At 63.8% G+C, this 57,276-nt stretch carries 53 protein-coding genes (1 of these 53 only partly in view); 12 read left to right on the top strand and 41 right to left on the bottom strand.

The window, feature by feature from the left end:
- Positions 1-120 precede the first annotated feature (120 nt).
- From AC6LJW_RS07810 to AC6LJW_RS07740, 15 genes are all read right to left on the bottom strand, one after another.
- Complete coding sequence (locus AC6LJW_RS07810; protein ID WP_200949486.1) at positions 121-993, bottom strand: SDR family oxidoreductase; 873 nt, start codon at positions 991-993, stop codon at positions 121-123.
- A complete protein-coding gene (locus AC6LJW_RS07805) occupies positions 990-2,849 on the bottom strand; it encodes a polysaccharide biosynthesis protein (RefSeq protein ID WP_498086910.1) in 1,860 nt (619 codons plus the stop codon). Before AC6LJW_RS07805 ends, AC6LJW_RS07810 begins: the two co-directional genes overlap by 4 nt.
- 86 nt (positions 2,850-2,935) lie before the next feature.
- The gene (locus tag AC6LJW_RS07800; protein WP_056571180.1) at positions 2,936-3,511 is read right to left on the bottom strand and encodes a PglD-related sugar-binding protein; all 576 of its coding nucleotides are present in this window, start codon (positions 3,509-3,511) and stop codon (positions 2,936-2,938) included.
- A gap of 277 nt (positions 3,512-3,788) precedes the next feature.
- On the bottom strand, positions 3,789-4,838 hold the full coding sequence (locus AC6LJW_RS07795) for an MraY family glycosyltransferase (RefSeq protein WP_498086905.1): 1,050 nt from the start codon (positions 4,836-4,838) through the stop codon (positions 3,789-3,791).
- 22 nt (positions 4,839-4,860) lie between these two features.
- Entirely contained in the window at positions 4,861-5,988 is a 1,128-nt protein-coding gene (gene wecB / locus AC6LJW_RS07790; RefSeq protein ID WP_056571176.1) for a non-hydrolyzing UDP-N-acetylglucosamine 2-epimerase, read from the bottom strand.
- On the bottom strand, positions 5,981-6,991 hold the full coding sequence (locus tag AC6LJW_RS07785) for a polysaccharide biosynthesis protein (RefSeq protein WP_056571174.1): 1,011 nt from the start codon (positions 6,989-6,991) through the stop codon (positions 5,981-5,983). The genes wecB and AC6LJW_RS07785 overlap by 8 nt, the downstream gene beginning before the upstream one ends.
- 18 nt (positions 6,992-7,009) lie before the next feature.
- Positions 7,010-7,876, bottom strand: a complete 867-nt coding sequence (locus AC6LJW_RS07780) for a dTDP-4-dehydrorhamnose reductase family protein (RefSeq protein ID WP_056571171.1) — start codon at positions 7,874-7,876, stop codon at positions 7,010-7,012.
- 1 nt (position 7,877) lies between these two features.
- Complete coding sequence (locus tag AC6LJW_RS07775) at positions 7,878-9,119, bottom strand: glycosyltransferase family 4 protein (RefSeq protein WP_427985549.1); 1,242 nt, start codon at positions 9,117-9,119, stop codon at positions 7,878-7,880.
- A complete protein-coding gene (locus tag AC6LJW_RS07770) occupies positions 9,116-10,180 on the bottom strand; it encodes a glycosyltransferase (RefSeq protein ID WP_498086904.1) in 1,065 nt (354 codons plus the stop codon). The genes AC6LJW_RS07775 and AC6LJW_RS07770 overlap by 4 nt, the downstream gene beginning before the upstream one ends.
- Positions 10,181-10,244: 64 nt before the next feature.
- Positions 10,245-11,480 (bottom strand): glycosyltransferase family protein, encoded by a 1,236-nt coding sequence (locus tag AC6LJW_RS07765; protein ID WP_056571165.1) that lies wholly within the window; start codon positions 11,478-11,480, stop codon positions 10,245-10,247.
- 13 nt (positions 11,481-11,493) lie between these two features.
- Positions 11,494-12,570, bottom strand: coding sequence for an acyltransferase (locus AC6LJW_RS07760; protein WP_427985557.1), 1,077 nt, complete (start codon positions 12,568-12,570; stop codon positions 11,494-11,496).
- Positions 12,567-13,658: a glycosyltransferase family 4 protein gene (locus AC6LJW_RS07755; RefSeq protein WP_498086903.1), complete on the bottom strand. Its 1,092-nt coding sequence runs from the start codon at positions 13,656-13,658 to the stop codon at positions 12,567-12,569. The genes AC6LJW_RS07760 and AC6LJW_RS07755 overlap by 4 nt, the downstream gene beginning before the upstream one ends.
- A 320-nt stretch (positions 13,659-13,978) precedes the next feature.
- Positions 13,979-15,826 carry a class I SAM-dependent methyltransferase gene (locus AC6LJW_RS07750; protein WP_056571159.1) on the bottom strand — a complete coding sequence of 616 codons (1,848 nt, stop codon included), beginning with the start codon at positions 15,824-15,826 and terminating at the stop codon, positions 13,979-13,981.
- Between the two features lie 70 nt (positions 15,827-15,896).
- The gene (locus AC6LJW_RS07745; RefSeq protein WP_056571281.1) at positions 15,897-17,279 is read right to left on the bottom strand and encodes an ABC transporter ATP-binding protein; all 1,383 of its coding nucleotides are present in this window, start codon (positions 17,277-17,279) and stop codon (positions 15,897-15,899) included.
- Positions 17,269-18,060: an ABC transporter permease gene (locus AC6LJW_RS07740; protein ID WP_056571157.1), complete on the bottom strand. Its 792-nt coding sequence runs from the start codon at positions 18,058-18,060 to the stop codon at positions 17,269-17,271. Before AC6LJW_RS07740 ends, AC6LJW_RS07745 begins: the two co-directional genes overlap by 11 nt.
- A 511-nt stretch (positions 18,061-18,571) precedes the next feature.
- Between AC6LJW_RS07740 and AC6LJW_RS07735 the strand changes: the two genes are divergently transcribed.
- Genes AC6LJW_RS07735 through AC6LJW_RS07725 form a run of 3 tightly spaced genes read left to right on the top strand, consistent with a single transcriptional unit; the run spans position 18,572 to position 21,488 of the window.
- Positions 18,572-19,141: an SRPBCC family protein gene (locus AC6LJW_RS07735; RefSeq protein WP_427985562.1), complete on the top strand. Its 570-nt coding sequence runs from the start codon at positions 18,572-18,574 to the stop codon at positions 19,139-19,141.
- Between the two features lie 33 nt (positions 19,142-19,174).
- Positions 19,175-20,599, top strand: coding sequence for an MFS transporter (locus AC6LJW_RS07730; RefSeq protein ID WP_498086902.1), 1,425 nt, complete (start codon positions 19,175-19,177; stop codon positions 20,597-20,599).
- A gap of 13 nt (positions 20,600-20,612) precedes the next feature.
- On the top strand, positions 20,613-21,488 hold the full coding sequence (locus AC6LJW_RS07725; protein WP_056571151.1) for a DMT family transporter: 876 nt from the start codon (positions 20,613-20,615) through the stop codon (positions 21,486-21,488).
- Positions 21,489-21,494: 6 nt separating this feature from the next.
- Here the strand turns inward: AC6LJW_RS07725 and rfbC are convergent, their stop codons facing one another.
- The 15 genes from rfbC to AC6LJW_RS07650 all read right to left on the bottom strand — a co-directional run bounded on the left by rfbC (position 21,495) and on the right by AC6LJW_RS07650 (position 37,268).
- Positions 21,495-22,046 carry a dTDP-4-dehydrorhamnose 3,5-epimerase gene (rfbC, locus tag AC6LJW_RS07720; protein ID WP_427985563.1) on the bottom strand — a complete coding sequence of 184 codons (552 nt, stop codon included), beginning with the start codon at positions 22,044-22,046 and terminating at the stop codon, positions 21,495-21,497.
- Entirely contained in the window at positions 22,046-22,939 is an 894-nt protein-coding gene (gene rfbA, locus AC6LJW_RS07715; RefSeq protein WP_056571147.1) for a glucose-1-phosphate thymidylyltransferase RfbA, read from the bottom strand. The genes rfbC and rfbA overlap by 1 nt, the downstream gene beginning before the upstream one ends.
- Entirely contained in the window at positions 22,936-23,988 is a 1,053-nt protein-coding gene (rfbB, locus tag AC6LJW_RS07710; RefSeq protein ID WP_498086901.1) for a dTDP-glucose 4,6-dehydratase, read from the bottom strand. Before rfbB ends, rfbA begins: the two co-directional genes overlap by 4 nt.
- A gap of 71 nt (positions 23,989-24,059) precedes the next feature.
- Positions 24,060-25,271: a cardiolipin synthase ClsB gene (gene clsB, locus AC6LJW_RS07705; RefSeq protein WP_056571143.1), complete on the bottom strand. Its 1,212-nt coding sequence runs from the start codon at positions 25,269-25,271 to the stop codon at positions 24,060-24,062.
- The gene (locus tag AC6LJW_RS07700) at positions 25,268-26,134 is read right to left on the bottom strand and encodes an endonuclease/exonuclease/phosphatase family protein (protein ID WP_056571141.1); all 867 of its coding nucleotides are present in this window, start codon (positions 26,132-26,134) and stop codon (positions 25,268-25,270) included. Before AC6LJW_RS07700 ends, clsB begins: the two co-directional genes overlap by 4 nt.
- A gap of 243 nt (positions 26,135-26,377) precedes the next feature.
- On the bottom strand, positions 26,378-28,165 hold the full coding sequence (aspS, locus tag AC6LJW_RS07695) for an aspartate--tRNA ligase (RefSeq protein WP_056571139.1): 1,788 nt from the start codon (positions 28,163-28,165) through the stop codon (positions 26,378-26,380).
- A 36-nt stretch (positions 28,166-28,201) separates the two neighbouring features.
- Complete coding sequence (locus AC6LJW_RS07690; RefSeq protein WP_369819008.1) at positions 28,202-28,867, bottom strand: DUF502 domain-containing protein; 666 nt, start codon at positions 28,865-28,867, stop codon at positions 28,202-28,204.
- Positions 28,868-28,884: 17 nt separating this feature from the next.
- On the bottom strand, positions 28,885-29,229 hold the full coding sequence (locus AC6LJW_RS07685) for an FmdB family zinc ribbon protein (RefSeq protein WP_056571136.1): 345 nt from the start codon (positions 29,227-29,229) through the stop codon (positions 28,885-28,887).
- A gap of 206 nt (positions 29,230-29,435) precedes the next feature.
- A complete protein-coding gene (locus tag AC6LJW_RS07680; RefSeq protein WP_498086900.1) occupies positions 29,436-30,719 on the bottom strand; it encodes a putative Na+/H+ antiporter in 1,284 nt (427 codons plus the stop codon).
- A 124-nt stretch (positions 30,720-30,843) separates the two neighbouring features.
- The gene (locus AC6LJW_RS07675; RefSeq protein ID WP_056571132.1) at positions 30,844-31,740 is read right to left on the bottom strand and encodes a DUF6999 family protein; all 897 of its coding nucleotides are present in this window, start codon (positions 31,738-31,740) and stop codon (positions 30,844-30,846) included.
- On the bottom strand, positions 31,737-33,677 hold the full coding sequence (locus AC6LJW_RS07670; protein WP_498086899.1) for an iron-containing redox enzyme family protein: 1,941 nt from the start codon (positions 33,675-33,677) through the stop codon (positions 31,737-31,739). Before AC6LJW_RS07670 ends, AC6LJW_RS07675 begins: the two co-directional genes overlap by 4 nt.
- A 35-nt stretch (positions 33,678-33,712) precedes the next feature.
- Positions 33,713-34,639, bottom strand: coding sequence for a fatty acid desaturase (locus tag AC6LJW_RS07665; protein WP_235512344.1), 927 nt, complete (start codon positions 34,637-34,639; stop codon positions 33,713-33,715).
- On the bottom strand, positions 34,639-35,424 hold the full coding sequence (locus AC6LJW_RS07660) for a sterol desaturase family protein (RefSeq protein WP_498086898.1): 786 nt from the start codon (positions 35,422-35,424) through the stop codon (positions 34,639-34,641). The genes AC6LJW_RS07665 and AC6LJW_RS07660 overlap by 1 nt, the downstream gene beginning before the upstream one ends.
- Before the next feature lie 101 nt (positions 35,425-35,525).
- A complete protein-coding gene (gene dapA / locus AC6LJW_RS07655) occupies positions 35,526-36,440 on the bottom strand; it encodes a 4-hydroxy-tetrahydrodipicolinate synthase (protein WP_056571126.1) in 915 nt (304 codons plus the stop codon).
- Positions 36,441-36,782: 342 nt separating this feature from the next.
- Positions 36,783-37,268: a free L-methionine (R)-S-oxide reductase MsrC gene (locus tag AC6LJW_RS07650; RefSeq protein WP_056571124.1), complete on the bottom strand. Its 486-nt coding sequence runs from the start codon at positions 37,266-37,268 to the stop codon at positions 36,783-36,785.
- A 142-nt stretch (positions 37,269-37,410) separates the two neighbouring features.
- Here AC6LJW_RS07650 and AC6LJW_RS07645 point away from each other — a divergent pair, with 142 nt between their 5' ends.
- From AC6LJW_RS07645 to AC6LJW_RS07625, 5 genes are all read left to right on the top strand, one after another.
- On the top strand, positions 37,411-38,607 hold the full coding sequence (locus AC6LJW_RS07645) for an aminotransferase-like domain-containing protein (protein WP_498086897.1): 1,197 nt from the start codon (positions 37,411-37,413) through the stop codon (positions 38,605-38,607).
- Between the two features lie 122 nt (positions 38,608-38,729).
- Positions 38,730-39,656 carry a 4-hydroxybenzoate octaprenyltransferase gene (ubiA, locus tag AC6LJW_RS07640; RefSeq protein ID WP_056571120.1) on the top strand — a complete coding sequence of 309 codons (927 nt, stop codon included), beginning with the start codon at positions 38,730-38,732 and terminating at the stop codon, positions 39,654-39,656.
- 131 nt (positions 39,657-39,787) lie between these two features.
- A complete protein-coding gene (locus tag AC6LJW_RS07635; protein WP_400522197.1) occupies positions 39,788-40,192 on the top strand; it encodes a DUF1090 domain-containing protein in 405 nt (134 codons plus the stop codon).
- A gap of 264 nt (positions 40,193-40,456) precedes the next feature.
- Positions 40,457-40,852, top strand: a complete 396-nt coding sequence (locus AC6LJW_RS07630) for a DUF4148 domain-containing protein (protein ID WP_082579055.1) — start codon at positions 40,457-40,459, stop codon at positions 40,850-40,852.
- A gap of 206 nt (positions 40,853-41,058) precedes the next feature.
- The gene (locus AC6LJW_RS07625; protein ID WP_056571115.1) at positions 41,059-42,177 is read left to right on the top strand and encodes a saccharopine dehydrogenase family protein; all 1,119 of its coding nucleotides are present in this window, start codon (positions 41,059-41,061) and stop codon (positions 42,175-42,177) included.
- Positions 42,178-42,207: 30 nt separating this feature from the next.
- Here AC6LJW_RS07625 and glcC read toward each other — a convergent pair whose 3' ends face one another.
- On the bottom strand, positions 42,208-42,972 hold the full coding sequence (gene glcC / locus AC6LJW_RS07620) for a transcriptional regulator GlcC (RefSeq protein ID WP_056571113.1): 765 nt from the start codon (positions 42,970-42,972) through the stop codon (positions 42,208-42,210).
- Positions 42,973-43,209: 237 nt separating this feature from the next.
- Here glcC and AC6LJW_RS07615 point away from each other — a divergent pair, with 237 nt between their 5' ends.
- The 3 genes from AC6LJW_RS07615 (at position 43,210) to AC6LJW_RS07605 (ending at position 47,197) form a co-directional block, all read left to right on the top strand.
- Positions 43,210-45,384 carry a malate synthase G gene (locus tag AC6LJW_RS07615; RefSeq protein ID WP_056571111.1) on the top strand — a complete coding sequence of 725 codons (2,175 nt, stop codon included), beginning with the start codon at positions 43,210-43,212 and terminating at the stop codon, positions 45,382-45,384.
- Positions 45,385-45,512: 128 nt separating this feature from the next.
- Entirely contained in the window at positions 45,513-46,130 is a 618-nt protein-coding gene (locus AC6LJW_RS07610) for a TetR/AcrR family transcriptional regulator (RefSeq protein WP_056571109.1), read from the top strand.
- 212 nt (positions 46,131-46,342) lie between these two features.
- Positions 46,343-47,197: a cysteine hydrolase family protein gene (locus AC6LJW_RS07605; RefSeq protein WP_498086896.1), complete on the top strand. Its 855-nt coding sequence runs from the start codon at positions 46,343-46,345 to the stop codon at positions 47,195-47,197.
- Positions 47,198-47,292: 95 nt separating this feature from the next.
- Here AC6LJW_RS07605 and AC6LJW_RS07600 read toward each other — a convergent pair whose 3' ends face one another.
- From AC6LJW_RS07600 to AC6LJW_RS07580, 5 genes are all read right to left on the bottom strand, one after another.
- Entirely contained in the window at positions 47,293-47,889 is a 597-nt protein-coding gene (locus AC6LJW_RS07600) for a TetR/AcrR family transcriptional regulator (RefSeq protein WP_056571105.1), read from the bottom strand.
- A gap of 152 nt (positions 47,890-48,041) precedes the next feature.
- Entirely contained in the window at positions 48,042-48,347 is a 306-nt protein-coding gene (locus AC6LJW_RS07595) for a DUF4148 domain-containing protein (RefSeq protein WP_498086895.1), read from the bottom strand.
- Positions 48,348-48,440: 93 nt separating this feature from the next.
- Positions 48,441-48,746, bottom strand: coding sequence for a DUF4148 domain-containing protein (locus AC6LJW_RS07590; RefSeq protein ID WP_191577544.1), 306 nt, complete (start codon positions 48,744-48,746; stop codon positions 48,441-48,443).
- Between the two features lie 90 nt (positions 48,747-48,836).
- Complete coding sequence (locus AC6LJW_RS07585) at positions 48,837-49,142, bottom strand: DUF4148 domain-containing protein (RefSeq protein WP_191577544.1); 306 nt, start codon at positions 49,140-49,142, stop codon at positions 48,837-48,839.
- Between the two features lie 302 nt (positions 49,143-49,444).
- Positions 49,445-50,611, bottom strand: a complete 1,167-nt coding sequence (locus AC6LJW_RS07580; RefSeq protein WP_056571096.1) for a mandelate racemase/muconate lactonizing enzyme family protein — start codon at positions 50,609-50,611, stop codon at positions 49,445-49,447.
- Positions 50,612-50,706: 95 nt separating this feature from the next.
- On the opposite strand from AC6LJW_RS07580, the gene AC6LJW_RS07575 reads away from it, so the two are divergent.
- Entirely contained in the window at positions 50,707-51,606 is a 900-nt protein-coding gene (locus AC6LJW_RS07575; RefSeq protein ID WP_056571094.1) for a LysR family transcriptional regulator, read from the top strand.
- 29 nt (positions 51,607-51,635) lie between these two features.
- Here the strand turns inward: AC6LJW_RS07575 and AC6LJW_RS07570 are convergent, their stop codons facing one another.
- The 5 genes from AC6LJW_RS07570 to AC6LJW_RS07550 form a co-directional block, all read right to left on the bottom strand.
- Positions 51,636-52,838 (bottom strand): glycosyltransferase family 2 protein, encoded by a 1,203-nt coding sequence (locus AC6LJW_RS07570; RefSeq protein ID WP_498086894.1) that lies wholly within the window; start codon positions 52,836-52,838, stop codon positions 51,636-51,638.
- Positions 52,723-54,045 (bottom strand): O-antigen ligase family protein, encoded by a 1,323-nt coding sequence (locus tag AC6LJW_RS07565; RefSeq protein ID WP_498086893.1) that lies wholly within the window; start codon positions 54,043-54,045, stop codon positions 52,723-52,725. Before AC6LJW_RS07565 ends, AC6LJW_RS07570 begins: the two co-directional genes overlap by 116 nt.
- Positions 54,042-55,487 carry a flippase gene (locus AC6LJW_RS07560; protein WP_082579053.1) on the bottom strand — a complete coding sequence of 482 codons (1,446 nt, stop codon included), beginning with the start codon at positions 55,485-55,487 and terminating at the stop codon, positions 54,042-54,044. Before AC6LJW_RS07560 ends, AC6LJW_RS07565 begins: the two co-directional genes overlap by 4 nt.
- Positions 55,488-55,532: 45 nt before the next feature.
- Entirely contained in the window at positions 55,533-56,441 is a 909-nt protein-coding gene (locus AC6LJW_RS07555) for a Wzz/FepE/Etk N-terminal domain-containing protein (protein ID WP_082579052.1), read from the bottom strand.
- Positions 56,442-56,847: 406 nt separating this feature from the next.
- Positions 56,848-57,276, bottom strand: partial view of a lysylphosphatidylglycerol synthase transmembrane domain-containing protein gene (locus AC6LJW_RS07550; RefSeq protein WP_162253579.1) — the end only. The gene runs 555 nt beyond the window's last position; only the last 429 of its 984 coding nucleotides appear in the window; its start codon lies beyond the right edge, outside the window — the gene reads right to left on this strand; the stop codon is at positions 56,848-56,850.

Raw genomic sequence — 57,276 nt, 5'->3', positions numbered from 1 at the left:
ATTGACCCGTTGGAAGGCGATGGAAAATCCCAAGAATTCCGGCAATTTACAACAAACCGTCCCCTCCATGAGCCTGGGGCGTCCCAAGGGGTGAAATTTTGCGCGGCGCGCGGCGGATGCCTACGGTTCGAATGCCGACGGCCGATAGCCCAGATCCCGTTGGGCGGCGTCATGCGGAAACACCAGGTCCTCGTTCATGCGTTCGGCCATGCCGACGGACCAATGCCGGTAGCGCGGCACACGCCGCACAACCGCCAGCGCAAGCTTGAAGACGCCCAGCGGCACCGTCAGGATGCGGGGCCGCTTGCCCATCGACGCGAACACTCGCGCGACCATCTCGCGGTAGTGAAGGGTTTCGCCGCCCGACAGGTTGTACGCCTGGTTGGCCGCCGCGGGCGCACTGACGGCCGCAACGCTGGCCGCGGCGATATCCGCAGCCTTGACGGGCTGCCGCAAGCCCCGCGCCGCGCCAAACACGGGAAAGACGCCAAACCGGCGGATGAACCGGGCGATTTCGGAAATATTGCCGTCCTTCTCGCCGCCGTAGATCAGGGTCGGGCGCAGGATGACGTATTCGATGCCGGACGCTTCGGCCCATTCGATCAGGGCGGTCTCGGCGTCGATCAGCTTGCGGGCGAGAGCCTGCTCGGATTCCACCGAGGAAGACGTCTTTGTGAACCGGCTGGTCGACGACAGCGCGACGATGCGCTTGGCGCCGCTGGCGCGCAGCGCCTCGAAATACTGCGGCAGGATCCAGATGGGCGCCAGAGACACCCAGACGGGAATGTGTTCGCCGCCAAACACCGATTCCGGCTTGCCCCCGGCATCGGGCAGCGCGCGCCACTGAACCCCGTCGTCCGTGGAGGGGCCGCGCCGGCGCGAATACGCGATGGGCGCGAATGCCTGGGCCTTGAGCTCGCTCAGCAGCGCGGCGCCCACCAGGCTGGTCGCGCCCAGCACGCCGACACGGGGCGCGTCGATGCCGGCCGTCATGGCGACTCCGCCGTGCGCGCGGCCGCGGCCGCAGCATCCTCATGCCCGTTGGCATGGACCTTCGGCGTGTACTCCGGCACCCATCGCAACAGGCCCGCGCGGACGACCTCATCGGCGAACGTCTTTCCGCTATCCAGCCACGCGCTCAATTCGCGCAGGAAATCCGGCGGCACCGGCCGGGAGCGCGCGATGCGCAATTTGGTGTGCGGCGTCGGCTGCGTCTGCTCGCAGTCGGCCAGCAATTCTTCATAGAGCTTTTCGCCCGGCCGCAGCCCGGTGAACTCGATCCTGATCTGCGCTTCGTCGTATCCCGACAGCCGGATCATGTTGCGCGCCAGGTCCACGATCTTGACCGGATACCCCATGTCCAGCACGTGGATCTCGCCGCCGTGCCCCATGGCGGCCGCCTGCAGCACCAGCTGCGCGGCCTCGGGAATGGACATGAAATAGCGTGTGATGTCGGGGTGCGTCACCGTCACCGGCCCGCCATGCTGGATCTGCTGATGGAATTTCGGGATGACGCTGCCGGTGCTGCCCAGCACGTTGCCGAAGCGGACGATGCCGAATCGCGTGCCCGCCTTTTCGGCCTGAAACGCTTCGCAGACCATTTCGGCCAGGCGCTTGGTCGCGCCCATCACGTTGGTCGGGTTGACGGCCTTGTCGGTGGAAATCAGGACAAACCGTTCGGCCTTGTGCCGTTGCGCGCACTGGGCCACGACCAGCGTGCCGCCCACGTTGTTGCGCACCGCCTGCCAGGCGTTGTCGACTTCCATCAGCGGCACATGCTTGTACGCCGCGGCGTGGAAGATCACCTGCGGCCGGTAGCGCGCAAAGATCTCGTCCATACGGTCCGCGTCCTTCACGTCGCCCGCCAGCGTCACCACGTCCACGGCCGGCCAATGCTGGGAGAACCATTGCTCGATGACGTAGAGCGCGTATTCGCTCGTTTCGACCAGCACCACGCGCGCCGGCGCAAAGCGCACGAGCTGATGGCACAGCTCGCTGCCGATCGACCCGCCGGCGCCGGTGACCAGAACGGTGGTGCCCCGGAGCAAGGTGCTCACGTTGGCGGTGTCGATCTGCACGGGGTCACGGCCCAGCAGATCCTCGATTTCGACGGGACGCATCTGGCTGATGGCGACGCGTCCGCTCATCAGGTCGTCGACCTCGGGCAGCACGAAGACCTGCGCACCCGAATGCACAGCCACCTGCGTCACGCGGCGCTGGACCTCGGGCGGCGCGCTGGGCATCGCCAGGATGATGTGGCGCGCCTTGAACTCCTGCAGCACCCCCGGCAGGCTGTCCAGCGAGCCCACGACGGGGTAGCCGCCCAGCTCACGGCCCCACTTCTTGCGATTGTCATCGACCAGCGCCACGACCTGCCATTCGGGGCTGCGCTCGAGCTCGCGCACCAGCGAGGCCGCGCGGCTGCCGGCGCCCACCAGCACGACCGGCTTGCCCTGGGCGATCAGGCCGCCGTACAGGCGGTGTTCCTTCCACATCCGCCACGTGGCCCGGCCACCGCCCATGAACAGCAGCAATAGCAGCGGGTACAGCAGGAACAGCGAACGGGGAATCGAATACGAGGGCGGGACCAGATTGGCCACGATCAGCAGCGCGATCGCCGACACCGCCACGGCCTTCAGCACGCGCTTCAGATCGGGCAGGCTGGCGAACAACCAGATGCCGCGATAGAGACCGGCCCAGCGGCACGCGATGGCGTGCACGACCAGCAGCAACGGCAAGCCGAGCAGCATCTGGTTGCCATAGCCGACCGGCCATTCGAAATTGAAGCGCAGCAGAAAGCCACCCACCCATGCGACGAGCGCCGCAAACAGGTCGAACAGAAACACCATGAGTGAGCGAAATGCGATGGGTAACGGCACGGTCTACGTCCTGCTGCGTCCAGTTAAAGGATTGACAAGAAATTCGGTCAAGCGAATCAACTGCTCAGCGCGGTTCCCGGCGGATACACCGTTTCGGGGGGAACGACCACGCCATACCCCGCGCAGCACCCGGCCTGCAGCCAGGCGCCCGCGCCGATCTTCACCCCCCCGGCCAACTGCACGCCGGTACCCAGGTGCGCGTAGCTGTCCAGATGGGTGTCGTGATCCGCGGTGCTGTGCGCATTCAGGATCGACGCCATTCCAATATAGGCACTGGCGCCGACCATTGCCATCGCCAGGATGGCCGTACCCGCTTCGATGGTGGCGCTGGGACTGACCGACGCCGCAGGGTGGATCACGGTGGCCAGGGGCAGCCCCGCATCCTGGATGGCCGCGACCCAGGTAGCGCGCAACGCATTGTTGCCCACCGCCGCAATCGCTTGCGTAGCGTTGGCCGCCAGGCCGCTCAAACCGGCCAGATTGGACACGACCTTGCGGCCCGCGGCCTCCTGGATGGCCGGCCAGCGGTCGTCAACGAACAGGATCTCCTGCCAGTTTCCGCTGAGCTCGGCGGCCTCGGCCACCGCGCGCCCGTGCATGCCCGCCCCGATAATCACTAGCGATCTCGCCATCGTCTCTTTTTGTCCCTTATTGTCGACCCCAACCGAGCGGCGCCTGCCGGCCATCCATGCCGCTCGTCCTGCTTAAGGCTTGGTCATTCAGCGTCTGGTCACTAAGCGTCTGGTCACTCGGCGCTTGGTCACTCGGCGCCTGATCTTCGTGGTCTCGATCAAGACACGAAACGGAAGTGTAGCAATACGGCCACCGCCCGGCGGCTGCCGACTGCGCCGACGTTAGCACGCCGGCGCCTGAAAACAGAGAGCAGTTGTCCGAGTGTGCGCCGCGGTGTTACGACGGCTGCGGGTGCTGACCCTTGTTCTCGGGCTCTCCGGCCTTGCAGCCGATGGCAAGCGCCAGCAACGGCGCATAAGCCAGCGGCACGCCGACCCCGGGAGACATCCAGCCCCGCGACACGCAAAGCGCCAGGGGAAACAGCCAGAACAGGTTCAACGCAATCACGGTCAGCAACACCGGTTTGTGCGCGCCCAACCGGCGCGTCGCATGCTGGTAGGCGTGCATGCGATGCGCAAGATACACGCGCTCGCCGCGTCCAAGCCGACGCAGCAGCGTCCACGTTGCGTCCACCACAAAGACGCCCAGCAGAATGATCCAGGCCCACAGCAATGCGGGTTGCTGCCACGCGGCTTGCAGCGCCAGCCCCCCCAGGACGATGCCCAGGAAGCTGCTGCCGGCATCGCCCATGAATATGCGCGCCGGCGGGAAATTCCACAACAGGAATCCGGCCACTGCGGCGGCCAGCAGCAGGGGCGCCACCGCCGCGCCGTCGTGGCCGGTCAGGATGTAGATCGCGCTGCCGCCAACGGCCGCACAGATCGCCTCGGAAGCGGCCAGGCCGTCGATGCCATCCATGAAGTTGTACAGATTGAGCAGCCAAACCAGCGCGAAAACGCCCAGCACGCTTGCGGCCGCGGCCCAAAATGCGGACGTCTGGCCCAACACGCCCGCGGGCAGGCCGCCAAACCACGCCATCAGCCAGGCGGCGCTGCCAAAATGCACCAGCAGGCGCCACCGGACCGCGACGTGGCCGCGGTCGTCCAGAAAACCGATGATCGCAACTGCCGTGCCCGCCCCGCCCAGCGCAATGGCGGTGACCGCGGGCAGCAGCCCCAGCAAGACGAGCACCGGCAGTCCGAGCAGAAAGCTCACCACGAAGGCCACGCCGCCGCCGCGCGGGGTCGTCACCACATGCGAGCTACGGCTGTTCGGGACGTCAAGCAAGCTGCGGCTGGCCAGCGCATACCGGCGCAGCGCGCCGGTAAGCAACCACGCCAACCCCAGGGCCGCCGCAAGGATGCACCAGATAATCACTGTAGGCATGATTCGGCAGTCAGGTCACGGTTCAGGACTTCGACCACACAGTCCGATTCACGTAGTCCGTATAGCTCAACACCGCGCGCACGACCTGCTTGGACACCGGGCCGCCTTCGTAATCCTTGACCACGGGAATCACGCGCTCGCCGCGACGGTGCTGGCTGGTGACCACGCGCACCGCGTCGGCAACCCGCTCAGCCTTCAGGCCGCTCATGATCAGCGTGCCTTCGTCCATGCCTTCGGGGCGCTCGTGCGCATTGCGCAGCGTGATCGCCGGCAGATTCAGCAGCGACGCCTCTTCGGTGATCGTGCCGCTGTCGGACAGCACGCAGAATGCGCCCATCTGCAGCTTGATGTAGTCGAGCAGGCCGAACGGCTTCATGAAGCGGATCAGCGGATGATCCAGCGCGTCGCCCAACGCCTCGAGGCGCTTGCGGGTGCGCGGATGCGTCGACACGATGATGGTATGCCCGTAGGTGTCCGCCAGGTTGCGCAGCGTATCGAGCAGGTCGCGCAGGTTCTGCGGCGTGTCCACGTTCTCTTCGCGGTGCACGCTGACCACGAAATACTTGTCTTCGGTCAGGCCTTCGCGGGTCAGCACATCCGACTTCAGGATGTCGTCCATGTAATAGCCAAGGACTTCCTGCATGTGCGAGCCGGTCTTGATGATCGTCTCGGGACGGATGCCCTCGGCGATCAGGTAGCGGCGCGCATGCTCCGTCAGGACCATGTTGATATCGCTCAGGTGATCGAGCACCTTGCGATTCAGCTCTTCGGGCACGCGCTGATCGAAGCAGCGATTGCCCGCTTCCATGTGGAACACCGGAATCTTGCGGCGCTTGGCGGCGATCACCGCCAGGCAGGTGTTCGTGTCGCCATACAGCAGCAAGGCGTCGGGCTTTTCCTGCTCGAAGATCTCATCGGACTTGATGATGACGTCGCCGATCGTCTTGGCCGCGGTATCGCCCGCCGCCCCCAGGAAATAATCCGGCTTGCGGATCTGCAGGTCGTCAAAGAAAACCTGGTTCAGTTCGTAATCGTAATTCTGGCCAGAGTGCACCAGCACATGATTGACCTGGGCATCGAGTTCGGCAATGACGCGGCTCATCTTGATGAGCTCGGGGCGCGTGCCTACCAGCGTCATGACCTTAAGCATCGATCTGCCCCCGGATGTATTCCAGATTCAACAGCAACTTCTTCACACCTTCAACATTCAAACGTTCCGTGTTGTGGGACGTGTAATCGTCCAACTCGGAAATCTCGGTTTCGCCTTCGACGAAATACTTCTTGTAGTTCAGATCGCGGTTATCTGCGGGAATGCGGTAATAGCGGCCCATGTCCTCGGCCTTGGCCATTTCCTCGCGCGAGATCAGCGACTCGTACAGCTTTTCGCCATGCCGCGTGCCGATCACCTTGAGCGGGCTTTCGCCGCCGATCAGTTCCTTCAGCGCGACCGCCAGGTCGGCGACGGTGGAAGCCGGGGCCTTCTGCACGAAGATGTCGCCCTGCTGCGCATGCTCGAACGCATGCAGCACCAGATCCACCGAATCCTCAAGCGACATCAGGAATCGCGTCATGTTGGGATCCGTCACGGTCAGCGGTTCGCCGGTCTTCAACTGGCTGATGAAAAGCGGAATCACCGAACCGCGCGACGCCATGACGTTGCCATAGCGCGTCGCGCAGATCACGGGACCGCGATTGACGGCGACGCGCGACTTGGCGACCACCAGCTTCTCGGCCATTGCCTTCGAGATGCCCATGGCGTTGATCGGATACACCGCCTTGTCGGTGCTCAGCACGACCACGCGCTGCACGCCGGCGGCAATCGCCGCGTTCAGGACGTTTTCCGTGCCGATCACGTTGGTCTTGACCGCTTCCATCGGATAGAACTCGCAGGACGGCACCTGCTTGAGCGCCGCCGCGTGAAACACGTAGTCCACGCCGATCATCGCCTGCGAAATGCTGTCGTAGTCGCGCACGTCGCCGATATGGAACTTGACCTTGTCGTCGGCCAAGGCAATGCGCATGTCCTCTTGCTTCTTTTCGTCGCGGCTGAAGACGCGGATCTCCCGCACATCGGTGGAGAGAAAACGCTTGAGCACCGTGTGTCCGAAAGAACCGGTGCCGCCGGTAATCATGAGAACTTTATTGTCGAACATAAATTAACCATTAATCCGTTAGGGAACCAGGCGATGCGCGTGCATTTCTTGAATCAATTCTGGCCACGCGGGCGGCACATAACCCGTCGCCTGCAGCAGGCGGGTGGCGTCCAGTGACCGATCGATCTTCAAGCGATCATCGGCAACGATGTCGATGCTCTTTCCGTACACCTCTGCCACGAGCTTGAGGAGCGAATACTTGTCGATCGGCGCGACCGCGCAATGGTAGAGGCCATGCAGCTCGGGATGCGGAATCACAAAATCCTTCATCACCCGCGCCAGCTCGGTGGTCGGCAAGCCCGAGAACACCGCGCGCGTGAATCCCTTGACGGAACCCGTCTGCGACAGGAACCAATCGACCAGTGCGACATTGCTGCCCAGTTCGTGGCCGATGATGGACGTGCGCAGCGTGATGGCGTTGGCGTCGGAGGTCACCTCACCGATGTACTTGGACTTGCCGTAGAGATCTTCGGCATCGGAAGGATCCGATTCCAGGTACATGCCTTTGCTTCCGTCAAACACGCAGTCGGTGCTGACGTGGATCAGGCGGGCCGAGGCCAGCGCGCACAGGCGCGACAGGCGGTGCGGCAGCATGGCGTTCACGGGCAGCGCCGCCAGCGGATCCTTGGCATCGGCCAACTGCTTGATCAGACCAATACAGTTGATGACCACGTCCGGCTTGACCCGGCCGATCACCGACACCAGGGAATCGTTATCCAGCACATCGACGCCGGTCAGCAGGTTCTTGCGAAAGCGCTCGTCAAAATAACGCAGTCCCGCCGCGCCGCGCAGCGTGCCCCACGTCTCGAATGCCGGGTCTTCGCTGAAGCGCGCAAACACCGCGCTGCCCAGCATGCCCGTGACTCCTAGAACCAAAATTTTCATGCTAAACCTTCTCTTTCAAATCCAGTTTCTCGGAAAGAATACTCACTAATCGGTCCACCTGCCGGGTTATCTCGTAGTGCTCAAGATAGAACCGGCGCCCGGCGGCGGCAAGCGCATCGCGCTCGTTCTGATCCATGGCGTGCAGGCGGACAATGCAATCGGCCAGCCCGTCGGCGTCCTCGGCGGCGCATACCAGCCCGGCGCCCGCGCTTCGGATCACTTCCGCCCCCGCGCCGTCCAGCGCGCCGATGATCGGCCGGCCGGCGGCCAGATAGGCCTGCACCTTGCTGGGTATCGTCTGCGCCAGAATGGCGTCCCGGTTCAGCGTGACCAGCAGCGCCCCCGCCCTGTCAAAGATATGCGGCATCTGGTCGCTGGGATAGCGGCCGGCCAGTACAACGTTGGACAGGCCGTCGCGTTCGACTTCGTCGCGGATCCGGCCGAGCATGCTGCCGCTGCCCACCAGCACGATCTTGCAGGTGCTCTGTCCCTTCAGCTTGCGCGCCGCGGCCAGAATGGTGTGCAGCGACTGCGCAGTGCCAAGATTACCCGCAAAGACGACGCAGAAACTGCTGTCCAGCGTGGCCAGCAGGTCGGGCGGCAGCGTGCAGGGGCTGCGGGTGGCGGTCTGCGGATCGGGGCTGGAATTGCCGTAGTAGACGATCTTGCGGGCCGACGACAGCCGGGCCACCGGCGCGCGGAAGGCCTCGGACTGCACCAGAAGGAGGGATGCGGCACCATATATCGCCCGCACCATCAGGCCCACGCCGGCAAGAATGCCGCGATTTCGCACGAATCCGGTTGCGCTCAGGCTTTCGGGCCAGAGGTCCTGAATCCAGATCGCCAAAGGCAATTTCTTGCGCCATTTCAGGTAAATCGCGGGAATTACCGACGTGATCGGCGAAAATGCGACCGCCAGCACGACATCAAAATCCTTGTTCCCAACGGCCCGCACGCCGTGGCGCAAGCCGTTGACGACAAACGACAGGTAATTGAGCACCAGATTCTTGCCGCCGCCGGCGCGGCGCGCGCGCAGCGGCACCCGGTGAATCAGTGTGCCATCGTCCCACTGCTCGCTCGTAAAACCCTGCTCGGCATAGCCATCGAATACCTTGCCGTCCGGATAGTTGGGCTTGCCGGTCAGCACCTCGACCACGTGTCCCTGCGCCGTCAACGCGCGGACGAAGTCATTGATGAAGAACTGCTCCGGCCAGAAATACTGGCTGACGATCAGGATTCTCACGTCGCGCTCGCTGCTGAGGAATCGGCGCGCAGCCTGGCCCAGAACTGGCCGGGCGTCTCGGGTTCCACGACCGGGCCGGGCGCGGAAAGCTGGCGCCGCACCGCTCGTGCGATGGACGTGGCCGAGGCCGGGTCGAATGTCTGGACCGGGACGCACACGTCGCGCACGTAATCCAGCTCCGACGCGACGATCTGCAGCCCGGCCTTGGTCGCCTCGATCAACGGCAGGCCAAACGATTCGCCGAATGACGGAAACACCAGCGCGCCGGCCTGCGCATACAACGCCGCCACGCCTTCCCGCGTCAGTTCACCCTGATTTTCCACTCGCAGCCCATGACGGGCCGCGACGTCCAGGAGCTCCCGCGCCAATACCTGGTCCCGGGCGCCCAGCGTAAGGACGAGGGACGGATACAAACCGTCTTCGGCCAGCAGCCGCCACGCCTCGATCAGGCGCCGATGATTCTTGTGCGCCACGCCGTCGGCCACATAAACGAAATCCCACTGGCGCGGGCGGTCCGACTGCGCCACCGGCGTGCCGTCGGTAATGTCGGCCACGAAGGGCGCGACCCGGACGGGCGGCAGGCGCGTCGCCGAGCCAAGCCAATCGAGCACCTCGCGGCGCATGGTCGGCGTCTGGACCACGTATTCCGAGACGCGATGACGGAAGCACCGTCCGATGGTTCGTTCGAACAGCAGGCGCAGCCGCGTGGGCAACGGGAACTGCGACAGCCGCACACCGCGCAGGTAATTCCGGTTCTGCAGGAACACGACGACCCGCGCGCGCGACGGCAGAACGGGAGGCAGGCCGTGAAAGCAGAAAAGAATGGATTGCGGCCCCGCCGCCCGCCGTGCGGCAAATTCACCCTTGAGGCGGGCCAGCGCCGTCGGCGCGACCCAATACACGGCGGCGCCCGCGGGAATCTCCAGGCGCTGCTGGACTCGCGCATCCAGGAAAAGACGCAGCGGCGCGCCCGCCGGCCACGCGCCCAGCAGCGCCTGCAGCAGCACAAAGCCGCCGCCTGTGTGCACGTTGGGCGCGTAAAGGACGACTTCTACAGCCATGATGGGAAGCAGCTTATGGGCATGGATAGGTGGAAATGGGCGTTGCCGTGCGGGCAAGCCAGCGTCAGAGCCCCTCCAGGATCTCGCCGAAGCGCTGGGCGATCCGTCTGCCGCTGAATGTATCGCGGTAGCCCTGATCACACCAATCGGCCCCGTCCTTGCGCAGGACGTGATCCACGGCGCCTTCAACCGCCTTTTCGATCTCTTGGACGTCGGACGGGCGGGCGTGCCAGCATCCCAGCTGCTTCATCGCGTCTTCGGAACCGCCCGGCGGTGTCAGGCCCACGATCGGGGTATCCGCGCCGATGTAATCGGACAGCTTGCTGGGCAGGAACAGGTTCTGGCGCACATTGGCTTCGATGAGCAGCAGGATGTCCGCGTCGTACATCTGCTCAAGCGATTCCACGAACGACACGTTGCCGACGGCGCGCACGGTGCCTTCCGGCAGGCTCTTGGCCGCATCGCTGGCCAGCATCTCGGGCGGCACCAGGCCGATCAGTTCGACGCAGAGCACACCACGCAGGTCCGGCCGCCGCTGAAAGAGGCGCACCAGCGCCTGGAACAGCGGTTCGGGCGACCGGCGGCCATACAGCACGCCCACGTAGCGCATGACGATGCGATCGTTCCTGGCCTTGGGGCGCTGCGGGAACAAGGCTTCGTCGAAGGCATGGGGAATCACGTCGGTGCGGCGGCGCACGGATTCGGGCTGCCCCTGCATCATCAGATCCAGCGAGTACCGCGAGCTGTGCACGATGAAGTCCGCCGCAGCAACTGCGCGCGGCTCGTGCCGGGCGTTCCACATCTTGGTCAGCCCGCTGACCTCCAGCGGGTTGCCGGCCCACGGATCGCTGAACTGCGCCAGCCACTTCACATTGGGCCGCGCCTTCTTCACGCGCGTCATCACCGCGTTGATCGAATGAAACGGCGACCACGTCATCACGGCGTCGTACTGGCTCAAGTCCGTGTCCATGAGCTTGCTGTACGCGGATTCCCGCAGCACGGTCATCAGGTCCGGCACACGATCCAGCTTGCGGATGGACGAACGCAGGAGCGTCATCAGGCCCTTCGCGGGCCGCAGACGATCGATCTTGCCGAAGGTCTTTTCGGCGAACGGCAACAGGCTATGGTCCAGCGGCAATTCGGCGCAGAAGGAATCCGCGCACACGACGTCGACGTCGTAGCCGGACCGGGCCAGCGCGGCCATCGGCTTGTAGACCGCGGCCGTCATCTGCACCTGCATGGGCGGGAAGGCATAGCTGAACAGAAGAATCCTGCCCTTGCGCGAGTTCGGTTGGTCCATGGTGCTTGAAACGTTATCCGGCAACACGGCTGGCTCCCGGAATCAGACGAATCGCGGCCGCAATGAGGCCGCTGATGAAAAAGGTGCTCAAGGAAATCAACAGAATCACAAGGAAAACGGGCAGATGCTCGGACGCGATGCGGATCGTGTTGCTGTAGCGCACATGCTCCAGAACGACCACGTGCACGAAAAATATGATGAAGGCGCGGTCGCTCATCCATTTTGCAATCGCCGCCGACCGCGCGGACAGGTCGAATGTCATGAACGCAAGAAACGCGGCGATCGACGCGATGATGACGTTGGGCGTGAAATACACGTAGGCGCGCTCGACCGCCACGCCGGCCTTTTCGCTGAAGCGCCAGGTCAGATAAAACGTGATGGCCGAGCAGATGGCGTAGACGGCGATGCACGTCCAGCGGGGAATGGCCTTGCGGTCGATGGTCGCCAGCAGGCCGCCCAGCACGAACAGACCGCCATAACCCAGGAAGCTGGTGAGCTGCATGATCCGTAGCACCGGCAGCGGCCAATACAGCGGCACGCAAGTGACGGCAAACCAGACCACAAAGAAATAGACGCCCAGCGACGGGCGGCTTCGCAGCACTTCATAGATTGCCTGCAGGAACGGCAGCAGGATGTACAGCCCGACGATCATGTACACGAACCACAGGTGGTACATCGCCGGTTCGGTAAATATCGAAAACAGGTTGACCCCGAAACCACCCAACGCGTTATTGCGGTACAGGTACGCGGCGCTCCAGAAGACCAGCGGGATGAACACCTTCAAAACCCGGCGCAGGATGCTTGCCGTCGAGGCCACCGGCAGGCCCGGGCGCAACAGCATCGCGCCGGAGATCATCACAAAGAGCGGCACCGCCACGCGCACGGCGGAATCCAGCGCATTGGCCGACAACCAGTCGGGCAACGGACTCTTGCCGAAGGCGTAGAACGCCGCGCCGCAAGAGTGGATCAGCAGCACGCCATAGATGGCCACCACGCGGCACAAGTCCGCCCAGGCCGCTCTCTGCTTTCCAGGGACCGCGTCGGATTTCGGATCCGCAATCCCGGTGGTCAACGTATCCGCCGTGGTCATTTTCCCGACTGCCTTCCCTGGATCACACGTTCATAAACGTCCACCATACGCTGCGCCTGCAGGCGTATGTCGTAGTGCTGCTCCGCCAATTGGCGGGATCTTGCGCCTCGTGCCAACCGTTCTTGCGGGTCGCTGATCAGGCGCTCCATCGCCGCCGCCAGCGCCGCGGCATCGCGCGACGGCACGGCCAGGCCCGCTTCCGGCGTGAACACGACCTCGGGCAAGGCGGTGCCTTCGAAGCAGATCGTGGGCTTTCCGCACGCCATGGCCTCGACGGCCATCAACCCGAACGAATCCGCCAGCGAAGGCATCAGGAACAGGTCAGTCGCACTATAGACGTCCTGCATCACGCCATCGTCATTCGTCCAGCCTAGTTCGACAACCTGAAACCTTTCCTTGAACTTGTCGACCCGGCCCTTGTCATTCAGCGTCAACAGGCAGATGGGCACCTGCGTCTGCAGGCGGTCCAGCGCCTCGATCACATACTGCAGGCCCTTGAAGTCGTTGACCACGGAGCGAAAGCACAAGACCAGTCGATCGGGCTCGATGCCCAGGCGGGCCTTGGCCGCGGCCTGATCGGCCGGCTTGAAGAAATCCAGGTCCAGGCCAAACGGCACCTTGTGGACGGGCACGCCTTCCAGCAGGGGCGATTGCCGCACCATGTTTTCCATCCAGCTCGAGGCCACCAGGATCTCGAAGTTCGAACGGCGGTAAGCCGAACGCTTGAGCCGGAAGTTCAGCGCCGTCGTATCGTGCTGAATTGCAAAATCGGTCTTCAGGTCGGGACACTGGCCGCAGCCTGTTTTCCAGCGCTGGCACGAAAACGGGTGGATGCAGTGGCCGGTCATCGCCCACGGATCATGCAGCGTCCACAAGGAGGGCTTCGCGGCCGTCATCGCGGGCAGCGACTGCATGCTCAGGAAGCCCGAATGGACGATGTGGTAATGGACGAGGTCCGCCTCGCGGAATGCATCCATGCGGCGCATGTGCATGCCGTTGGAATACAGCTGCGACTGCAGCGACAGCACCTTTTCCACGCCGCGCGTAAGCCGGTTGACCTTGCGCGCCAGCTTGCCGTGCAGGCTCACGACGTCTTCTTCCTGACGGTCCTGTTCCCAAACGAAATGCTTTGAGGAGACCCCCAGCGCCTCGAGGTGAGGCTTCAGGGATAACCCATTGAAGCGACGCCCCGGCGACTGATATCCGTTAACTTGCAAAACTCTCATGGTGTGCCCGCCAATCCTCTTGTGTCGAACCAGGCCCGGTGCGAACGCCATCCATGCATGCTTTTCATGTGTGTCCTGTCCGCCTGGTACTACATGGGATTTAAATCATTCTCGTCATCGCGACAACGCAACCATGCGCTACTGTCGTCGCCCCCGGAAACCTCACACCGCTCAGGCAGACATCAGTTCGACCTTCCGAACAGCGCCCGATACGCGCGCCGCCAACGCGAGCCGGCCTCCGCAAGCGCCCTGCTTTGATATTGTTCCAGCGTGGTGCGCATGGCCGCGATCTCCGCAGCCTGCGTCTGGATCACCAGTTGCTGATTCGCGTCATGCGCCTTGGCGTCCTCGAGCAGCGACCGCATATGCCGGCCGTCGATGCGCACCAGCAGCTTGGCGGACTTGACGTAGGTAACCCACGGCGCGCCGATACGGCCTTCAACGCCGCCGTTGATCCAATGCTGCACGCTGGATTCCTGCGCAATGTACTTCTCGACGTGGTCGTCAGTGATGCCGATGCTCTGCATCCGCAGCGCTTCGCGCAGCAGTTCCAGGATCTCCAGCGGCGTGCCTTCGGCCGGCGGGGCGCAGCTGGACACGCTGGCCAGGCTGCCGAACAGACCACGCAAAATGACGTAGGACAGCGTCAGGTCCGATTCCAGCTTCCATTCCTTGTCGAAGAATGCCAGCTCGCCGGGCGCGACTTCCATGCAGTTCAACGGAGTCCAGTCGAACAAGGCCCCGGGCACCGCCTTGTCCAGCGACAGCGACACGGCAGGTCCCAGATCCGCCTCGCGGCAGATAGCGTCGATCCAGGGACGCGCCCAATTGCACACGTCGGTGGCGGACCAGCCCGGTGTATTCAACACCTTCACCAGGCCCAGCCACCAGAGATTGCCGTTCAGATACGGACCATCGTCGATCGAATGGGTGACCGGCACCTGCGGCGCCGGCTGCTGGGTCACGTGATCCCGTGCCGTGCGGACTTCACCGCCTTCCAGATAAAAGCGCTTTGCGGTGGCAAACGCGGGATGCCGTTCAACGCTGTAGTGCCAGGCAAGATCCTGCGCCTCGCGCAACGCCGCCACCGCCTTCTCCGACTTTCCGGCAATGATCAGGAACGAGTTTGCCAGGTCTTCGGCCAGGCCATTCTCGTGAATCGAATTCCAGGCCTGCTCCAGCGAGAAGGAAGGAACGATCCAATCGGGACGGGCGCGATCGCGGCCGACCGTGCCGGTCAGGAGCGGCCGGGCGGCAAACGGGCCCTTCGGATCCAGACCCTTCGAGGTCAAGAGCGACACCGGCATGTGATAGTCCGGCAGCGGGAACAACACTTCCTGCGCGCTCAATCCGACGGAGCCCAGAATGCCCTTCAGCTCGTCCAGTCCGAACCGGATGATGGTCTCCGGTCCGTACTGCCCTTCGACGCCGTAATAGGGCACGTCCACGTTGGGCTCTGGAAAGCCCGAGAAATACTTGAGGCCCAATTTGTTCTGGATGGCAATGACCAGCACGCCGTCGTCGTTGAGCTGACGCGCGGCATTGGCAAGCAGATCCAGCTCGGCGCGGTCGCCGCAATGGGAAAAGAGGCGGGCGTACTGCAATACGCCGATCATCGTCACAACGTCGAATTTCTTTTCGGCGTTGAAGTCTTCGATGCGGTCGCAAACCACCGTGACGTTCTGCAAGTCGGCGGTGCGCTGGCGCGTGATCGAGGCGCGGTGAGCCGAAGCCTCCAGGGCAACGACGTCGCCGCCCAGCTCGCCCAGGTATCGCGTGATGATGCCGCAGCCCGAGCCCAGTTCCAGCACGCGTCCGCGGCAGAGCTTTTCAAGCGGCCGCAGGATGTTCGCGCGGACCGGCGACAGGTGACAGGCCGAACGCCAGTCCCAGACGGCGCCGACCAGCTCGCGCGAAAACAGCGAGCGATCCTGGGCCTGCGCGATGATGCGTTCGATCTGCTGCTCGAACTCGGCGCCATCGGTGTAGGTGAATTCGGGAATGCTGCCGTCCGTTTCCGGAAACAGCATCCCTTTATGTTCTTTGTAATCGGTCGGAAGATTATGCATTTCAGTTCTCTATCTTGCCGGTCGCCATCATTTATTCAGAGACCGCATCCAGCAAGATCCTGGGTTGGAATCCGATGTCGAAAAGGCCAGTCGCGGGCCGCGGCTCGTCGGCCATCACGCGGAAGACGATCGCGTCGACGATACGATGATGCAACGAACCGTCTTCGCCCTGGGCCGCGAAGGTGCAAAAATACGTTGCCGGATTAAGCGAGCATTCGAATTCGAATTCCAGATCGAACGACGTGCCGGCCGTGAAGTCGATGCCGTGCTCATCCAGAATGGGATGGGCGCAGCCCGCCAGGTCGATGCCGGACGTGGTTCGGATCAGCGCGTAGAACCGGACCGCCGGGCAGTCTTCGGTGAACTGAACGCTGCACTTCAGTTTGTAGCGATGGCCGCGCAGGATGTGATTGACCTGCGCGCCGCCCAGCGTCTGCAGCATGGGCGATCCCAGCTTGGCGCCCACCTCGTCATAGGACAACGTGTCCGGCACGAAGCTCGCGTCAAAGAACGGCTCAAGTCCGCCCGTGGGGGTCTCGCTGGCCGCCGCCTTCTTTTCTTCGGTTTCCGGCTCAGCCGCACTGGCCGCGCTCTCGCCCTCGGCATCGATGCGGCGGATTTCCGCGATCAGTTCAATTGCCTTGTCGCCGGTGGTATTACCCAGCTTCTGGCCAAAATAAACAGCGCGTTTCGGGATGCCCGTGAACAGGCGCTCGCCGGCATTGAGCAAAATGGCGCGGTCGCACAGGTTGATGATGGCCGCGCCCGAATGCGACACAAACAAAATCGTCGCGCCGCGATTCTTGATCGCGTCAATCCGGGCGAAACACTTGCGCTGGAAAGGCTCGTCGCCCACCGCCAGCGCCTCGTCAACGACCAGAATGTCGGGATCCACGTTGATCGCCACGGCAAACGCCAAGCGGGCATACATGCCGCTTGAATAATGCTTGACCGGCTGCTCGATAAACTGGCCAATATCGGCAAACGCCGCAATTTCATCGAAACGCTGCTCGACTTCGCTTTGCGAGAGGCCCAGCACCATTGCGTTCAGGAACACGTTTTCGCGGCCGGTGAACTCGGGGTTGAACCCCGCGCCCAGCTCCAGCAGGGCGGCAACGCGGCCATGCGTCTCGACGGTGCCGGAAGTGGGCATCAGCGTGCCGCAGATCATCTGCAGCAGCGTGGACTTGCCCGAGCCGTTACGGCCAATGATGCCGACGGTCTCGCCGCGGCCGACGTTGAAGGACACGTCGCGCAGCGCCCAGAATTCCCGGAAATAATTGACCGGCGGGCGTCCAAGCATATTGCGCACCCGGGGCGCGACAAACTGCTTCAACCGGTCGTGCGGCCGATCGTAGATCTGATAGCACTTGCTGAGGCGATCTACGCGAATGACATTGCTATCAGAGGACATCAGCAAACCCCTTGCGCGCCTTCTGGAACCACCAAAAACCTGCCCACGCAATCACCATGGCAATAGCCGCATAAATACCCAGCGCGCCCCAGTTCGGCAATTTGCCGTAAAGCAGCACATTCCGGGATTCTTCAATAATCAAGGTCAGCGGATTCAACATCACGATCATCTGCACCTTGGGCGGCAGATTGGAAATCGGATAGAACACCGGGGACACAAACAGCAGCACGGACATCAAGAGACCGATCGTCTGGCCGATGTCGCGCACATACACGCCCGTGGCGGAAAGAAACCATGCGAAGCCCATGGTCACCATCAGCAGCGGAATCAGCACGATCGGGAAGAATATGGCCGTCCAGCTGATGGAGCCGCTGAGCACCAGTTGTGCAATCAACAGGACGCACACGCTGATGGCCGCATGGAACAGCGCCGCCCCCATCGCCACCCAGGGAAAGATCTCGAGCGGAAAGACGACCTTCTTCACGTAGGTCACATTGCTCTGGATCAGGCCGGGCGCGCGGCTGATGCACTCGGAAAACAGCCCGTGCACGATCAAGCCGACAAACAGCACGACCGCAAAATTCGCGTGGCTGGCTTCCTGGCTGACGCCCCAGCGCGCCTTGAAGACGACCGTGAAGAAAAACGTATAGACCGTCAACATCAAGAGCGGCGTAAAGAACGACCACGCCAGCCCAAAAATTGAGCCGCGATAGCGGCCCAGGACTTCCCGCTTGCACATTTGAACGGCGAGCTTTCGATTGCTCCAGATGCTGTCGAACATCGCAGCCGGAGATACACGCTGTGCCTGATGAGGATTCACACTACCTATCCCGCTTGAACGCCCCGCTTCAAACAGACGCGGGGCGGACATAAAGTTATTGGAAATAATCGCGATACTGGTCGCCGACAAATCCGCTGAGCGCCGTTTCGGCGGCTGATTCATCAAGCAAAATATGGGGCCCAATATGCGGCTGGCGCGACGCCTTGAAATTCTTCAGCGCGCATTACAGCCAGTAAAATATTGGCAACAATATCTTTGCAAACCATTCAAATTGAACAAAATCAAACTGAAGGCGCAAAGTGCGCATACTAAGTTTTAGCGCAACTGAACATCATAACATGCGGAAAACGCCGTTCTATGCGGATCTTCGGCCTTTTTCCCTCATCCCGACTCAACAAATAATAGTAAGTCTCACTATCCTTCAGTGGGAGAAGGTGCCGCCAATTCGTGGCTATTTTCTCCGGACCGGTCCACAATGGATTCACAACACTGTTGGAACAGGGAGACAACCATGCGCATTGCCGATGCCCAATGGATTCCTTCGACGCAGCACCAGACATGGGATGCGTTGACTGACCCGCGAGTGTTACAGAAGTGCATCCCCGGGTGTGTCGAAGTCGCGATGCGTAGCCCGACCGAATATGCGGTCACGTTGCGCGCCAAGATCGCCGGCATCGACACCGACTACGAAGGCGAGATCCTGCTCTCCGACATGAACGCCCCCGACAGCTGCACGCTGGTGTTCGAAGGCAAGGGACGCGCCGCCTGCCTGGCGATCGGCACGGCGCAGATCAACCTGTCCACCAAGGACCAGGGCACCCGCGTGGCCTACACGGTCGCCGGCATGGCCGGAGGCAAGCTGGGCGAGTGCGGGGAAGGCGTCCTCTTGAAGGCCGGCGAGAAGATCATCGAGAAATTCTTCGCGTCCTTCATCGACCACATGGCGGCACAGCCGAGGATGGCGCCCCCTCCCCCGCCTCCCGAACCCGAGGCGCGGGGTCTCTCCAATTCCCGCTGGTCATGGATGCTGGTCGTGCTCGTCATCGCTGTTTTCTGGGGATACCACACGTTTTACAAGTGATAACCCTAGGGTGCCGGTGATATCCTTGGCGGCATGAATCCGCCGCCGACGCCACCGCAGCCAGCCACTGATCCCACACGCTCACGACGGGACCTGCTGCTGGCGATGGCGGGCGTTTCGGCCACCGTGGTGCTCGCCGCCCTGGATTCCACCATCATCAGCACCACCCTGCCGCGCGTGGCCGAGGCGCTGAACGGCATGGCGCTATACGCGTGGGTCGGCACGGGCTATCTGCTGGCCACCGCGGCTTCCATCCTGATCTTTGGCCGGCTGGGCGACATGTTCGGCCGCAAGCCGTTGATGCTGGTGTCTGTGCTGATCATCGCGCTGGGCTCCATCGCCTGTGGCCTGGCGCAGTCCATGACCCAACTGATCGTTTTCCGCACCCTGCAGGGGGTGGGCGGGGGCATGATGATCGCCACGGCATTCGCCGCGCCGGCGGACTTGTTTCCCGATGCCAAGCAGCGCGTCAGATGGATGGCGCTGGTATCCGCTGCCTTCGCCATGGCTAGCGGCATCGGCCCGGTGCTGGGCGGCGCGGCCACGCAAGCGCTAGGGTGGCGCGCGGCGTTCTTTATTACGCCCATCGCGGCCGCCGCGGCCTTCTTCCTCTTGGCGCGCTATTTTCCGCGCATCCGGCCCATCCACGACGGCAGCCGCAAGATCGACTGGCTGGGCGCCATTCTGCTCGTATTGGCGGTGGGCGCGCCGCTGGCCGCGCTGGAACTTGCATTTGCCAGCGGCGAACACGCGCACCCGGTGCTCGGCCTGACGCTGGCGCTGGTCGGCGCCGCCGCCATCGCCATCCTGATTCCGACCGAACGCCGCGTGAAGTCACCGATCTTTCCGCTTCGCGTCCTGTCCGGCCGCGAGCCGCGGCTCTTGAACGCGGCCGCGATGATGGTGGGCGCGGTGATGTTCATCCTGATTTTCTACAGCCCGCTGCTGTTGCAGCAGGTGCTGGGCTACACGCCCAGCCAGGCGGGCCTGCTGCTCACGCCGCTGGTGGCCGCGATCTCGGTCGGCAGCATCATCAACGGCCGCATGTTCCCCAAACAGACCGAGCCGCAGCGGCTGATGGTGTTTGGCGGCGGGCTGCTGGCGGCCGGGTCGCTGATGGTGCTGCTGATTTCGCCGGGCACGTCGGCGTGGTGGATCCTGTCCGCGTTCTTCGTCAACGGCTGCGCGCTGGGCTTTTTGCTGCCCAACCTGACCCTCTTCATGCAGATGCTGAGCGAGCGGCGCGACGTGGGCGTGGCCTCGGCGCTGGTGCAGACGACGCGCGCCATCGGCAGCGCATTGGGCACTGCCGTGGTCGGCATTCTGATTTCGCACAGCACGGTGCTTTCCGGCGTGCGCACCGGGCTGGTCCTGTGTATTGTGCTGTCCCTGACCTGCGCGCTGCTGGCGCACCGGGTGAAGATGCGAAACCTGGTCACGAGCCGCGGTCAAGGTTGATTCAGAGCTCAACATGCAACGCCGCGATCTGCTGGACCTGATGATTCTTGCCGCCGTCTGGGGAGGCTCATTTCTTTTCATGCGCGTTGCCGTGCCGGAATTCGGGCCGGTGGCCCTGATCGAGCTGCGCGTGGGACTGGCCGCGCTGTTCCTGCTGCCCGCCGCGATCTGGCGCAACAAGCTGCCGCTTATTGCGCGCCGCTGGAAAGCCATTCTCGTGGTCGGCACGCTGAACGCGGCTTTGCCCTTCCTGCTTTACGCCTACGCCGCCCAGTCGTTGGGCGCGGGCTTCCTGTCGGTCGCCAACGCCGTGACGCCGGTGTGGGGCGCCGTCATCGGCTGGTTGTGGCTGAAAGACCGGCTGCCCTGGACCCGCTCGCTGGGGCTGCTGATCGGCATGTCCGGCATCGTGGTGCTGGTCTGGGACAAGCTCGACTTCCAGTCCGGCGGAACCGGCTTTGCCGTGCTTGCCGCCATTTCTGCGCCCGTCTTCTACGGCATTGCCGCCAACTGGACCAAGCGCTTTCTGACGGGCGTGGATCCGCTGACCAGCGCGACGGGCAGCATGGTGTCGGCCGCGCTGGTCCTGCTTCCAGCGGCCCTGGCCACCTGGCCGCAGCAGCCGGTCTCCTGGGAAGCCTGGGGCGCGACGGTCCTGCTCGCCGTGGTGTGCACCGGCGCCGCGTACATCGTGTTCTTCCGGCTGATCGCGAACGTCGGACCCACCGGCGCGGTCAGCGTCACATTTCTGGTCCCCATCTTCGGGGTCGTCTGGGGCGCCTGGTTCCTGGACGAAGTCATCACCGTGCCCATCCTTGCGGGCGCGGGCGTCATCCTCGTCGGGACAGCGCTGGCGCTCGGACTGGTCGGCATGAAACGCCGGGCCTGATCCGGTTCAGACCACCGCAATCCGGGGCGCCTGCCCCAAGGCGAGGCCTTGGCGGTCTTTGTCCGACACGATCGGCTCGCCTTGCACCGGCCAGGGGATCGCCAGCCCCGGATCGTCCCATCTCACGCAATGCTGGTGCGCCGGCGCGTACGGCGCGGTCGTCTTGTAGACCACATTGGCGTAGCCGGACAACACCAGAAATCCGTGCGCAAAGCCTTCCGGCAGCCAGAGCTGGCGAAGGTTGTCCGATGACAGGATCTCGCTCGTCCATTGGCCAAACGTGGGCGATCCCTCGCGCATGTCCACGGCAACGTCGAAAATCTCGCCTTCGGTGACGCGCACCAGCTTTCCCTGCGGATGCTGCGTCTGATAATGCAGGCCGCGCAGCACATGGCGCCGCGAGTGCGACTGGTTGTCCTGCAGAAAATGGACCGGACGGCCGACCGCCGCATCGAAGACCGATTGAACGTAGGTCTCGACGAAATAGCCGCGCGCGTCCTGATGCTTCTCGGGGTCGATGCGCAGGACATCGGGCAGGGACAAGGGTGTGATGCGCATCAGTGCGGCAGCCGGGTAAGAAGGTTCATCAGATATTGGCCATAGCCGCTCTTGACCAGCGGCCGCGCCAGCGCTTCCAGTTGCGCCGCGTCTATCCACTGCTTGCGGAACGCAATCTCTTCCGGGCAGGCGACCTTCAACCCCTGCCGGCGTTCGAGCGTCGCAATGAACTGCGACGCATCGAGCAGGCTGTCGTGCGTGCCCGTGTCGAGCCAGGCGTGCCCCCGTCCCATGATTTCGACGTTGAGCGCGCCCAGTTCGAGGTACGCCTGATTCAGATCGGTGATTTCCAGCTCATTGCGCGCGGACGGTCGGATACGGCGCGCCAGCTCGATCACCCGGTTGTCGTAGAAGTACAGCCCGGTCACCGCGTAGTTCGACTTGGGCGAGGCGGGCTTTTCCTCGATGCGCAGCGCGTTGCCCTGCGCGTCGAACTCGACCACGCCGTAGCGCTGCGGATCCTGCACGTGGTAGGCAAAGATGGTGGCGCCCGCGTGCCGCGACATCGCGCCGGCCAGCAGTTGGGGGAAGTCATGCCCGTAGAACAGGTTGTCGCCCAGCACCAGCGCGCACGGCGACTGTCCGATGAAGTCCGCCCCGATGAGAAACGCCTGCGCCAGGCCTTCGGGCGCCGGCTGCACCGCGTATTGCAGCGACAGCCCCCACTGCCCGCCATCGCCCAGCAACTGCTGAAAGCGCGGCAGGTCCTCGGGTGTCGAGATGACCAGGATCTCGCGTATGCCGGCCAGCATCAGCGTGGACAGCGGGTAATAGATCATGGGCTTGTCGTAGACGGGCATGAGCTGCTTGCTCACCGCGAGGGTCGCGGGATGCAGCCGCGTTCCCGAACCGCCAGCCAGGATGATGCCCTTGCGCGCGCCCGTTGCCGTCATCGCGCACCCCCTTCGGACGCATGGGAGCGGCTTGCCGCCTTCAGCAGCCATTGCGGGTGATCCAGATACCACCGCACCGTCTTCTCCAGGCCCGACGCAAACGTTTCGGCCGGCTGCCAGCCCAGTTCCTGCCGCGCCTTGCCCGCATCGATGGCGTAGCGGCGGTCATGGCCAGGCCTGTCGGCGACCAGCGCGATGAGGTCCCTGTACGCGCCGCCATCGGCCCGCGGCCGCAAGGTGTCCAGCAAGGCGCAAACCGCCGTGACGACCTCCAGCGTGGTGCGCTCATTTCCCGCGCCCAGGTTGTAGGTCTGGCCGGGCCGGCCATCTTCGAGCACCCTGCGCAAGCCGTCGCAATGATCGGCGACATACAGCCAGTCCCGCGCGTGCAGGCCATCGCCGTACACGGGCAGCGGCTTGCCCGCCAGCGCGTGATGGATCATCAGGGGAATCAGCTTCTCGGGAAACTGCCGGGGTCCGAAATTGTTGGAGCAGTGCGTCATGAGCACCGGCAATCCATAGGTCTGCGCCCAGGCGCGCACCAGATGGTCGCCCCCCGCCTTGCTGGCGGCGTAGGGATTGTTCGGCTGGTAGGGGCTGGCTTCGGTAAAGCCCGGATCGGCAGGCGCCAGCGAGCCGTAGACCTCGTCCGTCGAGACATGCAGAAACCGGAACGCATCGCGCTCGGCGCCGTCCAGTTCGCTCCAGAAGGCGCGCGCGGCCTCCAGCAGCCCGAAGGCGCCGCCCACGTTGGTCCGGACGAAATTGCCGGCGCCCGCGATCGAGCGATCGACGTGCGTTTCGGCCGCGAAATTGACGATGGCGCGCGGACGGTGCGCGTGCAGCACCTCGGTCACCCGATGCGTGTCGGCGATATCCGCCACGATCAGGACATGGCGCGGGTCGTGTTCCAGGCCGCCAAGATTGGCGCGGTTGCCGGCGTAGGTCAGCTTGTCCAGATTGACGACCGTCTCATCGCCATGCGCCAGCCAATCCAGCACGAAATTGGATCCGATGAACCCGGCGCCCCCGGTGACGAGAATACTCATTGCGTTGTGCCTGATCGGAGGGCAACCCTCCAAAACGCGTAGTTTACTGCCCTGCCGCCGCCCGACCGCGTTCAGTATTTGTCCGACGTACCCGTGAACGCCACGCCGATCCGCAGCAGCGTGTAGGACGCCGCATCCACCCAGCGCCGCAGGAAACCCCGGCGCTGATAGTCCAGCGGCCGGATGAAGCGGCCACCCTCGCGAATGGCGGTTTCCAGGCGTTCCTGCAGGTCCCAGGCGAACGGCTGGCTGTCGACCACGACATTGGCCTCGCGCGCCAGCAGCAGGCTGAAGGGGTCCAGGTTCGACGAGCCCACGGTGGCGACGTTGTCGATCACCGCGACCTTCGCGTGCAAGTAGCTCGGCATGTACTCGTAGATCTCGATGCCGTCGCGCAGCAGCTTGTCGTACAGCGACCGCGTGGCGTGATACTGCATCCGGTATTCCACCTTGCCCTGCAGCAGCAGCCGCACGCGCACACCGCGCGCCGCGGCCTTGGCCAGCGCGCGGCGAAAGCGCACGCCCGGAAAGAAGTAGGCATTGGCGATCAGGATGTCGCGCCGCGCGCGCGAGATGCCGAACAGGTAGGCACGCTCGAATGTCCTGCGGAAACGCAGGTTGTCGCGCAGCACCAGCGCGGCGCGCAGCATGCCGCCCGGCGGCGCGGGAACGTCGCGCGGCTTGAGCAGCTGCAGCCGATGCCAGTCGCGCGGGTGGCGGCGCAGGCGCGCCCAGTTCAGGCGCACCCACAGGAGTTCCTGCGCATGGGCCGCCTGCGTGACGATCGGGCCTTCAATCTGCACGGCAAAATCAAAACGCGGACCGGTCAGGCCGTCGGTGGGATCCAGGTCATCGTAGTCGTCGATGACGTTGATGCCCCCGATGAAGGCGATGTGGCCATCGACGACCGTGACCTTGCGATGCAGGCGCCGCAAGCGGCTGCGCGACGGGATGAAGCGCGCGAACCAGCGCGGCTCGGGCCGGAAGATGCGGCACTGCGCGCCCGCATTGGCCAGCGCGACGCGCACGCGCTCGCCGTGCAGCGCGCTGCCGAATCCATCCAGGACCACGCGCACCTTGACGCCGCGGCGCGCGGCCGCCGCCAGGCATTCCAGCACCTTCGTGCCGGTGCGGTCGAGCATGAAGATGTAGGTTTCCAGATGCACGCTGACGGTGGCCGCGTCGATCGCCGCGCACAGCGCGGGAAAGAAGTCGGCGCCGTTCTGGAGCAGACGGATATCGTTGCCCTGCTCCCACTCCAGCCTGTCCTGCTCGTCCTTCACGGGAGTTCAAGCTCCGCGAGCAAGGGCGAATGATCGGACAGCTTGGCCCACTCGCGGCCGCGCAGCACGCGGGCGCTGCGCACGGCAAAGCCGCGCTGGTAGATGCGGTCCAGGCGGAACCAGGGAAACACGGCAGGGAACGTGCGCGGCGGCGGCGCCAGCAACCGCGAGCTGCCATCCATGCCGAGCTGGTTGTTGCGCTCCATGACTGAGACGCCGCTGCTGGGCAATCCGCGCAGGGCGTTGGACAGCCGCTTGACCGAGTCGCGCAGGCGCGGCAGGTCTCCGCCATGGCTGCGCGGGGCATGCGAAAACACCTCGTACAGCCCGAGCTGCTGCACGAACATCGGCGCCAGCCGGTCATTCCAGTCGTTGAAATCCCCGGCGATCAGGATGGGCTCGCCATCGGGCACCATGCGCTTGATGCGCTCGGTCAGCGCCAGGATCTGGCGGCTGCGGCTGCCGGCGAACAGGCCCAGATGCACCACGAAGCAGTGCACCGCCCGATCACCCACGTCGATGCGCGCATGCAGCAGCCCGCGTTGCTCCAAGCGGTGGTCGGAGATGTCGAGATTTTCGTGGTCGAGGATGGGATAGCGCGACAGCAGCGCATTGCCGTGGTCGGTGGCGTGGCGCACGGCATTGCGGCCGTAGGCGACGTCCAGCCGCAATGCGGCGGCCAGCGATTCGTGCTGAGCATCGAGCAGCGACTTCTGCTCGTTGCGGCCCTGGACCTCCTGCAGGAAGACCAGGTCGGGGCGCAGGCCATACAGGCCCAGGCGAAGTTCATTCAGGGAGTCGCGCCGGCCCAATGCCGAACGGCCCTTGTGTATGTTGTAGCTGACGACTCGGATGAGCGACATGGAAGCAATGGCGCCTTTCAAATCTTGAGAACCGCCGGCCGGGTCCCGGAAGGTCCTCTGGCCAGCCGCCGCCGTGTTTGGCGGCGTTAGCCAGATTACTCCATTTCAGCCGGGCGTTCCCATCTTTGCGGCAGCGCGAGCTACCGGCGCACCTCAAGCGCACCGCAGCGGATCCGGCTCTGCCGGTCCGCCAGCGGGCCCCTGGAGGGGGAAGCGCCGGAGGCGCTCCGGGGGTGGGCCTTCCTACGCTTTTTCGACGTTGCGCAGGCGGATGTGCAGCTCGCGCAGTTGCTTCTCGTCGACTTCCGAGGGCGCTTGCGTCAGAAGGTCCTGGGCGCGCTGAGTCTTCGGGAAGGCGATGACGTCGCGGATCGATTCGGCGCCGGTCATCATCGTGACGATGCGGTCCAGGCCGAAGGCGATGCCGCCGTGCGGAGGCGCGCCGTACTGCAGCGCGTCCAGCAGGTAGCCGAACTTCTCGCGGGCTTCCTCGGCGCCGATCTTCAGCGCGCGGAACACCTTGCTCTGCACTTCCTCACGGTGAATACGGACCGAGCCGCCGCCGATTTCCCAGCCGTTCAGCACCATGTCGTAGGCCTTGGCGAACGCCTTGCTGGGATCGGATTCCAGGAAGTCTTCGTGGCCATCCTTGGGGCTGGTGAACGGGTGGTGGGCGGCGGTGTAGCGGCCGTCTTCCTCGTCGTATTCGAACATCGGGAAGTCGACCACCCACAGCGGCTTCCAGCCGGCCGTGAACAGGCCCGTCTTCTTGCCGAATTCGCTGTGACCGATCTTCACGCGCAGCGCGCCGATGGCGTCGTTGACGACCTTTTCGCGGTCGGCGCCAAAGAAGATGATGTCGCCGTCCTGGGCGCCGGTGCGCTTGACCAGTTCGGCCAGGGCAGCGTCGTGCAGGTTCTTGACGATGGGCGATTGCAGGCCGTCGCGGCCCTTGGCCACGTCGTTGACCTTGATGTAGGCCAGGCCCTTGGCGCCGTAGATGCCGACGAACTGGGTGTACGCGTCGATCTCGCTGCGCGACATCTCGGCGCCACCGGGCACGCGCAGGGCGACCACACGGCTGCCCGGCGCCGTGGCGGCGGCGGCAAACACCTTGAAGTCCACGTCGCGCATGACGTCGGTGATATCGGTGAACTCGAGCTGCACGCGCAGATCGGGCTTGTCCGAGCCGTAGCGGCGCATCGCTTCGGTCCACGGCATGATCGGGAACGGCGACGGCAGGTCGACGCCCTGCACCACCTTGAACACATGGCGGATCAGGTTCTCGAAGATTTCACGGATTTCGAATTCGTTCAGGAACGAGGTTTCGCAATCGATCTGGGTGAATTCCGGCTGACGGTCGGCGCGCAGGTCTTCGTCGCGGAAGCACTTGGTGATCTGGTAGTAGCGGTCAAAGCCCGAGACCATCAGCATCTGCTTGAAGAGCTGCGGCGACTGCGGCAGCGCGAAGAAGTGGCCGGCGTTCACACGCGAGGGCACCAGGTAGTCGCGCGCGCCTTCGGGCGTGCTCTTGGCCAGCATGGGCGTTTCGATGTCGATGAAGCCCAGTTCGTCCAGGAACTTGCGGGTTTCGATGGACACGCGGTAGCGCAGCATCAGGTTGCGCTGCATCTGCGGACGGCGCAGGTCCAGCACGCGGTGCGTCAGGCGGGTGGTTTCCGACAGGTTGTCGTCATCCAGCTGGAACGGCGGGGTGACCGACGCGTTCAGGATCTCGACTTCCTTGCAGAGCACTTCGATTTCGCCGGAGGCCAGTTCGGCGTTGGCCGTGCCGGCCGGACGCTCGCGCACCAGGCCGGTGACGCGGACGCAGAATTCATTGCGCAGGCGCTCGGCGGTGGCGAAGGCGGCGTTGTCCGGATCGAACACGATCTGGGCAAGGCCGGCGCGGTCGCGCAGGTCGATGAAGATGACCCCGCCGTGGTCGCGGCGGCGGTTCACCCAGCCGTACAGGGTGACGGTCTGGCCGAGATGGTCACGGCAAACCTGGCCGGTGTAGCAGGTACGCATGCGGGATGACTCCGTTTTGTGCTTGGTGTGTAAGGGTTACGAATCGGCGCGGGGTGCGTCCTGCACGCCCGGCGCCGGAGAGAGCGCAGCCGGCCGGACCACGGGCGTTGCCGCCGGGGCCGGGGCGACCACGCCCATGGAAACGATGTACTTCAAAGCCGCGTCCACGCTCATCTGAAGGTCGATGACCTCGGCGCGAGGCACCATCAGGAAAAAGCCGGATGTGGGGTTGGGTGTCGTCGGCACGTACAGGCTGATGTGGTCGCCAGGCAGGCTGTCGGCCACTTCACCGCTGGGCGTGCCGGTGACGAATGCAATGGTCCAGGCGCCTGCCCGCGGATACTGCACCAGCACCGCGCGGCGGAACGCCTGTCCGTTGGGGGCAAGCACGGTATCGCTGACCTGCTTGACCGAGTTGTAGATGGACCGCACAAGCGGGATGCGGCCCAGCAGGGTTTCCCACTGGTCCACCATGGTGCGGCCAATAAGGTTGGCGGCGAACACGCCCGTCAGAAGCACCACCACGATGACCAGGACGAAGCGGAAACCGGGAATGTCGATGCCGAACAGCGATTCGGACGACAGGAAGCCAGGCACGAACCCTTCCAGGGTGGCGACCAGCAGTCCCAGTACCCACACCGTGATGACCAGGGGAACCCAGATCAGCAGCCCGGTGATGAAGTACTTCTTGATGACGCGCATCCGCATCGCGATGCGCTCTAGGAAGCGGCGCTGCCGGCAGCAGGCGTCGTCGGCGCGGGGGCTGCGGCAGGCGCTGCAGCCGGCGTGGCGGCGGGCGCGGCGCTGTCAGCGGAGGCCGGCGCGCTTGCCGGGGCGGCGCCCGGGTTGCTGCTGTTGCCGCTGCTGCTGTTGCCGCTGCCGTTGTTACGGAAGTCCGTGACATACCAGCCGGATCCCTTGAGCTGGAATCCAGCCGCGGTCACCTGCTTGGAAAACGTGCTTTGGCCGCATTCGGGGCAGACCGAAAGCGGCGCGTCGGAAATCTTCTGCAAGACGTCTTTGGCGTGGCCGCAGGCGCTGCACTTATAGGCGTAGATGGGCATCGAGGGCTCCCAGGCGCAAGCCCGGCATATCAAATTCCGCCTGCTGCCGCGTGCGGGCGCAAGGCTCGGCGGCTGGGCAAGGCCGGAAAAATACGGGAAAGTCTTGAATTTTAGCGGTTTTTCATAAAGCGTCGGAGTCCGCCCCGCCCTGCCGGCCGCCAGCCGACGGCCGGGGGATGGCCTCCCCGGTGCGGGCGGGCCTTTCCCTACACGGGCAGCAGGAACATCACGGCGGCCACCAAGGTGGGTCCCAGGGCGCACAGGAACAGGCGCCCGGACGAAATGCTGCCATCCGGGAAATGATTCTTCAGGATTGCGAACCCAGCCGGATTGGGCGCGTTGGCGATCACCGTCAACCCGCCGCCCGTGACTGCGCCGGCCACCAGCATGTAGCGCCAGGCCTCGCTGGTGCCTTCCACGAGCGACCCCAGGTAGGTGAGCGCCGCGTTGTCGGTGATGGCCGTGAGCGCGGTGGCCCCCCAAAAGAGGACAAAAGGCTCCAGCCCCCCCAGCAGATCCTGCAACCACCACTTCTGCAAGCCGCCCAGCACCACCAGCCCGGCCAGGAAAAAACCCACCATCAGGCCTTCCTTGATCATCAGGCGGTCCTGGTGCCGCTTGTAGGCCTCGGAAAACCCGATGAACATCATCAAGAGGCCCAGAAAAATGGCCGGATGATGCGCGGTCAGCACGATGGCGATCAGGAACACCAGGTGCACCAGAATCACGATGGCAGGCACCGGCGGGCGCTTGCCCGCGCCGTCCGGGGCATCGACGCCGCCCCGCGTGCCCACCGCGCCTTCAAGCAGCGCCTTGCGGCAGATGAACGTCAGCAGACCCGCATTCAGGACGACCGCCACTGCCGCGCGCCAGCCGAAGTGCTGCAGCATGAACGCCGAATCCCAGCCGAACGTGCCCGCCACCATCAGGACGGGCGGCGCGGCGTACGACGTCAGCACGCCACCGATGGACACGTTGACGAACAGCACACCCAGGGTCAGGTACTTGAAACCGGTCCGGCCGCTGCTGCGGAAGTACGCGTCGCGCAGCAGGATGGCGGCCAGCGTCATCGCGGCAGGCTCGGTGATGAACGAGCCGCCCAGCGGCACCATGGCCATCACCACGAAGAAGGTCGACAGCTCGCGCGGCATCGGCAGGACCCGCGCCACCAGGCGGACCAGCAGCCCCACCAGCTCAAGAATCGGCCGGCTCGCCGCCACCACCATGATCACGAACACGAACAGCGGCTCCGTGAAGTTGCGCGTGTCCATGTAGTCGATCGCGGCCGACGGCCCGGCCAGCGCCGCCATGGCCACGATCAGTGCGAAGGCCCAGACGCCGAAGACGGCCTCGACCTCGGAAAACAGGTGCCAGAAGCCCGCGTGCGGTCCGCCCTGATGCGCCAGGCGCGCGAAGAAGGGAACCGAGAAGGTGTGAAGAACCGCCACGGCAAACAGGAGGGTGGCGATGACTTCTAGCGTCTGGGGCATGTGCAGCAATTCCTATGACGCCCGGGGGATACGCGCTCGGGCGGGCTTGTCGGACAAGCGTCGCAATATAGCCCAGCGGCACGCCGGTGTAACGCAGGGTCAACACTGATCCCTGCCGCCTTTTCTACGCGATCGGGGCCGGCGGTTCGGCGCCCGCCTGCGCCGCCTTCATCTCCATCAGCAGGCTATGCAGCATCTCGGTGGACAGCCCGTGCAGCACCAGCCGGTAGCCCGCCCGCAACGTGGACATCGGCACCAGCGGATGGCTGTTGTTGACCAGAATCAGGTGCTGCGGCGCGCCCAGCAGCTTGGCCGCATAGATGCCGACGGTCTCATCGAGCTGCAGCGAATTGGCCGCGCGCCAGAAATCGTTGTCGGTCAGCAGCAGTTGATACAGCGGCGTGAACAGTTCGATGGCGCTTTGCAGGTCCAGGAAGTTCAGCTTGCCTTGCGGCATGTCCTCCAGCCGGATCGGCGGGTCGCGCAGCATGGAAAAGTCCACCGTCTGCGGCGCGTGCATTTCCACGCCCGCATCGCGCAGCGCCTGGTTCAGCCGGATGACGAAGTTGAAGAGATTCAGGTCGTGCTTGACGAACAGATCGTCCTTCAGGTCGTCGATCGTCATCGGCTCGAGCGGCGTGGTGCTGACGGGCACCGGTGAGTTCGCGGCGATGAACGCCAGCGCCTGCGCCCCCAGGTGAAAGTGCCGCAGGATCAGCCAGTTGGCCTCGGGCGACACGAAGCGCTTCAATCCCCACGCCAGAATGCGGTGCAGCACCCGGGAATGCGACCAGCGGCGCGGCAGGAACGTCTTGATGACCTGGATCAGGATGATGAAGGCGCGCGCAAGCGGCCGCAGGAACGGCAGCAGGTACTGGCGCGACGCGCAGCTGGAATCCGTCAGCCAGGCCTTCTTGACCTTGTCCGGCAGCGGTGTGCTGCGGTCCAGGTACAGCGCGAGCCAAGGGCTGGGATCCGCGGGATCGTGCTCCCGGGCAAGGAATTCGGGCTCCTTGTTCATGCCGCGTCCGCCTCCATCACGTGATGAAACTGCATCAGATAAAGCGCCGCCGTGCGGCGCGCGGTGTCGACGATGCGCTGCTCGGCGCGGCCGTCCTCGTCGCAATCGAGCGCCAGCTCCACGGCCGACAGCCAGCGCGCCAGATGGTGCTCATCGTTGTGGCCGTGGTATTCCAGGAAGCGGAAGGCGTCGGGCGGCAGCTTCAGGCTGGCCTTGAGCAGCGGCAGCAGCGCCGGCACGATGCGCTGACCCGTGCCCTCGATGATGTAGATGGCGCCCAGGAGCCCGATCGGATCACGCGTGGCGGCCAGGCTGTGCAGGTAGGCATTGAGCGCCTCGCCGCCGGGATTGCGGCGCAGGGCGTCGATGCTGTCCACCGTGCCGCCGGCGGTGCGGTAGTCGTCGAACAATATCTGGAAGTCGTTCTGCTCCTCGCCCGCGTGCATGTCGATCAGCGCGGCCAGCGGCGCGTACTGCTCGGTCAGCGACGCGGCGCCCTCACGCATCCACTTGCTGCCCTCGCGCACCTGCGGAATCCAGTTCTCCATCCACGTCAGGTAATCCGCGGTCTGGAACTGGCGGTTTCGCAGGCGGCGGACCACCGGCGTGCGCCACACGCGCGAACGGTAGTCGTGCCAGATCGCCGCCAGCTCCGTCAGCAGTTGGCCCAGGCCTTGCGGCGCCATGTCGGGATCATGCGGCGGCGCGATGGCGTCGGCGTCGACGGACGCCGCATCCTCGCGCGCGGCGGCGCCCGACGCAGCGGCGCCCGGCGCCCCAGCGGCAACTGCGGGCTTTGCGTGCACCGCTTCGGCTTCCAGCAGCATATAGGCCGCCATGAAGCGCCCGGATTCGGGGATGTAGCAGAAGATCTGCTCGCCCGGCCTGACCTCGCGCGTTTCCAAAAACTCGGCCAGCATGATCATGATGGAGGCGGCGCCCGTGTTGCCGCGCCACGCCAGGTTGCTGAACCAGCGCTCGCGCGGGATCACCAGGCCGGCCTTTTCCATCAGGTCTTCCACGACCGGGATGAATTTTTCCGACGAGTAATGACACAGGAAGTGATCGACCTGATCCGGATCCACCCAGCCGTCGCGCACCAGCTTGGCGTACTCATGGATGCCGATGTCGAACAGATGCGGCAACAGGCGGATGTCCTGGCGCAGCGACAGCGCGCCATCGGCCTCGGCCTCGTTCCAGGACGGGTAGTCCAGATGCCCCTTGCTCCGGTCGGCGGACAGCCCAAGCTGCATGCACACCGGATAGTCGCCCGAGAACGAGCGCTGATGCACCCACTTCAAGCGCAGCCGCACGCCCTGCGAGGCGCCGGGCAGCGGCCGCTCGCCATTGCCCAGCAGCACCGCGCCGGCGCCGTCCGACAGCATCCAGCGCAGGAAGTGCGCGTCGAAGTCGGCGTCGTACCCGCGCGCGGCAAAGCGCGAGCGCTTGAACAGGCGCGACGGCAGTTCGCTGGCCACGGCCAACGCGCTGGCATGCGCGCCCAGCTCCACGCCTTGCGCGGCTGCCTGGATCGCCGACACGCCCGCGGCGCAGATGCCATGCACCGACAGCGTTTCCATCGGCGGCGCGGCCAGCTCGCCCTGGATCATGTTGGAAAAGCCCGGCATCAGCGCATCGCCGCCGGACGAACCGCTCGCCAGCAACGACACGGCCGACAGATCGGTGTCGTGGCGCCGCAGGCAATCGCGAATCGCGTTGGCCGCGAGCTGCGCATTGGAGAACACCGTCGCGCCCTCGCGATCAATCGCGTAGTAGCGCTGCTTGATGCCGTTCTCGGTCAGGATGCGGCTCTTGATCCGGCTGGACATGCGGTTCAGCGGCGCGATGTAGTCGTCCATGGCCTCGTTGGACACGGGCTCGCCCGGCATGAAATAACCGGCGCTTTCCAGGTAGACACGATGAAACGCAATGGGCATGGCGGATCTCTGGTTGGGAAATGGGGGGTGCGGCGCTAGCGGACGTGCTCGGGCGCCATGCAGGAACGGCTGCGCAAGCGCGGCACGAAAGCGGCCAGCACGAAGACGCGGAACATATAGGGCACGAGGCCGCGTTCATTCAGTTCGGCGCGCACGCGGCTGCGGTAGTGGTCATGATGCAGGACGGTCAGTTCGGACCAGTGCGCGCGCGGATGCTCGTGATGCGCGGTGTGCAGGCCGATGTTGAAGAGCAGCGGATTGACCAGCCCCTCGAAATTGCGCGCGTAGTTCAGGCCCGCGATGTGCCGTGGCCCGCCGTCCGCATGCGCGTGCTGCAGGTAATTGGTGGCCAGCAGCCAATGCAGGCCGTGCAACTGCGGAACAATCACGAACACCAGCGCCTTGACCGGGTTCACTGCGATCAGCCCGGCCCACAAGCCCAGCCACGCGCCGTACTGCGCCATGCAGTAGCGCCAGGCGCCGGGCCAATGGCGGCGCAGCCGGCCCAGCCACGCGAAAAACAGCGGATACAGCACCCAGGCCGCTTGCACGGGATGGATGATGTAGCCCCACAGGTGATTGGTGTCGCCGCCAAACCGGTACGTGCGCGCCACGTCGCGCTCGCCATGCTTGTAGCGGTGATGATTGGCCACGTGGGCCGGATAGAACACGAACGTCGGATGGCCCTGCAGCAGCGTGATCCAGAAATCGGTCGTGCGGTTGGCCCAGCGGCCGCGCCACATCCGGATGTGCGTGTGGTTGTGATGGATGACGCCAATGCCCAGGGTCAAAAACAGCATCAGCGCGTAGGCCGGCCACCAGAACCCGTTGAACCACTGCCAGGCCGCCAGCAGCGGCAGCGCGGCCAGATAGGCCAGGCTCTGCCAATCGCGCCGGTTGCGCAGCGCCGGCAGCGCGCGCCGCGGGCCAATCGGTGCATTCGGGCCAATACTTGCCGCCACTATGCGGAGCCTCGCACGCCGGCGCCGGACTCACGCTGCCGGTAGGCTTCCAGCTGTCGCTCGGCGGCCTCCGCCCCCAACCGCGTGCGGAACAGGCGATCCATGAAGGTGAACTGGAAGCCGTAGTTGCCGTTGTAGCAGGCATGGTGCAGATGGTGCCGGCGGCTGGCGGCGAACCAGTGCGCGTACGAGACCCTGGGAAAGAAATCGTAGTTGGCGTGGCCGATGCAATTGAAGAACAGGCTGAAAATCGGCACCGACAACAGCGACCAGAAGCTGAAATCGTGCACCACCATGGGCAGCAGGATCACGTTGCCCAGCATCAGCGCTTCGATGGGGTGAAAGCTGTAGGTCGAAAACGGCGTCGTCACCACCGAACGGTGATGCGGCAGGTGAAAGCGGCGCAGCAGGCGCGTGTGCAGCAGGCGGTGATTGATCCAGAAATGCACGTCGTTCCAGGCCACCAGCGCCAGGATTTCCAGCACGATCTTCTGCCCGCTCGCGTCCGGGTCCAGGCGCGCCCATCCCAGTTGCAAGAGGCCCCACGGAAAAATCATGCCGGTGCCGAACAGCAGGATCGACAGGCCGGACTGCGCCAGCTCGCGGCGCAACTGGCCGGGCGCAAGCGGCCGTGGATCGAGCGGCCGGCCCAGGCCAAGGGCCGGCAGGATGTGCCGGGTCAGCAACCACGTGGCCGCGCCAAAGACCAGGTAGATGCCGCCGAAGAAAAGCAGCCCCGCCAGCATGACCTGCCAGGCGGACAAGGCTTCAAAAGCTTGACCCATGAAGGTTTTGTTTCACCCCGAAGAATGGCCGCATCATAAGCAATCCGTCAGCTTCCCGGTAGGTCATTTATTACCAATTGAATCCGGACGCCACAAAGCGCTCATGCGGCGCGCAGGGCGGGCTCGTGCGCCGGAAACTGGCGGTCCACCGCGTCCACGGCGGCATCCAATCGCGCCGCGAGCGCCGCGCTGGCCGGCAGCATGGGCAGACGCAGTTCATTCGACAGCAACCCCTGCCGTGCAAGCGCAGCCTTCAGCGGACCGGGATTCGGCTCTCCGAACACCAGCTGGATGACCGGCGCCAGCGCATGGAACAGCGCGCGAGCATCGTCCAGCCGCTGGGCTTGCACCGCGCGGTGCATCGCCACGAACAGATCGGGACGCAGGTGCGCCGCGGCGGCGATCATGCCCGTGGCGCCCAGGCACATCGCGGACAGCGATTGCAGGTCCTCGCCCGCCAGCACATTCAACTGACCATCGTTGATCAGCGCCACCGTCTTGTCCAGCGAGCCGCCGCAGTCCTTGATGGCGGCAATGTTGGGATGCGCGGCCAGCGCCAGCAGCGTCGGCGTTTCCAGCGTGGTGCCCGTCCGGTACGGAATGTCGTAGAGCACCAGCGGAAAACGCGAGGCATCGGCCAGGCAGCGGAAGTACGCCGCGGCCCCTTCCTGGCCCGCCCGCACGTAGTACGGCGCGGGCGCCAGGATGCCGGCCAGCGGCCGCGTGCCGAACGCCGTCAGCCGCTGCAGCACGTGGCCCTGATGATTGCCCGCCAGCCCCATGACGATGGGCAGGCCGCCCGCCTCGGCCAGCACCGCATCCAGCACGGCGAGCTGTTCGGCATCGTCCAGCGCCGCGGCCTCGCCCGTGCTGCCGCACACGACCAGCCCGTCAACGCCCGCGGCCACGTAGTGGCGCACGAGGCGGCGCAGCGCCCCGCCATCGACATGGCCGCCGGAAAACGGCGTGACCAGCGGCACCCAGACGCCCTGGAACAGAGATTGATTTGATTGCATGAGAACACTCCTTCGTATGGACCGTTGGGGGGACCGTACAGAAGTGCTCGGGATGTCAGGGGGTGCGCGCAGAGGCGCCAAAGCGCCGCCAGGAGGCCGCTGTTCCGTCGCCCATCTGACGGAACAGCATGCTCCGGTCAGATGAGCGGCTGTTTTTTGGATTTCAGGCCGGCGGCAGCCAGCACCACGCCAAGGGCGCGGAGTCGGCTAGCAGTCTGGGGGGCCTGATGAATCATGGATGAGCGGGACGCGATAAGCGGCGGTTGCAGAAATCTACCGGGCGGGCGCGTCGGTGTCAACGCGGCGGCAAGGCGGTCGCCCGGCAGCGCTGCGGGACGGGGTTCAGCTGAGCGTCGCCAGGAACACCGCGCACAGCGCTTCCATGCCCTTGCGGTCGTCTTCGTCGAACCGGTCCGGCACGGGGCTGTCCACGTCCCAGACGCCGATCAGTTCGCCCTTGTGCACCAGCGGCACCACGATTTCGGAACGCGAGGCCGCGTCGCAGGCGATGTGGCCGGGAAAGGCATGCACGTCCGGCACGAGCTGCGTCTGACGCTGGCTGGCGGCCGCGCCGCACACGCCGCGATTGAGCGGAATGCGCACGCACGCGGGCTTGCCCTGGAACGGTCCCAGGACCAGTTCCGTGCCGTCAAAGAAATAAAAACCCACCCAGTTCAGGTCGGGCAAGGCCTGGAACGCCAGCGCGCTCAGGTTGGCGGCATTGGCGATGCGGTCGGGCTCGCCTTCCAGCAACGCACGCGCCTGGACTGCCAGTTCGGCATACAGGGCGGCTTTGGACTCGGCGGTGATGGGAGCGGCTTCGAACATGGATGTAACTGTACTGGCGGTTATCGATGCAGGTGATTTTAGGGGTTCCACCCGTTAAAGGGGCCGGACTGTTACCGTGTGGGACAATACTTCGTTGTCAAACGTATCAACCGACCCACCCTTCTTGATCAAGAAGCACTCCATGGACAAGCCTATCGAACCTGCGTTTTCCTTTTCGGAACGCGCCCTGCAACTCACCAGCTCCGCCATCCGCGAGATTCTCAAGGTAACCGAGCGCCCCGAAGTCATTTCGTTCGCAGGCGGCCTGCCCGCGCCCGGCGGCTTCCCGGTAGAAGTGGTGCGTGCGGCATTCGACAAGGTACTGTCCACCAACGGCCGCGCGGCCCTGCAGTACGGTCCCACCGAAGGCTACGCTCCCCTGCGCAAGTGGGTCGCCGATGACCTGACCGCCTCCGGCGCCGACATCGCCCCCGACCAGGTCCTGATCGTGTCCGGCTCGCAGCAGGCGCTGGATCTGCTGGGCAAGGTGCTGATCGACAAGGACAGCAAGGTGCTGGTCGAAGACCCCAGCTACCTGGGCGCGCTGCAATCGTTCAGCCTGTACCAGCCGAACTTCGTGCCGGTGCCCACCGACGAAGGCGGCCTGATCCCCGAAGCGATCACGCCCGAACTGGCTGACGGCGCCCGCTTCCTGTACGCCCTGCCCAACTTCCAGAACCCGACCGGCCGCACGCTCAACCTGGAACGCCGCATCGCGCTGGTCAAGCGCGCCGCCGAACTGGGCCTGGTCATTGTCGAGGACGATCCCTACGGCGAACTGCGCTACGCAGGCGAGCCGCAGCCCGGCCTGATTGCGCTGGCCAAGGAGTACGGCGCCAACGTCGTGCGCCTGGGCACGTTCTCCAAGGTGCTGGCCCCCGGCCTGCGCCTGGGCTACATCGCCGGCGGCCGCGCGCTCATCAACAAGCTGGTGCAAGCCAAGCAGGCAACCGACCTGCACACGCCCACGCTGACGCAGATGGCCGTGTACGAGATCGTCAAGGACGGCTTCCTGGCCGAACACCTGCCCAACGTGCGCGAGATCTACCGCGCCCAGGGCAGCTGCATGCTGGACGCCATCCAGAGGGAATTCCCGTCCACCGTCACCTGGACCAAGCCGGAAGGCGGCATGTTCATCTGGCTGACGCTGCCCGAGCACATCGACAGCACCAAGCTGCTGGAAAAGGCCATCGCGCAGAACGTGGCCTTCGTGCCCGGCGCGCCGTTCTACAGCGGCGAAGGCAAGCGCAACACGCTGCGCCTCAGTTTCGCCACCGTGCCGGAAGACAAGATCCGCACCGGCATCGCCATCCTGGGCAAGCTGCTGAAGGCGGAATGACGGGTTTCACCGCCGACGTCCCGCCAGGGACCACGCGGAGGCCTTGAACACCGATCGGCCGGGCGCGATGCCCGGCCGTTGTTTTATGCTGTCGGCTTTCCCGACCACTTTTGACCGTGACAGTGAGCGCTTCGCAACAATCCCCCGCCGATCTCAGTGACATCGTCTTCACCGACTGGGTCGAACGCTGGCTCCCGAAGTCGTGGCGGCCCTACGCGCGGCTGTGCCGCCTGGACCGTCCCATCGGCACGTGGCTGACGCTGCTGCCGGCCATCGCCGCGCTGGTCCAGGCTGCGGGCGGTCTGCCCGACCTGCAACGCCTGATCGTCTTCTCGCTGGGCGCCCTGTTGATGCGCGGCATCGGCTGCACGGTCAACGACATGTGCGACCGCGACTTCGACAAGCACGTCGAGCGCACGCGCTTCCGTCCGCTGACCAGCGGCCAGTTGTCGATGAAGAACGCCGTGTGGTTCCTACTGGGCCAGTTGCTGGTCTGCGGGTCGCTGCTGTTCTTCCTGAACGACATGAGCCGCTGGCTGGCCGTGGCGGTGCTGCCCTTCGTCTTCATCTATCCGCTGTGCAAGCGCGTCACCTACTGGCCGCAGGTCGTGCTGGGCATCTGCTTCAACTGGGGCATGCTGATGGCCTGGTCGGACACGCAGAATCACGTGCCGCTCGCCGCCATCGCCATGTGGCTGGGCGCGGTGCTGTGGCAGGTGGGGTACGACAGCATCTACGCGTACGTCGACGTGCGCGACGACCGCAGCGTGGGCCTGCACTCGACCGCCATGCGTTTCGGCGACCAGGGCAAGCTCTGGATCGGCGGGTTCTATCTCGGCACCGTGCTGCTGTGGGCCTGGGGCGGTTATGCAATCGGCCTGTCGTGGGCGTATCAGGTCGGCATGGTGGCCGTGGCCGCGCATCTTGCCTGGCAATTGAAGGTCTTCGACATCCAGCATCCCCACCGTAACTTCATGCTGTTCCGCGCCAACCTGTGGCTGGGCGCGTTGCTGGTCGTGGCGGCGCTCGCCGGCACGGTGATCCGCTGATGCGGCGCGGTTGACGCGCAGCATTGGCGATGGGGGCCCAGCCGCCCCCAAACCAATCGTGTCGTCCATTTGCGGGATTGCCAACCGCGGGCGATGATGGGCTTTCCACCCCCACGTCACGGAGTCACCGCATGCCCGCAATGATCAAATCCCTGACCACCGCCGCCGCTGTGTGCGCCCTCTTTGCCACGCTGCCGGCACAAGCCGCCACCGATTGCGCCCCGCTGCGCGGTTGCGAGGCCAAGTTTTGCCACATCGAAAACGACATCGCCGCGGCGCAGGCACAGAACAACTCGCGCCGCGAGGCGGGCCTGCGCAAGGCGCTGTCCGAGGCCAAGGCAAGCTGCACCGACAGCCGCCTGCAATCCCAACGCGAAGCCGATGTCCGCGAAAAGCAATCCAAGGTCGCCGAACGCCAGCAGGAGCTCAAAGAGGCGAAGGCCAAGGGCAAGCAGGACAAGATCGACAAGGCCCAGCGCAAGCTTGAAGAAGCGCAGACCGAATACAACGACGCATTGGCCGATCTGAACCGCTGACGCGGCGCCACCCACGGGCCAGCGCGTCCGCACGCGCTGGCCGCACATCTGACACGTCACGCAATGGAAATATCGCCACCCATGGCGCCAACATGGACAATCCAAACCGATTAGCCATGATTTTGGAAAGATGTTTTCAGGTAATAAGGGTTTATCCCAGGGTTGTTTAGGCACAGAATGCCTCTCATCGGGACACAGCAAGCGAGCCCCAGGCAGTCAGGCCTAGGGCTCGAATCCCAAGCTCACAAGACTCGGAGGTCTGCCATGAAAACCCTTGCTACCGCACTGATGCTGTCCATGTCTGTTCTGGCTGCTGGCGCTCAAGCCGCCGAAGCCGACCAAGCTCCCACCCGCGCTCAAGTTCAAGCTGAACTGCAACAAGCCAAGGTTTCGGGCCAATACACGTTCGGCGAAGAAGGCTATCCCGCCCCCATCGCTCAACACTCCAGCCTGACCTCGCAGCAAGTCCAAGCCGAACTGGCCCAGGCCAAGAACGCCGGCCAAGTGACCTTCGGCAACATGGACTACCCGCCCGTCGCCGCCTCGGCTTCCGCCACGTCGCTGACCCGCGCCCAAGTTGAATCGCAACTGGCGCAAGCCAAGACCGAAGGCCTGGTGACTTTCGGCAACCTGGACTATCCCCCCCACCTGGGCAGCTGATCCACGGGCCACGCCGGCCGTGAATCCGCTACCAGGCAGCCCTCTGGCCACAAGCCAGAGGGGCTTTTTGTTTGACGTTTCAACGGCTTCAAAGGTCATAACGACGTAACTTACGGCCGATACGACGCTTTAGCCGCTACAAATCGACAGCACTCCCGCATAGGATGGGGCCACTTCCCTTCCCTCTCATTTGCAGGAGCCGCACCATGTCCACGCACACCAAGCCCATCGTTCTGCTGGGCGCCGGAAAAATCGGTTTTGCGATCGCGCTGATGCTGGAACGCAGCGGCGACTATTCCGTCCTTGTCGCGGACCAGGACGCCAGCCGGCTGGCCGTGCTTGCCGAACTGGGCTGCGAGACACGTCAGGTCAGCGACGATGCCGGCGTGGCCCGCTGCATCGAAGGCGCATACGCGGTGGTCAATGCGCTACCGTTTCATCGCGCGATCTCGGTGGCGGGCCTGTGTGCGAAGGCCGGCGTGCATTACTTCGATTTGACCGAAGACGTGGCCAGCACCCATGCAATCCAGGCGCTGGGCAATGACACCGGCGGCGTGCTCATGCCCCAATGCGGCCTGGCGCCCGGCTTCATTGGTATCGTCGGCAACGCGCTGGCGCGCCGCTTCGACACCTTGCTCGACCTGCGCATGCGCGTCGGCGCGCTGCCGCGCTATCCCTCCAACAGCCTGCGCTACAACCTGACGTGGAGCACCGAAGGGCTGATCAACGAATACTGCAACCCGTGCGAGGCGATCGTCGACGGCCAGCTCACCAGCGTGCCCGCGCTGGAAGGTTACGAAACCTTCGCGCTGGACGGCGTGGAGTACGAAGCCTTCAACACCTCCGGCGGCCTGGGCACCTTGCCCGCCACGCTGCTGGGCCGTGCGCGCAACGTCGACTACAAGTCGGTGCGCTATCCCGGCCACTGCAACATCATGAAGCTGCTGCTCAACGACCTGCGCCTGCGCGACCGCCGCGACCTGCTCAAGGACATCTTCGAGTCGGCCATCCCCACCACCGAACAGGACGTGATCGTGATCCAGGCATCGGCCTCCGGCTACCGCCACGGCCGTCTGGAAGAAGAGTCGTATCCGATTCGCGTGTTCGGCGCCGAAGTCGACGGCCATCGCCTGAGCGCGATCCAACTGTCCACCGCTGCCGGCATCTGCGCCGCGCTCGATCTGGTGGCGCACGGCAGTTTGCCGCAACAGGGTTTCGTGGGGCAGGAGGCCATCGGCCTGGAGGCATTACTCTCCAACCGCTTTGGCCGCATCTACGCGGGCAAGCCGCTGGCGCTGGCCGGCTGCGCCGTGGCCGACCGCTAGAACCGGAATCGCCTGCGGCCGCGCGCGACGCTACGTCCAGCCTTCCAGGCGCAGCGTCGCGCGCACCAGCCGCTGCTCTTCCTGCTCGATATCCGACAGGCTCTGGCGCACGCTGTCCACATGATCGGCCGCGGCCTTGCGCGCCTGTTCAGGCTGGCGTCCGATCACGGCGTTGAACAGCCGCGTGTGCTGGCGGTCGATCTGCCGTTTTTCCGGTTCGCGGTGGTACAGGTTGTTCACGCATGCAAACACCGATCCCAGCAGCAGATCCGTCAGCGATTGCAGCGTGTGCACCAGCACGGGATTGTGCGAGGCCTCGCAGATCGCCAGATGAAAGGCGTGGTCCAGATGCGCGTGCGTGGCGGTATCGGTGGCGGCGCCCTGCGCGGACACCATCTCGTCATACCGGCGCCGGATCATGATGAAGTCGGCCTCGGTCCCGCGGATGGCCGCCAGCCGCGCGGACTCGGCCTCCAGCAGCGATCGCACTTCCAGCAGGTCGTACAGCGTGCGCGGCTGCGAATTGAACAGGTGCATCAGCGGCCCGGCGTCCACCTTCGAAATGCGCGCGACGAACGAACCCTTGCCCTGCGCCGTATGAATGATCTCGCGCGCGCGCAGCAGTTTCAGGCCTTCGCGCAGCGCCGTGCGCGATACGCCCAGCTTTTCGGTCAGCCGCCGTTCGGACGGCAGGGCCTGGCCCGCCTTGAGGACGCCGTCCAGAATCAGCCGTTCAATACGTTCGGCCACTTCATCGGCCACCTGACGGGGCTTCTCTTCAATTTCCGCGTGCATGCAATCTCCGCACCAGTGGTATGACCATGCGCGGTCGGCGCTCGCGCGGCTCGGCCTTGCCTCGGTAAGTGGCTGATATCAAACCATAAAAATCGGCACTCTGCCCGGCGCTCGACGCACAAACTGGTATGACCACCGGGTTTCCGTATGGACATCGGCGCGGTCGCGGACGATGATGTCAGCACCCCTCACCCGGCGCGGCGCGCCGGTCAGCCTTACTCATCGTCAGAGACCCGCATGACTCAACGCATCCAGCACCACGGCCTGCAAGTGGCGGCCAATCTCAGCCAATTCATCGAACAGGAAGCCCTGCCCGGCTCCGGCCTGGATGCCGACGGCTTCTGGCAAGGCTTCGCCGCTCTGGTGCACGATCTGGCGCCGAAGAACCGCGCCTTGCTGGCCGAACGCGACCGCCTGCAGGCCGAACTGGATGCCTGGCATCGCGACCATCCCGGCCCCATCACGGAGCCCGCCGCGTACCGCAAGTTCCTCGAAGGCATCGGCTACCTGCTGCCGCAACCCGCCACCGTGCGTGCCACCACCGACAACGTGGACACCGAGATCTCGCAGCAGGCCGGCCCGCAACTCGTCGTGCCGATGTCCAATCCTCGCTATGCGCTGAACGCCGCCAACGCGCGCTGGGGCAGCCTGTACGACGCCCTGTACGGCACCGACGCCATCCCGGCCACGCCCGGCGACACGGGCAAGGGCTACAACCCCGAACGCGGCGCCGCCGTCATCGCCCGCGCGCGCAGCTTCCTGGACACTGCGGCGCCCCTCGCACAGGGCTCGCACGCCGACGCCAAGGGCTACACGGTCGAAGGCGGCCAGCTTCGCGTGGCGCTTGCGTCGGGCGCCACCGGCTTGAAGTCCGTCGCGCAATTCGTCGGCTACCAAGGCGACGCGTCCGCCCCCACGGCCATCCTGCTCAAGAACAACGGGCTGCATTTCGAGATCCAGATCGACCGCGCCAGCACCATCGGCGGCACCGATGCGGCCGGCGTGAAGGATGTGGTGGTCGAGGCCGCGCTCACCACCATCATGGACTGCGAAGACTCGGTCGCGGCCGTCGACGGCGACGACAAGGTCCAGATCTACCGCAACTGGCTTGGCCTGATGAAGGGCGACCTGACCGAGGACGTCACCAAGGGCGGCAAGACCTTCACCCGCAAGCTCAACGCCGACCGCAACTACTCGCGGCCGGACGGCTCGGCTCTCACGCTGCATGGCCGTTCGCTCATGTTCGTGCGCAACGTGGGGCACCTGATGACCAACCCGGCCGTGCTGGACCGCGACGGCCAGGAAATCCCCGAAGGCATCCTCGATGCCGTCGTCACCAGCCTGGCCGCGGTACAGGACCGCAAGCTCAAGCTCAACTCGCGCACGGGCTCCGTCTACATCGTGAAGCCCAAGATGCACGGCCCCGCCGAAGCCGCATTCGCCAGCGAACTCTTCGACCGCGTCGAAGACCTGATCCGCGTGCCGCGCCACACCCTGAAAATGGGCATCATGGACGAGGAGCGCCGCACCAGCGTCAACCTCAAGGCCTGCATCGAAGCCGCCGCCTCGCGCGTGGCCTTCATCAACACCGGCTTTCTGGACCGCACGGGCGACGAAATGCATTCCGGCATGGAAGCCGGCCCCATGCTGCGCAAGGGCGACATGAAGTCCAGCGCGTGGATCACCGCGTACGAACGCAACAACGTGCTGGTTGGCCTGGACGCCGGCCTGCGCGGCCGCGCCCAGATCGGCAAGGGCATGTGGGCCATGCCCGACCTCATGGCCGCCATGCTCGAACAGAAGATCGCGCATCCCAAGGCGGGCGCCAATACCGCCTGGGTGCCCTCGCCCACGGCCGCCACGCTGCATGCGCTGCATTACCACCAGGTCGACGTGCAGGCGGTCCAGCAGGAACTCGAACGCACCAAGCTGGACAGCGTGCGCGACGAACTGCTCAATGGCCTGCTCACGGTGCCGGTTGGCGATCCGAGCAAGTGGTCCGCCGCCGACATCCAGCAGGAACTGGACAACAACGTGCAAGGCATCCTGGGCTATGTGGTGCGCTGGATCGATCAGGGCGTGGGCTGCTCGAAGGTTCCCGACATCCACAACGTGGGCCTGATGGAAGACCGCGCGACGCTGCGCATCTCCAGCCAGCACATTGCCAACTGGCTGCGCCACGGCATCACGAACCGCGATCAGGTCACGGAGACCTTCAAGCGCATGGCCACGGTCGTCGACGGGCAGAACGCGGGCGACCCGCTCTACCAGCCGATGACCGGCCACTTCGACACGTCGCTGGCCTTCAAGGCCGCGTGCGCGCTGGTGTTCGAGGGCCTGACCCAGCCCAACGGCTACACCGAGCCGCTGCTGCACAAGTACCGCCTGGAGTACAAGGCCGCGCGCGCCTGATCCAGCGCCACGTCTGACCAAAGCCGGACGGCAATGCCGTCCGGCTTTTTTTCGGGTTTGCGTTTGCCGCCCATCCCGCCCCGATTAAAAATCCCTTATTTTTCGCACGATCGTGCTAAATTCTCGCCATGACTGCAAAAACCGAGAAAAGCGAACTCACCTTCGCGGCCATCGTGAACGCGGCCCTCGACATGGCCGCCGCGCAAGGCATGGAAAGCCTCTCGCTGGGCCAGGTCGCCAAACGGCTCGGCATCAGCAAGAGCGGCGTCTTCTCGCGCGTCGGCTCGCTCGAAGCCCTGCAGCAGGCGGTGCTGGACGAGTACGATCGGCGCTTCGTTGAAGCGGTGTTCACGCCGGCCATGGCCTACCCGCGCGGCTTGCCGCGCCTGAACGCCCTGGTGTCGCTGTGGATCGACCGCGCCAGCAATGTCGAAATGCTCACCGGCTGCATCTACGTAGCGGGCGCGTTCGAGTACGACGATGTCGACTCGCCGCTGCGCTCCGTGCTGGAACACAACCTGAAGCGCTGGCGGGCCGCGATGGTGCGTACGGTTAACCAGGCGCTCGAGGCCGGCCATCTGCGCCCTGACACGGACCCGCAGCAACTCGTGTTCGAGGTCTACAGCCTGATGATCGGCTTGATGCACGACGCCCGTTTCCTGCGCGACCCCAAGGCGCACGAACGCGTCAAGGCCGGCTACGAGCGGCTGATCTCCACGTATCGCAGCTTCAAGTACATCGAGTAGTCCCCCCGAGCCGGCGTTGCGCCGGCTTCGCTTTCACTACATTTCGCACGACCGTGCGAATATTGACAGGAGCAGGTCATGTGGATTCTTATTCCGATTGGCGCGTTAGGCGTATCGTCCGTCCTATGGCGCCAGTGGCGATCGCTGCTACGCCAGTTGCCCGACCGCGCCGAGGATCTCGTGCTGTTCTGACTTCACCCGCCCCCCCCATCATGCCGCGTTCCACTCACCTGCTGATCGTCGACCCGCAAAACGATTTCTGCGACCTGCCCGAGTCGTACCGGCCCATTGACCCGCTGACCGGACTGGCGGTTGCGCCCGCGCTGCCCATCGCAGGCGCCCATGCTGACATGCAGCGGCTGGCGCGCTTCATCGACGCCACGGCCCCCGCGCTCTCGTCGATCACGGTCACGCTGGACTCGCACCACCGTCTGGACATCGCGCATCCCACGTTCTGGCGCGCGGGCAATGGCGATCCGGTTGCGCCATTCACGCCGATCACGGCAGCGCAATTGCGCGCCGGCGAATTCGTGCCGCGGCATGACGACGACCTGCCACGCACGCTCAACTACCTGGATGAACTCGAAGCGCGCGGCCGCTACACGCTGATGGCATGGCCAGTGCATTGCGAAATCGGCACGTGGGGGCACAACGTGCATCCCGACGTGCGCGCCGCGTACGGACGCTGGGAAGAAGATCGCCAGTTCATCGTGCGCAAGGTGCCCAAGGGCGCCAATCCGTGGACTGAACACTACAGCGCGCTGATGGCCGAGGTGCCCGACGCCGACGATCCGCGCAGCCAGCTCAACCGCGGCTTGCTGGATTCGTTGGACCGCGCGGATCTGATTCTCATCGCAGGCGAGGCGGGCAGCCACTGCGTCAAGGCCACCGTCGAACACCTGGCCGAGCACCTGCCCGGCGGCAACCTGTCGCGCCTCGTGCTGCTGACGGACTGCATGAGTCCCGTCGCGGGCTTTGCACACGCGCAGTGGAGCTTCCTGCAACGCATGCGGGATCTTGGCGTGCAGGAGCGCACCAGCATCGACATGGCGCGCGCGTTGGCGTGAAGCGGCGTCACGCCGTCGATGCGCCCAAACACAACGGCCGCCTGCATCAGCAAGGCGGCCGTGAAACGTGAAACGGTGCTGTCAGCGCGTGGCGTTCAGGCGCCGTGGCCCGTCTTCCCGTCGCATTCAACGTAAAGTGCGCTGATCGCCTCGCACAACGCGGGCGGCTGCTGGAACAGGCGCGACACCAGCAGACAGCCCTGGATCGTCGCGAACACCGCCCGTCCCGCCGCTTCGGGCGTGCCGGAAAACTTCAGCGTGCCCTGCGCCGCGCCTTCGGCCAGCACACGGGCCAGCCACGCTTCGTGGGCGCGGAAGAATCCCTGCAGCGCGCCGCGGACCCGTTCGGACAGGCTCATCACGTCGGCGGCCAACATGCCGCCCAGACAGAGTTCACCGGAGCCGCAGGCGGCGGATTCCATCATGGAAAGATATTTTTCGAGCTGCGCCTGCGCCGGTTGCGTGGTGTCGATACCGCGCACCGCGCCCAGTGCGCGCGTGCTGTAGGCCTCGACGGCCTCATACAAGAGGTCGTCCTTGCCCGGAAAGTAGTAATGGATGCTGGACGTCTTGACGCCCACATGTTCAGCCAGGTCGCGGTAGCTGAAGCCGTTGCATCCGCGCATGCGGATCAGCTTCTCGGCGTGGGCCAGAAGCAGTTCGCGAGTGGTGTTGGAAGTCGGGGTATCCATGGCCGCATATTACCTACTAATAGGTCGGTTCGTCATTGGGACGGTCCCTTATCGGCATCACCGAGAAGGCCGCTCAAAGCCGCCGACAGTGCCAGCGGACCCCGGCCGGGACAAGATCCCGTTCCCGGGGTCCGCTTTGATTGCCATCTGCTTCAGCCTTGCACGGGCGGGTAGGCAAGTTCACCGCTGTCGGTCAGGCCTTGGGCGCGGGCAGCGGCCAGTTCTTGCTTGACCTGAGCGCGGGTCTTGTCGCCGGCGTGGGCAAATGCAGTGGCGGCGTAGCCTTCTTCACCGGACACCAGTTCGCCATTGGCGCGGGCGGCGGCGAGTTCTTGCTGCACTTGAGCGCGGGTCACCGTGCTTTGGGTTTCCAGGGCGGGCGGATAGTCCAGTTCGCCAGCCTGAGCGGCGCCGATAAAGGAGGCGGAAAGGATCAGGGCGGATACGAGCGTCTTCATGAGAAATCTCCAGTCAGTTTGGTTTGCACTGCAATTCTGCGTCGATGTTGGGTAGAAGCTATCTATCTATAGATAGATTTCAGGTCGAAAGAATCAGCCTTGAACGGGCGGGTAGTCCAGTTCGCCACCGTCAGTCAGACCTTGAGCGCGGGCAGCAGCCAGTTCCTGCTTCACTTGGGCGCGGGTCTTGTCGCTGGTGAACGCAATCGGGGCGGCGGCGTAGCCTTCTTCGCCGAACACCAGTTCACCGTTGGCACGAGCGGCGGCCAATTCTTGCTGCACTTGAGCGCGGGTCACCGTGCTTTGGGTGTTCAGCTCGGGCGGATAGTCCAGTTCGCCAGCTTGGGCAGCACCGATGAAGGAAGCGGAAAGGATCAGGGCGGAAACGAGGGTCTTCATGAGAAATCTCCAGTCAGTTTGGTTTGCAGTTGCTGCGTCGTTGTTGGGTTGAAGCTATCTATCTATAGATAGATGTCAGTTCGAAAAAAATCAGCCTTGAACGGGCGGGTAGTCCAGTTCACCACCGTCGGTCAGGCCTTGAGCGCGGGCGGCGGCCAGTTCTTGCTTGACCTGAGCGCGGGTCTTGTCGCTGGTGAAAGCGATCGGGGCGGCGGCGTAGCCTTCTTCACCGAACACTAGTTCGCCATTGGCGCGGGCGGCGGCGAGTTCTTGCTGCACTTGGGCGCGGGTCACCGTGCTTTGGGTGTTCAGTTCGGGCGGATAGTCCAGTTCGCCAGCTTGGGCAGCGCCGATGAAGGAAGCGGAAAGAATCAGGGCGGATACGAGGGTCTTCATGGTCAATCTCCAGTTTTTGGTGCAGTATGCGTTTCAGTTAGCTATCTACTTGTAGGTAGACATCGAAGGAAATAAAAAAGCGGTCCTACTGTATTTCTGATTTCGGCGCCGGGCGGTTTGGTTGGTTGCGCTGCGTCGATGGACGAATCTTACCTACTACTAGATAGACAACGCAAGCGGGAAAAGTGAAACAATTTATGTCTCGATTCGCAAAGACAACGTGCTTTTCGGCTTGCACGTAACCGCATGCCGCGGCCAGCGGTCCCCCTGGCAAGGCCATCAGGACCGCCCGCCGCCCGCGATCAGGCCGATAGCGCGCGCATCACCGCATACAGATCAGACTTGCCCTCGAAGCCGATGCCCGGCAAGTCCGGCATCGTCACATAGCCGCCCTCCACCTTCACGCCGTCCGGAAAGCCACCGAAGGGCTGGAATAGATCCGGATAACTTTCATTGCCGCCCAACCCCAGACCCGCCGCGATGTTCAGCGACATCTGGTGCCCGCCATGCGGCACGCAACGGCTCGCGGACCAGCCGTGCTGACGCAGCATCGCCAGCGTGCGCAGATACTCCACCAGCCCGTAGCTGAGCGCGCAGTCGAATTGCAGGTAGTCGCGATCCGCGCGCATGCCGCCATGGCGGATGAGGTTGCGCGCATCCTGCATCGAAAAGAGGTTTTCGCCCGTCGCCATGGGCTTGTCGTAGTAGTTGCGCAGCGTCGCCTGCAGCTCGAAGTCCAGCGGATCGCCCGCCTCCTCGTACCAGAAGAGGTCGTACTGGGAAAGCGCCTTGGCGTAGGCGATTGCGGTGTCCAGGTCGAACCTGCCGTTCGCGTCGACAGCCAGCTTCTGGCCATCCTGCAGCACGCTCAGCACCGAGTCGATACGGCGCAGGTCCTCGTCCAGCGACGCGCCGCCGATCTTCTTCTTCACGACCGTATAGCCGCGGTCGAGATAGCTGCGCATTTCGTCCTTGAGCTTGGCGTGGTCCTGCCCCGGATGGTAGTAGCCACCGGCCGCATACACGAACACCCGCCGATCCGGCTGGCCATTGCCATAACGTTCGGCCAGCAACTGAAAAAGCGGCTTGCCTTCGATCTTCGCAACCGCATCCCACACGGCCATGTCGATCGTGCCGATCGCAACGGATCGCTCGCCGTGACCGCCGGGCTTTTCGTTCTTGAACATCGCATCCCAGACCTTGTGCGGATCCAGGTTGCGCCCCGTGGCGTCCACCAGTGTTTCCGGGTCCGCTTCCAGCACGCGCGGGATAAAGCGCTCGCGCATGAGCTTGCCCTGTCCATAACGGCCATTCGAATTGAAGCCGTACCCGACCACCGGCTTGCCGTCACGGATCACGTCTGTGATCACGGCGACCAGGCTCAAGGTCATCTTGCTGAAGTCGATGTAGGCGTTACGGATGGGTGAGCTGATGGGCAGGGTCTGCTCGCGGATGTCGACGATTCTCATGGCTTGTCTCCGGTTGGGGCGCGTCTGGAATCGATAGATTAGTGGCGCATCCCTGCCCTAGAATTCACCCAAGTTCATTTGATTATTTACTTTCAGTGAAAGCCGACCTTGCCTCCGAGCTGCAATTCTTTGTGCTGATCGCCCGGCTGGGCAGCCTGTCGGCCGCGGCGCGGCAGCTGGATCTGACGCCACCGGCGGCCACCAAGCGGCTGGCCCTGATGGAAAAGCGCCTTGGCGTACGGCTGGTCAACCGCACCACGCGCAGTATCAGCCTGACCAACGAAGGCGAAACCTACCTGGCGTACGCCACACGTATCCTGGCCGACCTGCGCGAGATGGAAGATGTGGTGTCCAGCAGCAGCGCCCAACCCCGTGGCCTTATCCGCGTCAATGCCACGCTCGGATTCGGCCGCACGACCATCGCGCCGCTGGTCTCGGAATTCGCAAAGCGCTATCCGCACGTTCGGGTCGAACTGGAGGTGACGGACCGGCCCATCGACCTGGTGGAGGGCGGTTTCGATCTGGCTATCCGCTTCGGCGAATTGCCGGACAAGCGCCTCGCCGCTCGGCGCATCATGACCAACCGGCGCTTTTTGTGTGCCTCGCCCCGCTACCTGACAGCGCACGGCACGCCAGCAACACTGGCCGACCTCTCGCATCACCAGTGCATTCTTCACCGGCAAAACGACGAGGCACACGGCGTCTGGCGGTTTACGCACAAGGGCCGCGTCGAGGTGGTGAAAGTGGAAGGCGGGCTTTCCAGCAACGATGGCGACATCGTCCTGGGCTGGGCCCTGGACGGCCACGGCATCCTCATCCGGTCGGAATGGGACCTGGCCAAGTATCTGGAAAGCGGCAGGCTGCGGGTCGTGCTGCCCGACTTCACGCTGCCTTCGGCGGACCTGTTCGTCTATTACCCGCAGCGCCGCAACCAGACGGCCCGCACGCGCGCGTTTATCGACTTTCTGGTCGAGGCTTTTGTGCCGGCCGCCTGAGCGTGCCGGTTGCCGCAGCGTGCGGCCGGTCAGCGCTTGACGGCCTTGTCCCAGCTCCAGTGCCGATCCGCCATGTGGGCCTTGAGCAGCGCCGGCGTCTGGGCAACCGTATCGATTTCCCCTGTGTACTCCCTGCCGCCGGCAACCGTGGGCCGCATCGCCCGGCGCAAAAGCCGAACAAGCCGCTGCCGACGATATCGCTTCTTCTCGAACGCCACTTTCTTCAGAAACTCGGCTTGGGTCATGCCGACGATGCCCGCAGCCAGCGGGACGGCCTGCTCGATTTCGCTTGCGTACTCGCCGTGCAGCGTCTGGCACACGGCAAACAGCCGCGCAAAATTGAACCGCGGTACATCGGCGGCGGAGATCTTTGCAATGGTCTCGAGCGCCGCGTGCGCCCAGACGGTTTCGACCGAGAAAAAGCGGGGCACGCCTTCGGTCCAGCCGGCGCTGACGAACGCCTGCGTTTGCGCTTCGTGTCCCAGCTTGCCCTTGTGCGTGTTCATGGCGCTACGGCCGGTATTGCTGCCGCCCGACGCGCCGGGAATGGTGAGCGGATAATCGATCTCCACGAATCGGCCCCCACACAGCGCCAGCCCTATCGCCCCAGACACATCGGGACTGGACCCATGGAAAAAACCGCCCGAAAGCGCTTTGATCTTTTCGAGCAGGCTGCGGCGGACGATCCCGTGGTAGATCTTCGGCAACCCATCCGTTCCCTGGGCGGCGTTCGACAGGGCTTCGGCGAGGCTGTCGGCGGATTCGCGCACCATCATCGCCCCAATTCGGCTCGGCAGATACAACCTGCCGGCGTGCCCCGCGCCAAAAATCTTGGATCTGAAATCGGGCCACACATAATTCGACATGACTTTCGGCGCGATAACGTCGATCTGATTGTCTTTCGCCCATCGCGCCGCCAGCAGCGCGTCTTCCGTAATCGTGTCGTCGTCGCCAATCAGGCACACGAACTCACCCGTCGCGGCACCGATCACATGGTTGTGATTGCCGGTCATATCCAGCTTTTGGGTGGGCCGCAGATACTTGAACCGGGGGTCATCGCACGGCGGATTGTCCCCTTGCCGAACAAGCTCCTCCAGCAGCCCGTCCGTGCTGGTGTCACTGACAACCAGTTCCAGGCTGCGATCCCCGATGGCCAGAATGGAACGAACCGCATGAATCGCATACTTCGAGCGATTGTGCGTGGGAATCACAACGGAGAGCAATATTTCCATTTTCTGAGCAACTTATCGCAATTATTATCAGTCTTCCCGAGCCGGCGGGGAGGGCGTGTGTCAGTGCCAAAACCAACATCAATGCAAGCAACACTTCGAATGCCGCCGAACCCACGAGGGGCTCGAACAGGGAAAACACCAGCAACACAACAAAAACCACACGCAAATAGCGAAACCACGGCGTCGTCTGCTCTGCTCGGAGCAAGTGCCTATAGATTACCCGCAAGTACCATCCATACAATATGGCCCCAAATAGCCCGTAATTCAGCAACAGTTGGAGAATCGAGTTATGCGTCCCCCAAACGTCCTCGATACCATGGTTGAGCTCGATGAACGTTCTGAATGTATTGGGGCCAATGCCAAACCACGGGTGCTGAAGCCATAGGTCAAAGCTGAACGACCACAGCAGCAGGCGATTCACCACGGAACTCAGTTCGCTGGCAAAAAGTCCATCATATTCACGAAGCTGATTCTGAATATCAATCGAAAAGATTAGAATCGCCGAAACGAACGCGACCAATGGCACGACCCACACCAGCCATAGCAACCGCTTCCTATCCATCTGCAGCGCCAAGAGGAACAACGCGAATATGATCACGCCGCCTCGAGACATCGTGCAAAAAATGGCAATCGCAAATAGCCATCGCATCACACGCATTCTTGCCGACGCGAGTGCAAACAGAAATATGAGAAACGCAGCAAGATAATTCGATCTGCCAAGCGGTGTCGCGACAAACAGCTTGCGCGCGTAATAATCACCCGGACTGAATACCGCAACAAAAAACAGCAGTACGACGCCGATTGCCAGCACCGCGCCTCCCGCCAGCATCATGCGTACAATCCATTCCTGCTTGATGAACTGATAAACCTGCGCGTAGAAAATCAACGTGCATATTGCATAAACCACCGGCAAAACGCCGGCGGCTGCGCGCATATATTCGCCCTCGGGGGTCATCGCCACCCCCACTGCGCCAAAAAATATCATTCCCGACAGCAATAACGCCGAGGTGGGAACCGTAATGCGGGGCAGCATTATCGACGCACCCAACAGGGGAAGAATAATAAATAGCCCCGTCGGAACGGTCATCGTGCTTGCGCCGATGGGCACCTGCACATCGCCGATAAACACAAGAAAAAACGGAAGCAGGATCAAGCCCAATGCAATCCGCATATCGACGCGAGACGGCAGGGCGACATGCGGTCTCATGCCCGGCCCCTATCGCCAACACACGCGCCACCGCGCAGGGCAATCAATAGCACCAACGCCATGACCGCTAACAGCCACGCCGCCCGGACGGACGGGCTGGGCACGATCGCCCCGACAAATCCCAGCACCGCAAGTGCTGTAACCCCCATGAGCTTGAGGCGGGCTCCGCCGAACATCGAGCGGTTCAGCACGACCTTCGCGCCCCAGAACATCAGAACAGCATCAATTGCCACACGGAAAAACCAGGCAACGGCGGCGCCGGTCAAACCGTAATTCCGCGCAAGGAAGAACAACGCCGCAAGGAATAAGGGCACCTCGATCAGATGAATCATCGCCGTCAGGTGCGATCTGCCCGCCCCTTGAATCACCGTAAAGGGGATCTGGGCGATGCAAGTAATGAACATGCCTGCCGAGAATATTTGCAGCAAGACATAGCTTTGCAGGGCGAACGGCTCCCCCACCCACAACGTCAGCAGTTCCTTGGCAAAAATGGCGATGGCCGCGGTGATCGGCAACAAGGTCAGGAAAATCCAACCTGCTGCCTTGGTGATCAGGGGCATCACCGCTTCGTCTTGCCGGGCAATCTGCGCCGCCAGCGCCGGAAACAACACAGCAGTCAGCGCGCCCGGCAGAATCGACAATTTGGTAATCAGCTCCTGGGGGGTAACGTAATAGGCCACGGCCGCCGACGATATGACTGCGCCGACGATAAATCTGTCGGCGTAGCTCATGATCGGGCTCACCACATTGCTGACCGTCATCCAGCCTCCAGAACTGCAAAGCGGCCGGATCAGCGTCTTGTCGAACTTGAATGACCCCACATCGTCCGGCAGGTAGCGTTTTGCGTACCAGGCGTGCAATGCGCAGGTCACCACTCGTCCGCCAGCGAGAACCAGCGTAATCACGTCCAGCCGCGGCGGACCGTAAAGCACGACCGCCAAGGGGCCCAGAAAGGTCAATAGGCCCATCGGCAGCCGGATCAGATTGATAACGGCAAATGCGTGTCTCGCTTCCAGAATTCCCCGAAAGCCGGCAGTCAGCACGACAGCCGGCATGGCAAGCGCCATGATCCAGATGGCGTTGATTGCTTCGGTTTTATCCGGAACGGCGGCGATGAATCCCAACCCCCACGGTCCAACTGCCGCCATCAGCGCGCCCGCCACAACACTGAACAGCGCGATCACGACGATCGCGGTCGCCACCAGTGCGCCCACCCGCCGCCGCTCCTTGCCTTCGAGCATCACCGCCAGATGCTGCGTCAGGGCGCGTCCCAGTCCGAGGTCGAACAGGCTCAAGTAGCTGACGATTGCCCAGATCAGCGTCAACAGGCCGAACCGGGCGTCGCCCAGTTCCCTGATGAGCACCGGAATGCTGAATACTGCGGTAAGTAGCGGAAGCCCTAGGCCGAGTAGGTTGTAAACGGAATGTCTGATTAATTTCACGGAGTTCTCGTGGTCGCCTGGGTACTACCCCGGGGGCCCGAATTTCTACTTGAGAAGAACAAAACGCGTTGTGCCCCGAAAAACCGAAAAGATGAAGCCGCAAAGAATTCCAAGCAGTATTGCGGGAGGCAGGAACTTTCCCAATTTTGGGTATACCGGTTCCACGTAGATTTCAGCCTGGGTGACGACCGCGGTTTGGCGTCCTGCCGTAATACGCTGATCCAACTCGTTTGCCGCTCGGGTCAACATGTTCATCCGCGCCTCGCTCTCATAAATCTCCGCTCTGGCTTGGGGAGCAATAAATAGCTGTGCATCAGCGGGCTGCCGGGAAATGTCCTCGTACTTGCGGCGTAGATCTTGATATCTTCGCTCCTCAGCCGCCAGCTCGCCATCATATTTATTCCGTAGGCCTTTCAGCGCCTCCAGGCGCGCGTCCATGACTTGGTCATGGGCGGCACGCACTTGATTTCCTATTGCATCGACATACGCTTGCAACTGCTGGTGCGAATAGCCCAGATAATCCACTCTGAGCAACTGGCTGCCTGGTATTGCCTTCGCTGTCAGCGTCTCCTTGAAGAGCTTGGCATCCGAAGACTCACCGTTGGCGCGCGCGGCCGCTGCAGAGCCCATCGAAGACAACATTGGGTCGATAAATTCCTTGCTGCTGATCCAGGCCGCGGTCAGCGACAGTTGTTCCAGCAGTTCGCGCTCAAACTCATGGCCCGGCGCCGCATCACCGACGCGGACGAGAACGGTGGCCTGCCATTTTTTTGGCACGACAAAATAAGCCACGACTCCGCAAGCGGCGCCAATTACCGCTGCAACCGCCAATGTTTTCCAGTTGCAAAATAGCCGCCTCCAGAAATTATCAGAGCGAAAGCTGCCAATCGGCATTATCTCCGTGGCGGCGCCGTAATCGCGTGCTGCGGCGTTTATTAATAAATTCTCGCCCACTTTCGATGTTCCTTTCCCGCAGCGTCCCAGGCCAGTTACGGACCATTTTTAAGAACATTCGGTTGACCATCGAAAAGGCTATCAGAGAGTTAAGCCGCGGGCAAGCCGCCCTTACGGATCAGGGCCATGGAAAACCCTCAGACGTTTAAAACAATCGCCGCTGTCTGATTTTAAAGGGAATAGTGTTACCAATACCGACTAAGCTTTGCGATATTTGAGCGGATATACGACCGCGAGTCACAATTTGTACAGTGTGCCTGGAAGCGGTCGACAGGCGAGTTCGAGAATGTACTTAGCGGTTTCGCCAGACTGCATGCAAAAAAAAACGCCGCAATGCGGCGTTTTCGTTTGATTGGAATGCGGGGTGGCACCTAGCGCCATATAAATCCCGGCCCGTGTGAGGCTGTCATTCAACTGGGAGCAAATCTCTATGCGGAGTCAATAAGGCGAGCAAGCCGCCGGGGATATTCACGAGGAACATTCCAAGCCGAAATGTCAGATAAATGGTGGCAAACGGGCCGACCGTGCCCGATAACTCTTCAACCACCTTGGCAAAGGCGACCTCGCCCACGCCCAGCCCCCCGGGTGAAATCGGAATGGCGGAAAACAGATTGCCAAATACGCCCGCTACTGCCGCCACCAACGGATCCGGCGCAAACGGGAAAATCATCGCAATGAGGACAATACTCAGGGCGACCAGCGCGCTGGCGGCAACCGATATGACGGCGCAGAACAGAAGCTGAAGCCACTTTGCCTTATATACGCTGGCGTTCTGCCGGAAAATTCGTGCGTACTCGAGCAGCCTGTCAGGCAAGAACCTTCCCAAATTAAAGAA

The organism is Achromobacter sp. 1012554356, assembly GCF_059760815.1.
This window is presented reverse-complemented; position numbering and strand designations above follow the sequence as displayed.

Bases quoted from the DNA above. Each gene is read 5' to 3' on its own strand.
- AC6LJW_RS07570 (WP_498086894.1), bottom strand. From the start codon at position 52,838: ATGGAAATATTGCTCTCCGTTGTGATTCCCACGCACAATCGCTCGAAG.
- AC6LJW_RS07680 (WP_498086900.1), bottom strand. From the start codon at position 30,719: ATGCCCCAGACGCTAGAAGTCATCGCCACCCTCCTGTTTGCCGTGGCG.
- AC6LJW_RS07645 (WP_498086897.1), top strand. From the start codon at position 37,411: ATGGACAAGCCTATCGAACCTGCGTTTTCCTTTTCGGAACGCGCCCTG.
- AC6LJW_RS07800 (WP_056571180.1), bottom strand. From the start codon at position 3,511: ATGGCGAGATCGCTAGTGATTATCGGGGCGGGCATGCACGGGCGCGCG.
- AC6LJW_RS07785 (WP_056571174.1), bottom strand. From the start codon at position 6,991: ATGTTCGACAATAAAGTTCTCATGATTACCGGCGGCACCGGTTCTTTC.
- AC6LJW_RS07685 (WP_056571136.1), bottom strand. From the start codon at position 29,229: ATGCCCATCTACGCCTATAAGTGCAGCGCCTGCGGCCACGCCAAAGAC.
- rfbC (WP_427985563.1), bottom strand. From the start codon at position 22,046: ATGCGCATCACACCCTTGTCCCTGCCCGATGTCCTGCGCATCGACCCC.
- AC6LJW_RS07735 (WP_427985562.1), top strand. From the start codon at position 18,572: ATGCGCATTGCCGATGCCCAATGGATTCCTTCGACGCAGCACCAGACA.
- AC6LJW_RS07675 (WP_056571132.1), bottom strand. From the start codon at position 31,740: ATGAACAAGGAGCCCGAATTCCTTGCCCGGGAGCACGATCCCGCGGAT.
- AC6LJW_RS07590 (WP_191577544.1), bottom strand. From the start codon at position 48,746: ATGAAGACCCTCGTTTCCGCCCTGATCCTTTCCGCTTCCTTCATCGGT.
- AC6LJW_RS07750 (WP_056571159.1), bottom strand. From the start codon at position 15,826: ATGCTGTTTCCGGAAACGGACGGCAGCATTCCCGAATTCACCTACACC.
- AC6LJW_RS07625 (WP_056571115.1), top strand. From the start codon at position 41,059: ATGTCCACGCACACCAAGCCCATCGTTCTGCTGGGCGCCGGAAAAATC.
- AC6LJW_RS07595 (WP_498086895.1), bottom strand. From the start codon at position 48,347: ATGAAGACGCTCGTATCCGCCCTGATCCTTTCCGCCTCCTTTATCGGC.
- aspS (WP_056571139.1), bottom strand. From the start codon at position 28,165: ATGCGTACCTGCTACACCGGCCAGGTTTGCCGTGACCATCTCGGCCAG.
- AC6LJW_RS07805 (WP_498086910.1), bottom strand. From the start codon at position 2,849: ATGGTGTTTCTGTTCGACCTGTTTGCGGCGCTCGTCGCATGGGTGGGT.
- AC6LJW_RS07740 (WP_056571157.1), bottom strand. From the start codon at position 18,060: ATGTTCGACAGCATCTGGAGCAATCGAAAGCTCGCCGTTCAAATGTGC.
- glcC (WP_056571113.1), bottom strand. From the start codon at position 42,972: ATGCACGCGGAAATTGAAGAGAAGCCCCGTCAGGTGGCCGATGAAGTG.
- rfbB (WP_498086901.1), bottom strand. From the start codon at position 23,988: ATGAGTATTCTCGTCACCGGGGGCGCCGGGTTCATCGGATCCAATTTC.
- AC6LJW_RS07760 (WP_427985557.1), bottom strand. From the start codon at position 12,570: ATGACCACGGCGGATACGTTGACCACCGGGATTGCGGATCCGAAATCC.
- AC6LJW_RS07615 (WP_056571111.1), top strand. From the start codon at position 43,210: ATGACTCAACGCATCCAGCACCACGGCCTGCAAGTGGCGGCCAATCTC.
- AC6LJW_RS07725 (WP_056571151.1), top strand. From the start codon at position 20,613: ATGCAACGCCGCGATCTGCTGGACCTGATGATTCTTGCCGCCGTCTGG.
- AC6LJW_RS07795 (WP_498086905.1), bottom strand. From the start codon at position 4,838: ATGCCTACAGTGATTATCTGGTGCATCCTTGCGGCGGCCCTGGGGTTG.
- AC6LJW_RS07635 (WP_400522197.1), top strand. From the start codon at position 39,788: ATGCCCGCAATGATCAAATCCCTGACCACCGCCGCCGCTGTGTGCGCC.
- AC6LJW_RS07690 (WP_369819008.1), bottom strand. From the start codon at position 28,867: ATGCGCGTCATCAAGAAGTACTTCATCACCGGGCTGCTGATCTGGGTT.
- rfbA (WP_056571147.1), bottom strand. From the start codon at position 22,939: ATGACGGCAACGGGCGCGCGCAAGGGCATCATCCTGGCTGGCGGTTCG.
- AC6LJW_RS07700 (WP_056571141.1), bottom strand. From the start codon at position 26,134: ATGTCGCTCATCCGAGTCGTCAGCTACAACATACACAAGGGCCGTTCG.
- AC6LJW_RS07670 (WP_498086899.1), bottom strand. From the start codon at position 33,677: ATGCCCATTGCGTTTCATCGTGTCTACCTGGAAAGCGCCGGTTATTTC.
- AC6LJW_RS07605 (WP_498086896.1), top strand. From the start codon at position 46,343: ATGCCGCGTTCCACTCACCTGCTGATCGTCGACCCGCAAAACGATTTC.
- AC6LJW_RS07765 (WP_056571165.1), bottom strand. From the start codon at position 11,480: ATGGACCAACCGAACTCGCGCAAGGGCAGGATTCTTCTGTTCAGCTAT.
- wecB (WP_056571176.1), bottom strand. From the start codon at position 5,988: ATGCTTAAGGTCATGACGCTGGTAGGCACGCGCCCCGAGCTCATCAAG.
- AC6LJW_RS07770 (WP_498086904.1), bottom strand. From the start codon at position 10,180: ATGGCTGTAGAAGTCGTCCTTTACGCGCCCAACGTGCACACAGGCGGC.
- AC6LJW_RS07610 (WP_056571109.1), top strand. From the start codon at position 45,513: ATGACTGCAAAAACCGAGAAAAGCGAACTCACCTTCGCGGCCATCGTG.
- AC6LJW_RS07650 (WP_056571124.1), bottom strand. From the start codon at position 37,268: ATGTTCGAAGCCGCTCCCATCACCGCCGAGTCCAAAGCCGCCCTGTAT.
- AC6LJW_RS07585 (WP_191577544.1), bottom strand. From the start codon at position 49,142: ATGAAGACCCTCGTATCCGCCCTGATTCTTTCCGCTTCCTTCATCGGC.
- dapA (WP_056571126.1), bottom strand. From the start codon at position 36,440: ATGCAATCAAATCAATCTCTGTTCCAGGGCGTCTGGGTGCCGCTGGTC.
- AC6LJW_RS07580 (WP_056571096.1), bottom strand. From the start codon at position 50,611: ATGAGAATCGTCGACATCCGCGAGCAGACCCTGCCCATCAGCTCACCC.
- AC6LJW_RS07630 (WP_082579055.1), top strand. From the start codon at position 40,457: ATGAAAACCCTTGCTACCGCACTGATGCTGTCCATGTCTGTTCTGGCT.
- AC6LJW_RS07745 (WP_056571281.1), bottom strand. From the start codon at position 17,279: ATGTCCTCTGATAGCAATGTCATTCGCGTAGATCGCCTCAGCAAGTGC.
- AC6LJW_RS07810 (WP_200949486.1), bottom strand. From the start codon at position 993: ATGACGGCCGGCATCGACGCGCCCCGTGTCGGCGTGCTGGGCGCGACC.
- AC6LJW_RS07780 (WP_056571171.1), bottom strand. From the start codon at position 7,876: ATGAAAATTTTGGTTCTAGGAGTCACGGGCATGCTGGGCAGCGCGGTG.
- AC6LJW_RS07565 (WP_498086893.1), bottom strand. From the start codon at position 54,045: ATGAGACCGCATGTCGCCCTGCCGTCTCGCGTCGATATGCGGATTGCA.
- AC6LJW_RS07600 (WP_056571105.1), bottom strand. From the start codon at position 47,889: ATGGATACCCCGACTTCCAACACCACTCGCGAACTGCTTCTGGCCCAC.
- AC6LJW_RS07730 (WP_498086902.1), top strand. From the start codon at position 19,175: ATGAATCCGCCGCCGACGCCACCGCAGCCAGCCACTGATCCCACACGC.
- AC6LJW_RS07660 (WP_498086898.1), bottom strand. From the start codon at position 35,424: ATGGGTCAAGCTTTTGAAGCCTTGTCCGCCTGGCAGGTCATGCTGGCG.